Raw genomic sequence first — 57,671 nt, 5'->3', positions numbered from 1 at the left:
GATTATTCCCCTTTGATAAGGGGATTCTGGAGAAGATATTAAATGAAGCATATGAAGAAATAATTGCAATGAATATTGATAAAAGGACAAGTTCTTCATTATAAAGTCCTATGTATGTCACTAAACCACCCCTTATATTTCACCGCATTCATCATATAGGATTCCTTTTAGTTAGACAATTGGTGTTTTATTACCAAAAAACACACTAGAAATTCCCTGGCATATAAAGAATCAAAGCAAATAATATCTAAGTACTGATATAGTCTTTTCAGTAAAAACGGTTCGAATGATCAGGCTATTGCATCTTCGGAGAATGAATTGAATATAGAGGTCGTCTGTGAAGGACTGAAACAGCAAATCCCCCTGTAACTTTAGAGATAGGAGGATTTGCTGTTATATATTTAATAAGGAGAATTGTTTTTACTATATTGCCGTTTTGCAAATTCCTTTAGATCTCTAATCATTTCTTCTCTCTCAAGTTCATCCATTAAAAAATGAATGCCATAGAAGAAGCTATTGATTGCGTTTTTCTTCCACATGACTTTCCCTTTAATGCAGTGTTCTAATTGAGATAATTTGAATCTGACAGTAATCTTTACATCCTCTCGATTTGACATCAGGATATCAAACGGAATGTTTAATTTCATCCCATTTGGACTTAAATCAATCAGCTTTGCCTCCCCTTCTGACGTTCCAACCATTCCGTTCATTTCATCGATCGTAAAGAAAACAGGTAGTGGTGTGCCAAATGAAAAACGAAAGCCTTCATCTCTTTTGAATCTCATACATTTACCGCCCTTTATACTTTGTCATAGAACATCTATCATTTTACAAAAAAATGGGTAAATTGTGTTCTATTTCTTCATAAACTTTGATTCTGTTCCTTGAGTAATAAATGCCCGTACTTCCTTCGCAGTAAGACCCAGCTGTTTCGCCTGAAGAATAAGAGCAATCCATTCTTTGTCTAGCTCTTTATGCTGCACGTTCTTCATCGAATCCATCTAACTCTCAACCCCTATGATCGTTTTCCTAAGCTATTCTTGTTTATAATTCCATTCAAGAATATATCAACAATCTCTTCAGCAAGTCTATTCGGTTCCTTTAAACCGGGTAATAATTTAGTAACAGTCAAACGTTCAATGATTCCAACAAGACTTTCTGCAAAAATGCACATATCAATTTCCGGACTAAAGTAGCCATTTTGTACTTCTGATGTAAGATTTTCTTCAATCTGTATGGCAAGTTCCCTTTTCATCTCTTCGGCAATGTCAGATTCATAGAATCCGATTTTCGTTAAATCAGGATTTTCCTTGAAGAATGAAAAAATTCCTGCTAAACCGTATGCAATCCGTTCAGATAAAGAGGCTAATTCGATTCCAGGGTCCAGACGGCTTTTCCTTGTAAGGCTAAGCAAGTTCTCTCTAAACAATTCGACTAATTCTCGAAAAATCGCTTCTTTATTTTGAAAATATAAATAGAAGGTTGGCTGAGTCAAACCAGCTCTTTTTACAATAGAACTAATCATTGTATCATGGTAGCCATACTCTGCAAACTCATTTGCAGCGATACTTAGCAGAAGTGCTCTGCTCTGTTCTCCATTTGATCCCTTTTTTCTCCCTCTTTGACCCATTAATGACATCTCCATGCTGTAAATGTTTTATATTACTCATGAGTATTATTATCTTATGAAGCACTATGCTTAGTCAATATTATTTTGAATTTATGGTAAATTTAGTCATCCATATTTATATGCTTCCTGTTGAATCTTTTCTAACTTTGCAAAATTTATTGGAAACAAGATACAATACGATTGTGTATCTACAATATTTCAATAAAATGAGTATGGAGGTGAGCAAGTGGCACGTGAGCGGAAATTTTCAATGGATGAGTTATTTTCATCAGCAAAAGCGCTTCTTCTTAAACATGGCTATGAAGGATTTACCTTTAGTTTGCTGGCAGATCAATTAAATGTTTCTAGAGGGGCATTATATAAGTACTACGAAAATAAAGAAGAGTTAATTACTGACTATATGATTGCTGAATTGAACCAATTTTTAGCTGATTTACAAAAAATTGAGCACTGTCAAGGATTTGAAGCACAGTTTGATTTTCTTATGAACCTTATTTTTGACATGCCAGAGGTTCAGCAGCTGATAAAAATTGCAGTGCAAATTCCTGTAAATGTGAATAATAAGGTTAGAGAAAATAAAGAGCATTTAGATAAACTCCATTTGGATATGTATAAACACTTGCAGAGTTTTATTAAGCTAGGTAAAAAAGAGAAGAATTTAAAAGCACATATTGCTGATGGGTTAATTCTCGGTTTTATTTTTCAAACCATTGCCATTCCGAATCATTTCGGGATTCCACATGCTGAATGGGTTGCATCTATTAAAGAAATTATCAGTCACGGAATGTTCACAAATAATTAATTGACACTTGTGTCACTTTTAAAAGATAATGACAGTGACAATCGTGACTTTTTATTTTCACCAAAGTGACACAACTGTCACCTTTTTATATAGACATATGAAAGGAGTAAACATATGAAAGCAATTTTACAGTCCATTACTGACCGTGTCACAACGAAAAAAGGAATGTGGATCACTTTATCTATTTGGTTAGCAGCCACAATTTTGCTTGCCGTTTTCGCCCCAAGCGTAAAGGATTATGAAGTTTCAAGGGTTGCTTCCCTGCCAGAAGATGCTCAATCTGTTATTGCACAAACCAAGGTAGATGAGTACTTTAAAGACAATGATGGCACTCCAGCTATTCTTGTCTTTCAGTCTAATGAAGGAGAAGTGAAACTTCCAGAGCTGGCTGAGCTCTTAGATAAAATAGAGAGTGAACATATTGAAGGCGTCGAGCAAGTGATTCCTTTATCCGCTTTGCCTCCTCAGGCTGCAGCTGGATTTTTTTCAGAAGATAAGACAACGGCTCTTATTCCATTAACCTTTGACTCTTCCTTAGAGACAAAAGAACTAAAAGCTTCATTAGAACCTATTCAGGAGATTGTTAAGGAATCATCTAATTTAACGTTATATGTGACAGGACCAGCAGGAATTGCCACAGATTCGCTAGATTTATTTTCCAGAGCAGATGTTGTCCTGATCTTATCAACAGTAGGATTGATTCTCATCCTTCTAATTGTCATCTACCGTTCGCCATTGTTAGCGCTAATCCCGCTTCTTGCAGCTGTCTTTGTTTATGAGATTGTTATGCAGACACTTGGCTTAATGGGAAAAGCAGGATTAGATATTAGTAATCAAACGATATCCATTGCATCGATTCTTTTATTTGCTGCTGTCATTGATTATTCGCTATTTGTCTTTTCCCGTTATCGTGAAGAGCTAAAGGAGCATGATGATAAATTCAGTTCAATGAAAGCTGCGATGAGAGAAACGGGTATGCCTGTCTTCTTCTCTGGGGGAACTGTTTTAGCTGCCATGCTTGTATTATTCTTTGCAGGATTGGGAGATTATCGCAACTTTGCACCGACCTTTGCAACAACCATGGCGATTATCATGCTGGCGTCTATTACCCTTGTTCCAGCATTGTTTACCCTGTTCGGAAGAAAGTCCTTCTGGCCAAAAATTCCGCAAGTAGGGGATGCTAAAGTTAAAACGAATTCCATCTGGAGTAAAATCGGGCGTTTTGTCGTGAAAAAACCTGGATTATCCGTTGTAGTTATTGGAGCCTTTCTCCTTTTATCTGCAAGCAATATGTTTAACCTGAAATATGAATTCGATACAATGAAGTCATTCCCTGAGGATATGCAATCACGGATGGGGTATGAAATTTTAGAGGAAAAGTTTGAAAAGGGCGATTTAGCACCGACAACCGTATTATTCGAAGCAAAGGATGAAATAATCGCTGAGCAGCAAGAAGCATTAAAAGATGCACTTATGGATCAGCCGCTTGTCAGCAATGTTCGAATAAATGGGATAACTGGTGATAATAAGGCAATTAATTACAGCCTGACCTTTAAAGAAAGTCCATATTCAGTTGAAACAATCGATGCATTGGAAACAATTATTGCAGACGCAGATCAGATTGTTGCAGACAGCCATCTTAACGGAGAACTATATTTCTCAGGAGAAACAGCCACGAAAGTAGATGACCGGTCTGTTAATAATAAGGATGTCCTTCTGATCGTCCTGCTGGAAACCATTTTAATCTTTATCATGCTAATTGTCTTAACGAAATCAATTAAGATGCCGATTTACATGATGGGAACGATTCTTGTTTCCTTCCTTGCTGCCTTGGGCTTAGGCATGTTCTTAACGAATTTAATCTTTGATATCGACACCATCAGTAACCGAGTTCCGCTTTATGCTTTTGTTTTCTTAATAGCACTTGGAATTGACTATAATATTATTTTAATTTCAAGATTCCAAGAGGAACGAAGAAACCATTCTGTCAAAGAAGCTGTAGAAATTGCCGTTGCCAACACAGGCGGAGTGATTTCCTCAGCAGGAATTATCCTTGCTGCAACCTTCGCTGTTCTCATGACACAGCCTGTTCAATTGTTATTTGTCTTCGGCTTCATTGTTGCGGTGGGGATTCTGCTAGATACATTCTTAGTTAGAGGTGTTTTATTGCCTGGGTTAATTATTTTGTTTGAGAAGGATAAGGATAGCAAGAAAGAGACAGCGCATTAATTAAACTATGTTGAAACTGCATCCCAATCGTTAAATAAAACTAACAATTGGGGTGCAGCTTTTTTATTCGTCAAAAAAGTCTAGCTGATACACTCTCCCCTTATTCATCCCCGAATAAGGAATATTCATTGAATGCAGAATTCTAGTTGCAGTCGCTGCTGATTTAATTTCTAAAAAGTCTCTAAGCTGGCTATTCGTTATGTTCTTGCTAATCAAGAGTCTATAATCGTTTAATGCAGCTTTATGTGCATGACTGCATTTCTCCAGGCAGCCTAAACAAAACCATGTGCCATGCTGTCTTTCCATAGGGAGATGCAGACAATTTTTGCATAAGACTCCCTTTATTAGTTCATCCTTTCTTATATTGTATTTATCCATAATAGAGGTATCTAATTCTGTATGCTGTTTTTTTATGATGCGTATTGCCTTTTTCAATTCTTTTTCGGAAATACATGTATGAAGGGAATTTTCGAACTGAATGATTCTTGAGGGGAGAGCTTCGCGGTGCATAACTTTCTGGCTAAGCAGGCTGTTTTCGGGAGTTGTGCGAATTACTGTTTGCGGATGGCTAATCACAACGAAAGAGTGGATTGGCATTTCACTTAATCCATTTTTTCTGAGCCATTTTTTCAATTGTAGCTCATGGCGTTTTACTTGTAACAGGGGATCTGGAAAAGCTATTTCCTTTCCTTCTTTTATTCTAATTAATTGATTGAATAAAGGATCAAAATGGATCGTACCAGCTATATTTTTTACTTCTATGATTAAAAGATAGCTCTTAGTTACGATTAGTATATCGATTTGAAAGAAACGGGAGTCTTCCTTTAAACGCAGATCATGAAAAATAAAGTATTGTTTCGGGTCAAGAAATCCCAAATAAAAGTCGAGAGAGCTCTCACCTTTATAACCTGCCATTTTTTTATTAAGTTCCTCAGAAATTAAGGGGATTTTTGGATGATAAGGTGGAAGCCTGCGTATCAGTGCTTCAAGTTTTCGTATTGAAAGAGGAATTTTGCGGGGCTTGACGATCATTTTACCACTCCTATTGTAATTTCGAATAATAGATTCGCCATTCTAAGCAAAATTCCTTCTATCATTTTCCTGAAAAATAAAGATATCTGCGACATTTGAGTTTATATCTACGAAAAATTCATTTTATCTACGAAATCAGTAATGATATCTGCGAAATTTCAATTATATCGATTTTTCGACAAAATTGCACAAGAAAAACGTTCAGAAAGCTCCCTTTCTGAACGTTTCACACTGTTTTTACTAATAAATAAATGAAATATGGTGCACCTAAGATAGATACAACTAAGCCGACCGGCAATTCCATTGGTGCCATAACGACTCTCCCAAGCGTATCAGCTGTGAGCAGCAATAATGCACCAATTGCCGCAGTTAGCGGGATAATCTTTGTATGTCTTGCGCCAATAAGGCGCCTTGCAATATGCGGGGCAATTAAACCTAGGAAAGTAATACCTCCCCCGACTGATACACTGGCTCCTGCTAATGCAACAGCGACAAGAAGCAAGATCACTCTTTCCTTCTCAATCCGAACGCCAACCCCTATTGCCACAGGATCACCTAAGCGCAAGACATCTAAAAATCGAGCTTTATACAAAGCAAATGGAATAAGAATAAGCAGCCAAGGCAGTAGCGCCCATACATAGGTCCAATTCGTTCCCCAAATCGTCCCTGAAATCCATATGATCGCTTTCATAAAATCAATCGAATCCATTTTCATTTGGAAAATGATCAGACCTGCACCAAAGGCAGCATTGATTCCGATTCCAACTAATAGTAGGCGAACAGGCGTCACTGATCCATTTTTCCAAGAGAGCAAGTAAATCAATAACGCAGCAAGAAACGCCCCAGCCAAGGCTGTCAGCGGCATGATAAAGATTGAAAGCATCCCTGTAAAAAATGCGGTTCCTTGAAAGAAAAACATATACAATACAACTGCAAATCCTGCACCTGAATTGATGCCAAGAATGCCCGGATCTGCAAGCGGATTTTGTGAAACACCTTGGAGAATCGCGCCTGAGACAGCAATTCCCATCCCAACTAGAAGGGCCATAATAATTCTAGGGAGGCGGAAATCGAATATCGTCAGTTCATTATTCGGTGTCCCTTGACCAACGAGTGCAGCAAACACCTCATTCATGGGAATTTTAAGATACCCTGCATTTATACTAAGAAGAAAAACAATGACTATTAAAATGCTTGTTACAATCATAAGGATTTTAAATTTATGCTGATTTTTCGATAAATGCATTATAGACCTCTCCCTTCTTTACGGGCTAAGTAAAGGAAGAACGGCACACCGATTAATGCAGTTACCGCACCGACTGGTGTTTCAAAAGGAGCATTTACCATCCGTCCGACAATATCGGCAACAATTAACAAAATCCCCCCAAGAATAGCTGAGCAAGGGATAATCCATCGGTAATCCACCCCGACTATAAAACGGGTAATATGCGGGATAACAAGGCCAACAAATCCAATCATTCCTGCAATTGAAACAGCTGCCCCTGTTAGAAATAACACAACAATCGTTCCTAATAATTTTATGAGTCGTGTATTCTGTCCTAAACCTTTAGCAATCTCCTCACCTAAGCTTAAAATCGAGATCGAACGAGAGATGAGTAATGCTAGGATTAATCCGCCGGCCACAAAAGGAAGGACATACATTAATTGCTGCATTTGTACGCCTGATACACCACCTGCATACCAGTAACTAATATCCTTCGACACATTGAATTTAATACCAATAGCTGTTGATAGCGCACTAAGCAGAGAAGCGATGGCTGAACCGGCAAGAGCAAGCTTTACAGGAGTTACTCCCCCTTTAGATAAGGAAGAAATCCCAAACACCAAAGCAGCACCAAGACCTGCTCCAATAAATGAAAAGGAAATTAAGCCTGAATATGAAATCGCTGGCAGAAAAGCAAAGGCAATGGCAATCAGAAACGAGGATCCTGATGTAACACCCATGATTGAGGGGTCAGCAAGCGGATTTCTCGTCATTCCCTGCATAATCGCACCTGAAGCTGCCAGCGCTGCACCAACTATTACAGCTGCAATCGCACGTGGAAGCCGTAATTCACGAATGATGACATGTGAGGAATTTTCACTGTCAAAATGAAACAACGCGTTCCAAACCGATTGATAGCTAAGATCTGCTGCACCAAAATGAATGGATGCAATGACTGAAAATAACAGCAAAATAGAACCGCCCAATAGGATGAGCGATCCAAATAACCGGTTACTATGTATCCTATTTTCAACGAATTCAGTATGTTTTTTTTCTCTATGACTCATAATAAGTAAACTTCTTCCTTCAAATATTGTCCACATTTAATTCATATATATTATTGACAAGTTGATGGTTTTATATTTTAATTGAAAGCGATAATCGTTATCAATTAATAATTAACAATTGTATTTTAACATAATTTTAGGAGGATTCCAATGAGTAATATACTAACTAAAAAGAAATTCATTCAGTTAATGGGTGCTGGACTTGTTGCATTGTCACTTACAGCTTGCGGAAATGCTGACAAGAGCACGGATCAATCCTCTCAAGAAAAAACGGAGCAGCAAGATAAAAATAAAGAAGCTGCAGCTGAACGGACATTAACAGATGCGATGGGAAATGAAGTCGTTATTCCAGCTAATCCTGAACGTGTACTTGCATCGTATCTAGAAGATAATTTAGTCGCATTAGGCATCAAGCCTGTGGCACAATGGAGTGTAAATGATGGAGCAAGCATTCAGGGCTATTTACAAGGGGATTTAAAGGATATCCCAACGATTCCTCATGACCTTCCATTTGAAGCGGTTCAAGAGCTTTCACCAGATTTAATTATTATGGATTCTGCGAGTATGGTTGAAGGCGGAAAATACGAACAATATAGCAAAATTGCTCCTACATATGTAATCGGTACAGAGGTAAACAATGACTGGCGAGATGAGCTTCTGCGTGTAGGTGAAGTATTTGGCAAGGAAGATGAAGCCAAGAAGGTATTAGAAAATTACGAAACAAAGGCTGCGGAAGCAAAGAAAGAAATAGAAGATAAAGTTGGTAATCCTTCTGTTGCAGCTATTTGGCTCGTAGGCGGAAAATTCTTCGTCGTGAGTGAAAACTTATCAAGCGGTGCAGTTATGTATGAGGATTTAGGATTAAAGGTGCCAGAAGTGGTGAAAGAAATTTCAGCTAGCGGCGAAAGCAACTGGAATGCGATTTCTTTAGAAAAGTTAGTTGAACTTGATGCAGATCACCTATTCCTTATTAACAGTGATGCTGCGAGCGGTTCTGCTTCCTTAAGCGATGCATTATGGAAAAGTGTTCCTGCAGTGAAGGAAGGAAATGTATATGAATTTTCTCCTGATGAAAGCTGGCTGTACACTGGTGCTATTGCAAATGAACAAATGATCGATAACATTTTAAAAAGCATCGTAAAATAATCGATAAAAGGGCTATCACATTCATTGTGATAGCCCTTTATTTGTGTTTTTTCTAAAAAAAGCCAATGGTTTACATGTGAATGGGTTTTATTCGAACGAATAACGTAATGAACATGTATACCATTGGCGATTTCTTGCATGAATAATATTAGTTTAGTTTTCGGCGGATCTCTTTGTTTCGCTCCTTAAAAACAGTATTGTGAGTCGAGACCATTGCTGTTTTGCGTGCCTTTGGATCGATAAATTGTGTCAATTCATTTACTGTATTGGCTGCATCTTGAAAGGCACCGGTGATTAAATTTAGTTTTGCGTCATGCTTAATAATATCACCTATCGCAAATAACCCAGGCACAGAGGTTGTCCCGTTTGGCAGCCCATCAATATAGCTATTTTCTACTGTTTGTATCGGAAGCTGGCAGTTTCTAAGTAAGGTAAAATCCCTGTCATAGCCTAAATTAATCAGCACTTCATCCACTTGATGTGTTGTGCTTTTTTCCTTACTCTCGCATTGTAACGCTATTATACGACTGCTATCATTTATTTCAGCATGGGTAATCGCAGAGTAATCAAAAATGTCTACCGCTTTCTCCGTTAATTGTGTTAAAAGCTCTGAGGGAATTTTTTCCTTCCCTTCTGAAATAATAATCGTTACCTTTTGCGCAACATCCGCCAATGCATTTGCCCAATCAAATACCGAAATTCCTTTACCAGAAATGGCAATTCTTTTATCTTTATAAAAGCTTGGCGCCTTTAAAGTGTAATGCACATTTTCCAGATGATTTTCAAATATCGTCAGTCTTTGCGGGGAGAATATTCCACCGCCGATAGCCAGGATAATTGTTTTAGAATAATGTTCCCCTTTGTCAGATCGTGCAATAAATACATCTTCCTGCTTTTCAATACTTGTTATTTTTTCATTCAGGCAGAGAGTCGGATTAAAAGTTAAGCCTTGGCGAATAATTTGATCAACAAGCTTACAAGCTAAAGTAGGTGGCTGCCCCCCAACATCCCATACCACTTTATCTGGATATAATTGCATCTTCCCGCCAAAATAAGGCTGTGCCTCAATAATTTTTACTTTTAGTTCTCTTAATCCGCTATAAAAAGCTGCATACAATCCCGCTGGTCCCCCGCCAATTATCGTTACATCAAATATTTCCATGGTGCAGTCGCACTCCCTAAAGTCTATTTATGATTGATTCTCATTATCAACTAGTATAAGATGAATTTAGATACAACTCAATAATGAATGAAAAGAATTCATGAAGGAAGGCTTTGGCATGAATCGTCTATTAACAAAAGATTTATCTGTCGGCTATCAAGAAAACATAATTGTTAACGAAATGAATATACAGTTTATTAGCAATGAAATTACGACTATCATCGGTCCAAACGGCTGTGGAAAATCAACTTTGCTAAAGGCCATTACACGTATTATCCCCCATTCTAAAGGTAGTATCTTATTAGACGGGCAATCCATTGCAAAGGAAAACACGAAAAAACTGGCGCAAAAAATGGCTATACTCCCGCAAACCCAAGATAGTGCATCTGGTCTAACGGTAGGAGAGCTCGTTTCATATGGAAGATTTCCCTATCAAAAAGGGTTCGGAAAATTATCACCTGCCGATTATGAAGTCATTGATTGGGCTTTACAAGTAACAAATACATTTGATTACAAATTTCGGACGGTAGACTCCCTTTCAGGCGGTCAAAGACAGCGTGTATGGATTGCTATGGCACTCGCACAGGAAACCGAAATTATCTTCTTAGATGAGCCTACCACCTATCTTGACATGGCCCATCAATTAGAAGTACTCGAGCTCCTTAAAAACTTAAACGAAACACAAAATCGAACCATTATCATGGTTTTACATGACTTAAACCATGCCGCCCGTTTTTCCCATAACATGATTGCCTTAAAAGATGGCAATCTTATTAAAGCAGGAACAAGTGAAGAAGTTATGCAGAAGGATATATTGCAAAAAGTATTTCATATCGACGCAGAAATCAGCCGTGATCCGAGAACAGGAAAACCGATGTGTGTAACGTATGATTTGATTAAAAAGTAAAATAGGATTAAAAAACTGCAGAGAAATCTGCAGTTTTTTTTTGACTCTATACTATCCATTCCTCTCCACACAAAATTTCTCCATTATTTAATCAAGTGCATAACTTGGAAGAATTTATGGGATAACTAAAAAAGGCTGTCATTAAAAGGGATTTTTTGTAGGAGGAAATATGGTTGGTGCGTCGTGTGAAAAATTTACTTAGAAAAAGAAAAAATCAGTCACAAACAGAACCATTGGATATCCAAATTTCACTGTCAAATAAAATTGATGAAAATATCGAGTATTTTCGTTCGATTTATACTAATTGCTCGGATGTTGTGATTCGGCCATTTTTAATTGGAGGAATCATTCCAGCCTATATCATCTATATCGATGGAATGGCGAATGTCGAAGAAGCGGATGAACAAATTCTTCATCCATTGATGAATACTACTGTTGAAAATTCAACCGAAATAATGAATATGCTCGAAAATAAAATTCCTGTTACCAACATACAAAAACTTCCTACCCTCTCCAAATGCGTTGATTCTATTTCTACAGGAAATCCCTTGCTGCTATGTGATGGAATTAGTATTGGTTATTCCTTTTGTTTAGCTAAATGGGAAAAGCGAGGCATTGAAGAGCCTTCTGCTGAAGTAGGAATTAAAGGGCCAAGGGAAGGATTTACGGAAACAATTGGGGTAAGTACATCCCAATTACGGCGAATTATCAAAAGCCCTTCCCTCAAAATACAGGAATTAACGATTGGAGAGTTTACAAAAACAAAGGTGGTTATTACTTACATAGAAGGACTTGCAGATTCCAATCTTATTGAAGAGGTTCACAATCGTTTAGAACGGATAAAAATTGATGGCATTTTAGAAAGTGGATATATTGAAGAATTAATAGAGGACAATCCCTACTCCCCTTTTCCACAAATATTAAGTACAGAGCGTCCGGATGTTGTTTGTTCCAATTTGCTAGAAGGCAGGGCCGCTATCTTAGTGGATGGGACTCCATCTGTAATAGTTGTCCCTACGACATTCTTTTCGCTTTTGCAATCACATGAAGATTATTATCAGCGCTTTCTAGTTAGTACCGCCATTCGTTGGCTTCGTTATTTATTTCTATTGATCTCCCTATTACTGCCATCATTATATGTTGCTATTCTAACTTATCATCATGAAATGGTCCCTACAGCCCTCCTATTAAGTGTAGCTGCTTCAAGAGAAGCCGTTCCCTTTCCTGCCCTTGTAGAGGCTCTTATGATGGAGGTTACCTTTGAAGCCTTAAGAGAAGCAGGGATTCGATTGCCAAGGCAAGTAGGTGCTGCAGTCAGTATTGTTGGTGCATTAGTTATTGGACAGGCGGCCGTCCAAGCGGGGCTTGTATCCGCACCAATGGTTATTGTGGTAGCTATTACTGGCATCGCCTCATTCATGATTCCCCGATATGCGATGGGAATCGGATTCCGAATCCTGCGCTTTCCTATTATTTTTTTGGCAGGGGCGTTAGGTCTGCTTGGAGTTATGATGGGCATTATTGCAATCGTTGTTCATTTATCAACCATTCGCTCTTTCGGAGTACCCTATCTAAGTCCTTTAGCTCCATTGAAAAAAAACGAACTGCAAGATTCATTGATAAGGTCACCTTGGTGGAAATTAAATACACGTCCGCATCTTACAGGCAACTACAACAAGTATCGTCAATCTCCTGGTTTAAAACCTGATCCGAATAAAGGAGGGGAATAGCCTCATTCTTATTTGCAAAGGAGAAAATATCAAATGAAACGTTTTTTCCTCTATCTTTCTTTTTGTCTATGTATTCTTTTGTTAAGCGGTTGCTGGGATCGTGTCGAAGTAAATGATATAGCTATCATAACAGCAACTGCCATTGATCAAACGGAAGACAATTTGATCAAAGTTACCGCTCAAGTATTTATCCCCAGAGCTCTCAGTGGCGGCGGCGGGATGGGGTCAGGGGGCGGAGATTTGACATTGATCAGGACGGGGATTGGCACTAACATGGCGGATGCTGTTTCTAAACTCCAAATGGCTTTGCCTCGAACGATCTTTTGGGGACAATGTAAAGTCTTCATTTTTGGACAGGGATTATCTGAAAAAGGAATTCAGCAACAGCTTGATTACTTAGTGCGCCATCCTGAACCGCGCGGCAGAGCGTATATGTTCGTTAGTACAGCAGACACAGAAAAGGTTCTGCAGTTAATGCCTCCTTTGGAACGGTATTCAGGGGAGGTACTTAAAGAGCTATTGGATTTTAATATTGGACTTCAAGTAACAATGAAGGATTTAGATGTAATGCTGACAAATGCTGCCCAATCTGCTGTCCTTCCGCTTATAAAAATTTATCCGCCAAGCGAAGGAAAAATGGAAAATGAAACAATTCCTTATCTTTCAGGGTCTGCTATATTTTCTAAAGACAAGATGATTGGCACGATTGGGGAGTATGAAACACGTGGAATCATGTGGATAAAAAATATGTTGAAAGATAGCACGATTACCTTCAAACCTAAGAATGAAGAGGGAAAAATATCACTTAACCCTGTTCGATCAAATATTCATTTAGTACCCAAGATTACAAATGGACAATGGAAAATGACAGTCAAAGTTCGAGCAGAGGGTGATGTAGTCCAAAATGAAACCAATCTTAATATCATGGATCCAAAGATCATTAATAGATTAGAAAAGGACTTTGGAGAAAATATCAAACATCGGATTGAAGTAGCGTTAAAATCACTTCAAACAGAGCTGCATACGGATGTAGTTGATTTTGCTACAGAATTCCACAAGCATTATCCTAAAGAATGGAAAAAGGAGAAAAATCATTGGCATGAAAAATTCCCGCAAGTAGAAGTAAATATAGATGTTGCTGCCTATATTCGCAGACCAGGGTATACAAATGCACCTAGCGGAGTGCCTGAGGATGAGGTGAAAAAGAAGTGAAATGGGGAATATTCCTTTGCGTCCTGCTAATTATTGTTTTAATCGTCATTTTTGAATGGAAAAAAATTAAAAACTGCCCTAAAAAAGATAAAATCACTTTTTTCACGCTGCTAACTGTTGTTGGAGCACTTTCCCTTTTTGATCTTCCTAACCTGCCAGGACCAGTAACACTGCTTGAATACATATTTAAACCGTTTGGGGATTTCATGGAAAATCTTTAGTAATTACAACCAACTTTGAATCATTATTGAATGGAGGCATTGGAATGGAAAAGGGCAAGATTTCTTCTTTGCAAATGGGAATGATGATGTATCTGACAATTATGGCCTCAGCAGTTTTTACCGTTCCTGCCATCACTGCAAAGTATGCAAAGCAAGATTTATGGCTCTCTCCCATCTGGGCCTCGCTCATTGGGTTATTAACCATATTTATCGTAATGCGGTTGTATAAACATTACCCGCAGCAGTCTTTTTTTCGTGTATGTGAACATACAGCGGGACTTTACATTGGGAAACTTTTAGGTTTTGTTTATGTATGCTTTTTGGTTAATTTTACAGGGCAAATCATTCGGGGCTACGCAGATTTTATACTAGGTGTATATTTTCCTAAAACGCCAATAAGTGTCATTATTATTTCTATTACGATCCTTTCAGCTTTAACAGTGATTGGAGGATTAGAGGTAATTGGGCGAGTATCTCAAATCTTCTTTCCTGTTTTTATCTTTTCTATTTTTATTATTACTCTTTTATTGCTCCCTCAATTAAATCCAAGTCATTTACTTCCTATTATGGAGGATGGAATCTTTCCGTCTTTAAAAGGAGCGATCATCCCTCAAGTATGGTTTGGCGAATTTTTTATCATTATATTTATTCTCCCATTTTTATCCGATCAAAATAATGGGATGAAATGGGGGCTCCTAACTATCTTCATGGTGTTATTAACATTTATAACAGTAAATTTAATTGTTCTTTTCACCTTAGGACAAACCATATCTGGTACTCTTTATCCATTTTTAAATGCTACTCGTCTAATTAACCTAGGTGATTTTATTGAAAATTTGGAGCCAATTATCATTGCTATATGGATTTTAGGTTCGTTCGTAAAAATCACTGTCTTTTACTATGTGACTGCATTAGGAATAGAAGAATGGCTGAAATTGACTGACTATAAACCGATCGTTTGGCCGCTTGGCATTCTGCTTATTTAAACAAGCTTTTGGTCTTTGCCAAATATAATGGTATCCAGCCATCACGATAAAATCGCCACTCCGTTTATTGCCATTTTGATGCAGACTTTGATCCCATTACTGTTATTAGGCATTTCAAGCATCAAAAAGAAACTAAAACCTATAAATGTATAATTTTTCAATCTTAATATACAACTGAAAGAAGTGGAATGAATGGACAAAGGGAGAATTTCCTCCATGCAAATGGGAATGATGATGTATTTATCAATTATCGCAACAGCGATTCTAACAGTTCCTTCAATTACAGCTAAATATGCAAAGCAAGATTTATGGCTTTCTCCCATCTGGGCTTCAATTGTTGGTTTTCTTACGATTATTATTATCATTCATCTGTCTAAACGTTTCCCGCAGCAAACATTCTTTCAAATCTGCGAACAGACAATTGGTAAACTCACAACAAAGTTTCTCGGTCTTCTATACTTTATCTTCTTCCTTGTTGCAACCGGACAAATCACGAGAACATATGCAGAATTCATAAAGATATTCTTTGCAAAAACGCCTGTAAGTGTCATCATGATTACCATGCTTATTCTTTCAGCATTTACAGTCATTGCTGGAATTGAAGTGATTGGTAGAGTTGCTCAATTCTTTTTTCCTATCTTTGTCTTTTCAGTATTTATAATTATTTTCTTGTTAATTCCCCAGCTAGAACCTAATAATCTCTTGCCAGTATTGGAAAATGGACTCCTGCCATCATTAAAAGGAGCGATTGTTCCTCAAATATGGTTTGGCGAGTTTTTCATCATGATATTTCTTCTCCCCTCTTTGTCAGATTCAAGAAAAGGAATGAGGTGGGGAATCATAACGATCCTTATGGTATTAGTCACTTTTATCATAATAAACCTTACTGTTCTGTTCATATTGGATCAGAACACTGAGTTCTATGTTTATCCTTTTTTGTCAGCGACACAGCTAGTAAACCTTGGTGACTATATTGAAAATATCGATCCGATAATTATTGCGTTATGGATATTAGGGACTTTTATAAAAACAACTGTTTTCTACTATGTTACAATTTTAACAGCTGCACAATGGTTAAACTTATCAGATTATAAACCCCTTGTTTGGCCGCTTGGCATTTTAATAGTGGAAGTGAGCTTTTGGGCTGTGCCAAATTTAATGGTTAACAGTCATTTAGATATAGCTGTTTTCCCACTCCTATTTCCAATCATGCAGACAATTATTCCATTAATGTTATTACTGGTGGTTTTGATAAAAAGAAAATTAAAAAATTTAGAATCAATAAAATTACGGGGGTACGAATAAAGGCGCATTCCCTAAGGAATGCGCCAAGAGAATTTATATGATCGTTAGTGTCCCCCATATCCTCCGCCGTCTGAAGAAGTAATTTCCAGCATCTGACACCCGACAGCTGACCCCTATCTGTATACACTCCAAAATCTTTTAAACTTGATTCCACTTCCTTTGAAATAACTGTTTCCGAACCAAGTACTTACATATTCGCTTCATTTATATATATGCAGAAATTATGCACAAACCGCAAGTAAGCTTTTCCCTGCATAAATTCTTCACACATTTAGAGTAAAATAATAGTAATTGATTGAAATTAGGTGAGTAAATTGAAAAAGCTCTCTGTAAAGCTCGGGATATTGTTTTTCTTGATTATATTTGGCTTAATAACTTTCATGTTTTTCTTTTTGCATATGGGGATTGCTGATTCTAGAGTGGAAGAAGAGCTTAAAGCCTTGCAGGCAAGGGGAAATTCACATAGAGCCATCCTTGAAAAGCATTTCGATAAAGAAACCATTAATCACGTTGTTTTAATGGAATCTGAATCACTGACAGATGTAATTATCACTGATAAAAATGGGAAGGTGCTCGATTCTTCATCTGAAATTGCACCATTAAAAAAATACTTGAAGATACCAGATTCCCCAATCACATCTGAGGGGCAAATCGTTGAAGACAACTGGAAAGATGAACCTTATATTGCCACCATTAGTCCTGTAGAAATCAACGGACAGCTAAAAGGCTATGTCTTTATGTTTGAAAATACGGCATCTGTACATTCACTCATTCAAGGACTAAATGAGCACTTTCTTTTAGCTGGATGGATTTCCGTATGTCTGACCATTATTATTATCATCTTTCTTTCAAAAGGAATTACAAAGCCGCTTATAAAAATGAAAGAAGCCACGACACAAATGAGTAAAGGTCAGTTTTCAGTCTCCTTGCCTATTGCTTCTGATGATGAGCTAGGGGAATTAGCAAAATCCATTGAACTATTAGGTAGAGATTTGAACTATTTAAAACAAGAAAGAAATGAATTCTTGGCTAGTATTTCCCATGAACTAAGAACACCTTTAACATATATCAAGGGATATGCAGATATTGTTCATAAACGGAAACTCCCTGACGATGAAAGAGAAAAATATTTAAATATTATTGTGGAAGAGACCAATCGATTATCTGTATTAATCAAAGAACTATTTGATCTAGCAAAAATTGACCAAAATTCATTTGCCATCCAAAAGGATTGGATCGATTTAAAGCCGTTCTTTACAAAAATGGAACAGAAGCTATCCCTTGCTTTTCAAGAGAAAAGAATAAATTTTGAACTGCAATGCCCGCAAAATATATTTATTCAAGCAGATCCATTGCGACTTGAACAGATAATACTCAACTTGCTGGACAATTCCATTAAGTATTCTCCAGCAGGAGCAGACATAAAACTGAAAGCTTGGCAACATAAAAAATCGGTTCATATTTCCCTCCAAGATAACGGAAAAGGAATACCAGAGAAGGAGATTCCACTCATCTTTAATCGTTTTTACCGGGTCGAGAAATCAAGAACACGCTCTTTAGGGGGCACTGGACTGGGACTGGCGATTGTAAAAGAACTTGTTCACGCGCATGGAGCGGAAATACATGTGAAAAGCAAAGAACATGCAGGAACCAAGGTTGAATTAATCTTTAAAGGAGAAATGAAACGATGAAGACGCTTTTGCTCGTCGATGATGAATCAATGATGCTTGATTTATTATCTTTATACTTATCGCCTATTGGGTATCATTGTATTAAAAAACAATCTGCCCGTGAGGCAATTACCTATTTAGAAGCACATCCGGCTGATTTAATTCTTTTAGACATTATGATGCCTGACATGAATGGATTAGAAGCATGTAAGAAAATTAGACAAACGTGGGACACGCCTATTATTATGCTGACAGCTATGAGTGATAAATCGGATATAGTAAAAGGATTAAAATATGGGGCGGATGACTATATTTCTAAACCTTTTGACGAAGAAGAGCTGATCGCAAGGATTGAAGCCGTTTTAAGGAGACAAAAAAGTGAAACGGGAAGACTTTCATTTCGCGGCCTCTTTCTTGATCAAAACTCCTATGAACTCCTGTACAATGGGGTGGAGATATTATTAACACCTAAGGAATTTGGAATGATGGGCTTATTTCTAACAAACCAAAACAAGGTTTTTACGAGGGAGCATTTAATTACCTCTATTTGGGGATATGAAGTTTCAACAGAGGATCGTACAATAGATTCTCACGTCCGAAATTTACGAGAAAAACTTCGCAAAGCCGGATTTCCTGCTGATCATCATCTGCAAACCGTTTGGGGTGTCGGATATAAATGGGCGGGGAAAGTATAACACATGCCAAGTTGATAAAGTAACTCGACGAATGAAGTGCGCCGCTGCTAGTAGAGGCAGCGGCGCACTTCAACATAGTATGGTATTCTGACTTTTAGTTTACTGTTCTAGTTTATTCAAACAATAAATTCATTTGCTGGAACATCATTCGCTTCTTTTTTACTATAATATTTTCCTTTTGTAGCAACAGCTAATACAATAGTCAGCACAAATGCTAAGATTGCTGCGAAAAATGCAGCTACATTTTGTAAAAAAGCGCCTAAATAGCCAAATGCGGCAATTGAGCCCACAACGCTTGAAATAATTAAAGAAACGACACCAACAGGATTCCATGCATATAAATATTCTTGACGATGTTCAAAATAATTTGGGCCAATTTTCAAGAGCCTCTTAACGACAAGAGCATCACAAACTAAAATTGCACCCCACGAAAGCAGAAATACTCCCTGAAAGGTCAATAAACTACCTAAATGATCCATTACTCCACCAAGCATTAATACAATCGCAGCAATAGATGTAAACACTACCCAAAATGGTCTTCCAGGTTTAAACTTAAATATATTTTCAAAGAAATTAGCTAATGATAATGATCCACTATATAAATTAGTAATATTAATCCTTAGTTGGGTTAAAATCGTGAATAAAGCTCCTCCAACCCCTAAAATTTGTACAAAGAAAACTCCTGGATTCTCCTCTGCCATCCGAACACCAAACCAAATTCCGATAATCCCCATTATTAGGAAACATACGAGTTGAGGGATAAATCCAACTGCAAATACACCTATTTTAAATTCTTCCTTTTTTATAAATCTCGCATAGTCCGACACAAGCAGTGCCATGATGCCAACCAAACCATTCATGATTCCAATACATGCAAGGAGACCTGCTCCGCCAACTTGGGCACCTTCAGGTAAATACGTCCATACACTGCCAACAAATTTCGGTGTCATTTTTAGAGCTAAAATAAATGCAGCAGCTAACAGAACAATAAAAATTGGCATAGACCATTTTTGCAGTTTATCTAACTGCTTAATCCCAAACCAGTTTAAAGGAATGACGAGCAAACCAAATATAACCATAAGAAGCCAAATAGGGATAAATGGTAAATATTCATGTACAGCGAATGCCATAATTGCCCCTTCAATTGCACAGTACATAATAAAATTTAATGCGTAAATAAGGGACGTTATGGAGGCCCCTAAATAACCAAAACCTCCACCTCTTGCCAAGAGATTTACATTTAATCCGGATTTGGCTGAGAAGTAACAAATTCCTATCCCTAATGCACCTGCAACAATAGTTGCATAAATTTCTGCCAGCAAAGCATTGACCGCACCAAAGCTTACTGCCATCAAGCTGCCCATTTGAATAAATAGCATTGCGGTTGCAACACCCAAAGTAACATTAGTAATACTCTTCCAACCCATTGTTCTTCCTTCTAAAGGAACCTTTTCCAATGCAAAGTCATCTTTCTTTTTCTCTTTACTAATGCCGTCATCATCCATTGTGACAGTTGGTTTAGAAATCTCAGCCATAAATCCCACCCCTTATCTCATATATGTTTTTTTACAATAAGGGCGTGCTGCCCTTATTGTTTGAACTTACATCCAATAGGCTAGTGAACGCTTCTTCATTGATTCTCGAAATTGTTCAGTAGATTTTAATAATGCTTTATTCGTAGAATAGTCCATAATCACACCATATTGGCGAATAACATCTAATTTATCAATCACTTTATTTTGGAACATTTCTTGAACAATGAGAGGATCTGTATCTAACCACTGCTTCCTGTGTTTTCTTATTGAGTCTCTCTCTTTTTCCGTTGCTTCAAAATCCACTTCAAATAAATCTAGATCTCGGTCTATTTCTACAATCACAACACCATAGTCTTTCTTTGCTCTTTCGATGGAAATATATTCATCAATTACGTCTTCCAAAATGGCCTCTGGTTCCCTTTCTAATGGATCACCTAATCCCCCGCCACCTGCAGAAGGTCTTACGAAAGAATCACCGCTTTTTACTTTTACATTTGAAAAAATAGCCCCTAAATATTGTTCATCCTCTTTACCAGGGTTAAGCCATGCTCCGTGTGGATAAGATGGGAGTCCCCCAAAAATCCCCCATGTGACTGAACGGGAACGATCACAGCAATAAGACATAACAGAGTTACCTATACTGGATAAAACTCCGCCTTTTTCAACACCGCAACCCCCTCGGTATTTCCCTGGTCCTGCAGAGTCTGTAATAATCTGATGTTTAGTTGTAATGACAGGTGAAAGTCTTTCTTGTCCTTCACATGGCTGTACACTTAAACCGACACCAAATACCGGAGAGGTTGCGTTTGCGCCATCACGATCATTACGGCCGCCATGCCCTCCTGCCATCCAGTCATACCACATAAAATAACTATTTCGATTTGTTCTCTGATCATTGCCTCCGATTAAAAGGTATTCCAGGTTAAAGGAACAGGCAATCGCTCTTTCTGGCATAATATTTGACCATAGCTCGAAGCAAGCATTCATGATTTTTTCGTAAGCTCCTGAACAGAAACCAGTTACAGCTATTGGTGCAGGAGCATTCACAACGGAGTTCTCTGGAAGCTTCACTTTTACTACACGATAAAAACCTGAATTTAATGGGATTTCCGGAAAAAATGTTTTCGTACCTGCATAAGTCGCAGACAACGAACCACCGAAACCTGAGTTCAAAAAGCAGCTAATATATGGATGAGATCCTTCAAGATCATATAGTATTTCATCATCTGAAATTGTCATTTTAACATGGATAGGGATTAAACCATCGCCAATTTCAGGATCCATGTCAATATAATCAACGGTTTCCCAAGTACCTTTAGGTAAAGAAGATATTTTGGCTTTAGCCAGCCTTTCTACATAATTTTGAACCTCATCAAAGGCAGTGAGTGTTGTTTCGATCCCATATTTATTTACGATTTCTAGCAGCTGCGTTTGACCAACCTTCGCTGCCTCTACTTGTGCGCGTAAATCACCTATTCTCTCTTCTGAAACACGCATATTGGATGCTAGGACATTAACAACATCTTTTAAGAAAATCCCTTTGCTATAGATCCGTACAGGCGGAATCCTAACCCCTTCTCCATAATGTTCCCTTGCGGTAATATCAAAAGAGCCTGGAGTAGATCCGCCCATATCTGCCCAGTGACCATTTGTTTGCATCAGGGCAATTAATTTACCCTCATAAAATACGGGCAACACAACACGTGTATCATTAAAATGTGTCCCTCCCCGATATGGATCATTCACTAAGAAAATATCTCCAGGATGGATGTCCCCATGAAAATCCTCTAAAACTGCTTTTGCTGTTAAATGCAGCGTTCCTACATGGACAGAAATATCTTGTGTCCCTTGCATAACCGTATTTCCGTCAGCATCACAAAGTGCACAGCTAAAATCACGATTATAAATAACAAATGAATAACAAGTTCTTAAGATTTGCTCAGCCATTTGGTCAACAAGGTTGACGAAACCATTTTTCAATACTTCAAAAGTAACTGGATCCAATTGGTTTCCCTGTGCCTGTTCTGTAAAATGATTTAAACTCATAATCATTCACCTCTTTTATTATTTATTTAATGTGATAATTAAATTGCGGTACTCATCAACAAATGCCGTAAATTCTGGCGGTATCACAGTTGTTGAATCAAGCTGATCCACAATTGCTGGACCTTGGATCTCTGAGAATACTGGAATTCTCTCACGATCAAAAACTTTAGTAGCCATAAATTTATCATCAAAATATACTTCTCTAATTTCTTTTAAGGCATCTTCAAGACTTCCGGATGGTATATGCTTTGGAAACTCCGGCTTTGGTACGGTCCCGAGCGCCGTTAAACGCAAGCCATATATCTCCACCGATTGTTTACGGTCTGAAAAGGCAAATTCCCGTTCATGTTCCAGATGAAAGGCTTCTAGTGCATCTTCTAATGATTGCGCTTTCAAATTAATTGGAATGGCTAATGAACGCCACTGGCCGCTATATCTCATATCAATAAAGCTCATAAGTGTTGAATTTTCTTTCGCCACTCCCTCTTCCTCTAATAAATCCTTTGCCTCTCTTTCCATTTTTAACAACTCAAATTCCAACTCTTCAAGATTCACATCTTTAAAATCCTTAACATATGTTTTTGAAATGTCATGGCGTACATCAACAAGTAAGCATCCCATTGCTGCCGCCACTCCTGGGTGGGGAGGAACAATAACTGTTGGAATTCCCATGTCCTTTGCCAAATATGCCCCATGTAACGGACCTGCCCCTCCAAAAGCAACAAGTGCGAATTCTCTAGGGTCATAGCCTCGTCTCACAGAGATCAAGCGCAAGGCATCACACATGTTTGCATTGGCAACCTCGATAATTGCATTCGCCGCTTCAACTGTTGAATAATTAAACTCTTTCGCAATCTTTTCAACAGCCTCTACTGCTTTTCCCTTATCAAGCTGCATTTTTCCATCTAACAGATTTACTCCAAGACGGCCAAGAACTAAATTTGCATCTGAGTTCGTTGGGTCTTCTCCCCCGCCCTGATAACATGCCGGTCCAGGAGTTGCACCTGCACTTTGCGGACCATTCCGCAGTGAACCGCCATCATCCTTCCAAGCTAAACTTCCCCCACCAGCCCCGATGGTCAAGATTTCAATACTCGGAAACCCAATTGGGTATCCGTACTCGATATACCAATCTTTCGTAATTCTAATATCGCCATCATACATTAAGGAGATATCTGTACTCGTTCCCCCCATATCAAGACCAATTGCATGATTAAATCCACATAGTTTTGCAATATGTTTACTCGCTATTGCTCCTGCGGCAATTCCTGAGCTGGCAACCCTTGCTGCAAAACGAGGAACGGTGCTTGACGTCATTACCCCGCCCCCAGAGTGGAGAACAAGAATATCGTCCTTATAACCCTTTTTCTCCATTTCCCCTTCTAAGGTATAAATATATTTACTTATAATCGGACCTAAAACAGCATTAATGATGGTAGTGCTCATTCGTTCATGCTCAAAAATTTCCGGCAGCACTTCACTCGAAATACAGATGTACACGTCCGGGAGTTCATCCTGAAGAATCTCCTTTACCTTCAGCTCATTTTCCCCATTGACATAGGCATTGATAAAACATACAGCTATTGACTCTGTTCCCCGCCTTTTTAATTTCCTTGCAAGCTCACGGACCTCTTTCTCTTCAATGTCAATCATTACATTTCCGTTATAATCAATTCTTTCATTTACTTCAAAGCGATCACGCCGCTTGATATATGGTTTTGCCGTATCCTCATAAGCATCCCATAAATCAAGTTTTGTTCCGCGGCGGATTTCCGGTACATCGCGAAACCCTTTCGTGGTTACTAATGCTGTTTTAGGCAGTTTCCTTTCTATTAATGCATTCGTACCAACAGTAGTTCCATGTGAGAACATCTTTATGTTTTCCCCTTTTAATTGCGCCTTTTCAATCCCATCTAGTATGCCGCGTTCTGGGTTCGATGGGGTAGATGATGTTTTCATAACAGAAATTTGTCCCGTGTTTTCATCAAAAATAAATACATCCGTAAATGTTCCGCCTACATCAATTGCCAGTCTGATTTGTTTCACAACGAATTACCCCCTCAACAAGTAAAAAATAGTATTTGTTATTTCGTGAAATATAATGAATATTCAAAATATTTTATTGATAATATATTAACTAATGAAAAATTATTTAATCTCTATTAACATCTACTTCCGTTTATACTATTCTAAAAATACTAAATATTATTTAGGAGAGATGAGATGAATACAATCTTCATTGCTGGTCATGCTAAATTACCCGCAGGAATGGCAGCTAAAAATGTTTATGAAACCTTAACGATTACTGCAGAAATTGATAAGAATTATGGGGTTATAGTTGATGCTTCCTGCACTTTGGCCACTGAACATGGGAGAGACTATATTTCAAAGCTCTTAAAAGGTCATAGTTTAAGAGATGGGATTGATAGACCCCTTGATCAATTGAGAAAAGGCTACTTAGGAAAAGCAAATAATGCCTTAATCGCAGCATTAAAAGATCTTCATAAACAATATGAGGGATACTTTCAGTAAACATTTATAATTTCTGGGGATTCTCATGTTGAGGATCCCCGCTTTTTTATAAGAGTGATCAAATTCTATTAAATTTGAATGCCTACCAGGTTATGAAATTCCAATGGATACATACTTCATTTCAATGAATTCATTTATCCCTTCTTTCCCGCCTTCTTTCCCGAAGCCAGATTCCTTCATTCCACCGAATGGTGCTTCAGCGGTTCCAGGAAACACATCATTTATTCCGATAATTCCATATTCCATCGCTTCCATAATTTTAAAGGCACGATTGGTACTTTCAGTCATCACATAGGCTGCTAGACCATATTGTATATGGTTAGCTTTTTCAACTGCCTCCTCATCCTCCTCAAATATTTGGATAGGAAGGACTGGACCAAAGGTTTCCTCATTCATAACTTTCATTGAGTCTGTTACCTCTACTAGAACCGTTGGCTGATAGAAATAGCCTTCGGCCGGTCCATTCCATTGCTCACCGCCAATGGCAATTTTCGCTCCCTTTTTTCGAGCATCTTCAACATGATCCTTTACCTTTTCAAGTGCCGATTGATCTATTAGCGGGCCCATAGTTGTTTCCTTGTCTTTTCCATTTCCTAACTTCAATGTCTTTACTTTCGCAGTCAATTTATTTAAAAATTCATCTGCAATCCCTTTTTGGACAAATACTCTGTTTGCACATATGCATGTTTGCCCGCTATTTCGGAATTTGCTTGCCATTGTTAATTCAGCCGCTAAATCTAAATCAGCATCATCCATCACAATAACTGGAGCATGACCACCCAATTCTAATGACAGTTTTTTTATATGTTTGGCGCTTTTCTTCATTAATTCTCTTCCAACTTCGGTTGAGCCTGTAAATGTAATCAAGCGAACATTAGGATGATCTGTTAAGGTTTCAGCAATTTCTCTTGCATCCCCTGTTACGAGATTTAACACTCCTTCAGGCAGCCCAAGCTCATCAAAAATTTTCACAATGGCAATAGCCGTTAATGGCGTCTGGGATGCAGGCTTTAGGATAACCGTACATCCAGCGGCTAGTGCAGGGGCAAGCTTTCTAGTTACCATGGATGCAGGAAAATTCCACGGTGTGATTGCAGCGATAACTCCAATTGGCTGGGGGACTACGAGCAGCCGCTTATCTGCTTTTGACGAAGGAATGATTTCTCCATATACGCGGTTAGCTTCTTCCGCATACCATAATAAATAACTTGCAGCTGACTCAATTTCCGCCATCGCTTCAGACAATGGTTTCCCTTGCTCAGCTGTTAGAATAGCAGCTAGTTCCTCTTTCTTCTCTATCATTTTTTCGTATCCCTTATATAAAAAACGGGAGCGTTCTCTCGCCGTCTTTTTAGCCCACATTGGAAATGAAGCATGTGCGGCAGAAATCGCCTCCAGCGCTTCCTGTTTTCCTCCGTAGGATACCTCGTTTATCAGTTCTAAAGTAGCTGGATTTATAATTCCCTTAGTATTTCCATCTGCAGCATCAAGCCATTTTCCATTGATATAAATCCCTTTTTCCTTTCGCCCCGTTATCAGCACATTTCTCCCCCCGATAAACTGCTTTGTACGGATATAAGTGCATCCCGTAAGATAGATAGCAGTTCGTCAATTTCCTTTTGATTGATAATAAGTGGCGGCGAAAAGACGACTGTATCCATCCCTTCAAACACAACTGTTCTTATAATTAACCCCCTTTTTGCCGCTTCTGCACTTACTTTAGGTGCAATAGGGGTCGCAAATCTTTGATTTGTAATTGGATCCATGATTTCAATTGCTCCGATTAAGCCAAGTGCCCGAACATCCCCGACAATGTCAATTTCCTTTTGAATCTTTTTAAAGCCTTCTAGCAATTTCTGCCCCATAAGGCGAGAATTCTCAACCAATTTTTCTGTTTCGATTATCTCGATATTTTTTAAAGCAACCGCACATGCTGTCGCATGACCGCTGTATGTGTACCCATGCAGAAGGGTTCCATCTGAATGATTAATAAGTCCTTGATGGATCGCTTCCGTTACTACTACCGCTCCAAGCGGAATGTATCCGCTTGTAATCCCTTTCGCAAGCAGCATAATATCTGGTACAATGCCGTAATGTTCACATGCAAACATTTCTCCCGTCCGACCAAATCCTGTAATAACCTCATCTGCAATGAACAAAATATTATATTCGTCACATATTTTTCTAACTTCCTGGAAATATCCTTCTGGAGCGATGTTAACTCCACCTGCACCTTGAACAGGCTCAGAAATAAAAGCGGCAACTTTATCTGCACCTTCTCTTTCAATACATTGGCGGAGCATCTCTGTTGAACATTCATCTACATGGAGAAAATCTGGCGCCAAAGAATTAGTCATCTCTTGGAAAGGCATAATTCCAGTTGCGCTTGTTGCCCCTATATTGACACCATGGTAACCTTTCTTTCTAGAAATAATTTTCGTTTTTTCGGGGAAGCCTTTAATCTTCCAATAATATCTTGCTAGTTTGTAAGCGGTATCATTTGACTCGGACCCGCCAGATGTAAAGAAAACAGCGTTTAAATCCCCCGGCGTCAGCTCCGCAAGCTTTGCTGCAAGACGTATGGCTGGCTCATTGCTCATGGAAGAAAACGAGTTTGTAAAAGCCAGCTTCTCCATTTGCTCACGTGCGGCCTCTGCTAATTCTTTTCGCCCGTAACCTACATTTACATTCCATAATGATGCCATTCCCTCTATTACCTTTCTACCGCTTATATCAGTTAAATAGACACCTTTCCCTTCTGTAAAAATAAATGGTGCACCTGTTTCCTGCTGCTGTTTCAATGATGAAGTAGGATGAATAAAATGCTTTTTATCCAAATCAATTAATTCTATTTTTAAATCTGCTTTGATCATAACTATTCACTCCTTAAAGGTTTGTTCTGTCATGCGATTTGTGCTTACCCCTTTTGTATTTGAAATTCTGACAAAGAAGAATAAACCAAAAATCCACCATACGCCAAAGATCATCCATTCATATGGCCAAACGAGAGATGCAGGCATTCCCGGCATATACAAAATGATAAAACCAATGCTCAAGATTGTGGCTAATATCCCAACGATATTACTCTTGCCAGCGCGAAAAGGTCTTTCTAAATCCGGCTGATTTTTGCGGAGGACAAGGAAGGATACTGAAACAATAAAGTAAGCGATTACAATTGAAAGCCCACCTGCATCGGTAAACCAAACAAGGGCTGGGCGGCCAAGAAGAGGACTTAGAGTTGCTAATAATCCAATGATTAAGATTGCATTTCCCGGTGTTTTATATTTAGGGTGCAGCTTCCCAAACCATTTTGGCAGCATGCCATCCTGAGCCATTGCGTACATGACACGGCTAGCCCCAATAATAAATGCATTCCAGCTTGTTAAAATCCCTGCAATTCCTCCAAGTATCAGAATTTTTGAGAATACTGCGGAGCCAAATATAGCTCCCATTGCATCTGCTGTTGGGAGACTTGCCGATTGAAGCTGACTTCCATTTAACGAGAGGGACACACCTAAAATGATAAATATATACCATGCAACTGCCAATCCGACTGATAATAACAGAACTTTTCCTACCGTCCTTTTAGGAATATTCATTTCTTCTGCCATTTGCGGAATAACATCAAACCCAACAAACATAAATGGTGTCATAATCATGACAGCCATAATGCCTGCTATTCCCCCTTCAAAAAGCGGAGATAAGTTGCTCGCTTCTCCCCCAAATGCGGAGCCGAAAATTAAACTCAAACCGACCAAAGCTAAGAGAATTGTCAATACTAACTGAAGAAAGGCTGCTTGTTTCACCCCAATCCAGTTAATCCAAGTAACAATAATGGATCCAGCCATTCCAACTGCGACCCACGATAAATATACATCCCAGCCTGCAATCGTCCACATATACCCAATTTGATAATTTGGAAATATATATTCAATAACAGTTGGAAGAGCTACAGCTTCAAATGCAACGACTGAAATGTATCCTAGTAAAATAGACCATGACACAACAAACGCTGCCTTAGGTCCTAGAGCTGCTTGGGCAAAATGATGGGCACCGCCAGTTTTTGGCAAGGCAGTTGTTAGTTCAGAGTAGACCAGACCCACAAATATAACCATGATTCCACCAATAAGAAATGCAATCATCGCACCAATGGATCCTGCTTTCATGATCCAATCGCCAGATAACACAACCCACCCCCAGCCAATCATGGCACCGAAGGCTAACACAATCACATCGGCTCGGGACAAAACCTTCGAAAACTCATTATTTTGGGACATCCCATTCCTCCTCCAATAAGTCGATTTTTACTGCCATATGAAAGACTTATTCCCTCCCTCTAAGAAATCATTTTTATCCAATGCCTTGAGAATAGAGGAAGGGAATTTGACGCAGGATCTTTAGATGGATTGTTGTTAATGTCTAGATTAACTGTTTACCATATCTTTATTTTGCTCAAACGGCCATGCGGGCAGCGGATTATTTAACGGTTTATCTTCCCGGTAGCCTAACACATATTCTCCTTGCATGATGGTGTGGATTTCACGTGTTCCTTCATAAATGACTGGTGCCTTAGAATTTCTTAAGAAACGTTCAACAGGGTATTCGCTCGAATAACCATAAGCTCCATGTATCTGTACCGCATCATCCGCGGCTTTATTAGCAAAATCACAGGCCTGCCATTTTGCCAATGATGTTTCTCTTGTATTGCGTTTGCCTTGGTTCTTCAGTTCGCCAGCCCGGTAAACAAGCAATCGGCTCATTTGCAGACCAGCCTCCATATTCGCAAGCATTTGCTGGACAAGCTGGTGTTTTCCAATCTCCTTCCCAAATGTTTTCCGCTCATGACAGTAATTTACACTCTCCTCTAGACTGGCCATAATCAAGCCAACCGCCCCAGCAGCAACTGTAAAACGTCCATTATCTAGTGCAGACATGGCAATTTTAAACCCTTCTCCTTCTTTACCAAGCAAATTTTCTTTCGGAATTCTCACTTGATCAAAAAATATTTCACCGGTATTGCCTGAGCGAATTCCTAGTTTTCCTTTAATTGCACGTGAAGAAAAGCCTGGCATCTCGCGTTCAACGATAAAAGCCGAAATCCCATGATGTTTCTTTGTTTTATCGGTATACGCAAATACAATAAAATGATCAGCAAGATCACATAAAGAAATCCATGTCTTAGAACCATTTAAGATGTAATCGTCCCCATCCTTTACAGCTGTAGAAGAAATGGCGGCAACATCCGATCCCGCTCCAGGCTCTGTCAAACCAAATGCTCCAATTTTTTCACCTTTCGCTTGCGGGACAAGGTATTTCAATTTTTGCTCTTCAGTCCCCCACTGTAATATCGTTAAACTATTCAATCCTGTATGAACGGAAACTGCTGTACGAAAGGCTGTATCCCCTCTCTCCAGCTCCTCGCATACAATGGCCAGCGAATTATAATCCATCCCGCTTCCACCGTATTGCTCTGGAATACAAACTCCCATTAAATTTAATTCTCCTAAACGTTGTAAAATGCTCGGATCAAATTGACCCCTTTCATCCCATTGCTGAATAAAAGGGATAATCTCTTTATCTGTAAAACTTCTAACCATCTTTCTTAGCATTTCTTGTTCTTCTGTAAATTCAAAGTTCATTATTTATCCTCCTCTAATTAATCGAATAGTCTTAGGTAATAAGTTCCCTTACACAATCCTCTCCTGTTTCATTTTTCCAATTTCCTCTGCTGAAAATCCCGCTTCCTTAAGGATTTCATCCGTATGCTCCCCTGCCATTGGCGGATGGCGTTCCATTTTCACTTTCGTTCTTGAAAGTTTTATCGGAGATCCAACAAGCTTTACCTTGCCTGCCTCTGGATGATTAAAATTGACAACCATATCACGGGCAAGAATTTGAGGATGATTAAAGACTTGATCCATTGTTTGAATTGGCCCACAAGGAATTTGATGCTGTGAAAGGACTTGCAGCCAATGCCCAACAGGATTTAATATCAATCTGCTTTCAATCAGTCTCGTAAGATCTATGCTATTTTTAACCCTGGCATCATTTGTCTTATATTTCTCGTCATCCGCCACTTCAGAAATTCCTATTATTTTGCACAAGGAGGCAAACTGGCGGTCATTCCCTACTGCGATAATTATTTCCCCATCCTTCGCCTTAAAAGTTGAATAAGGAACAATATTAGGATGATCATTCCCGAGCCTTTTTGGTATATTACCGGATATTAGATAATTACTGGCAACATTGGCTAGCGAACTAACAGCAGTATCTAAGAGGGACATATCTATCTTTTGCCCTTGTCCGGATTTCTCTCTCTCATACAATGCAGCCTCAATGGAAATAGCAGAATATAATCCTGTAAGAATATCAACCATTGCTACCCCAATCTTGATTGGGCCGCTTTCCTCGTAACCGGTAATACTCATAAGACCGCTCAAGCCTTGAATGATATAATCGTATCCAGGTAAGTGACGGTCTGGTCCTGTTTCACCAAAACCTGTTATTGAGCAATAAACTAATCTTGGATTGCTGGAGTTTAATGTGTCATAGTCGAGCATCCACTTTTCCATTGATCCTGTTTTGAAGTTATGGATGAGCACATCGGCCTCTTTAGCTAGTTTTCGAATGATCCCCCTTCCTTCTTCAGTTTTCAGATTGACAGTCATGCTGCGTTTATTACGGTTTGCGCATAAATAATAGGCACTGACTCCATTTTGAAATGGCGGTCCCCAGCTCCTTGTTTCATCACTGCCCCCTGGAGCCTCTACCTTAACCACATCTGCTCCAAGATCTGCCAGAATCATCGTACAGTAAGGACCAGCAAGCACTCGTGTTAAATCCAAAATTTTTATCCCGTCTAATGCAGCCTTCATGGTAAACACCACCTCCCAAAAGGTTCCTGAAAACTACAAAAGCCAGCCCTATCACACAAAAATGTGGTAAGGACTGGCTACATGATCCATAAGAACCATCCGGCATGGATGGACGTGGAAACTTATCAGTCAAATATCAAATTCAATTCATAATACTTCTCTGCCTTCTGCCGGAAAAACAGATAGGGGAAGAATTATTTTTAGTTTATCTTAATTTTCTGAATCTTACAAGTATTATTTTGAACCTATTTTTAAATCTTTATTTCCTCTTCCTTATAATTTTCTATATCGATTAGCCTTAATTTATTTTACCTCTTGCTTATTCCATCTTAATACATAATTCTTTACCGGATTAAGCACAAAATGATCAAGGATAAGTATGATTAAAATACAAATAATCGTCCAAGCAAATACTTTTGCTGTGTTTATATTTACTCTTGCCAATGCCAAGGAATAGCCTATCCCTGAATTAGCACCTAATAATTCTGCCATTATCGTAATTCGTACTGCCGAACCAGCCGCTAACGAAAGCGCTGAGATAATGGGGACTGCTAATCCAGGCAGAATAATGTGCTTTAAATTTTGAAATGGCGAAGTTTTGTAAATGGCCCCCATCTCAAGTAATTGCTTATCAATATTTCGCCAGCCATCTGCCGTATTTAAATAAATGACAGGAAAGACTAAGACACTTACAACAAAAATTGGGACAGCTGTGCTTGTTCCAAACCAAACCATAGCTAATACAACGACAATGATCGGAGGCAAGCCCATAATCATAGAATAAATGGGACGAAATATTTCATAGACAACTTCAAACTTTCCTGCTATTAAACCGCTAGAAATGGCAATTATGATGCCAATCGCAAGCCCAATCAGCATGCGGAAGCCAGACTGAGCTAGCTGGCTGATTAATTCACCATTTATGATTAATTTTACAAGTTCATCATACGTTTCGATAGGTGAAGGCAATAATATACTAGGCAAAAAATAGGAGCAGATTTGCCAGATACAAAGTATAAGGAAGATGACAAATGTTCTAATGAATCTTTTTTTATTTTTCGTAATAGAAGCCTGCATCCGGCAGTTTCCCCCCAATAATTTCAGGAGAAAGTGTTGAAAGCTCGTTAAAGAAAAACTCTAAATCGTCTTTTGCATCTTTTGCTGAAACAAATTGTAAATTTAGCGAAGGAATGACCTGTTCAATTATCGGCTTTGGTACATCCTCATTCATTTTGCCAATAGTTGCTGCGGCTTCTGACGGATTTTCATTTGTAAATTGAACACTTTGTGCAAATTGATTTTGTATTTCCTCTACCAATTCAGGATGGTCCTTTACTAATGAATTTGAAACGAGGATACCTGCTTGTGGAATAAAGGAATCCCTTCCTGTTGCTTTCTTCCATTCTTCCTGCAAGTTCATAATCTTAGCAAAGTTCTTTCCTTCCTGTTTCCCCTTTACAACCGATAGTGTTGCTACATGTTCAGGTACAACGGCATATTTTGCCTTCCCTGCAATCATAAGCTGAACAATTTCTTGCGGAGAAGAAACATACTCTATCTTAATGTCCTTTGCTGGATCCATGCCGTTTTTATTTAATAAATATTGAAAAACTAGATCAGGCATATCGCCTTTGAAAGGAACATGAATGGTTTGTCCCTTTAATTGATCCCAGCTCACTTGTTCACCATTTGGACCTACAACATACAAAATACCCCAAATTAACACATTCATCAGCTTTACATCCATCCCGCGATTATATAAATTGGCACCAACATATGTTGGGACAGCTGATATATCTGCTTGATTGGCACTGATACGCGCGCGAAGCTCATCCGGATTCTTCCATGGCATATAAATTAGTTTATTCGTATATTCCTGCAATTTATTGTCGGCAACTACTTTATAAATAGGTGCAGCAATTGAGATTCCCAATGGTGCTTGTATGGTTAGTTCACTTAACTTCTCTTCTGTTTCTTCTTGCTTACCTGGCTCCTCATTTCCTTTAGCAGCTGACTCCTGTTTAGCTGATTGTGAACATCCTGATAATACTACTGTGATTAATAAGAAGAATACGAGTAGATAATGAATTTTGTTCTTATATTGTTTTTTCACGTTAAATCCCCCCAACCCATTGCTTGAGCTCTAGTTCAGCTTGTATTAGAAATTCGTAGTCTCTTTCTTTTCTTTTTTTCACAATTTCCATTTCATGTATGATTGAGCAGCCTTGACCTGATAGCACTAATATTCTATCCGCAAGTCTCAGCGCCTCCAATGGATCATGTGTGACATAAATAATTCCGATATGATTTTCATCAATTAATTGAATGACATCTTGCTGAAGTTCATTTTTTAATTTAGGATCAAGTGCGGAGAATGGTTCATCCATTAATATAAGTTCAGGATTGGTTGCCAGTGCACGAGCAATCGAGACCCGCTGTTTCATCCCACCTGATAATTTAGAAGGATAATAGTCTGCAGCATGGTCTAATCTAACCATCCTTAATATTTCAAATGCCTTCAGCTTTTTGTCCATTTTATTTTTTTCCTTCATAACAAATAAAACATTATCGATAACTGTTCTCCATGGAAGTAATCTTGGCTCTTGAAATACATAACCAAACTTTTTTGTATGAACGCTAACCTTCCCTTCCATTTCATTTATCAATCCTGAAGTCATATTTAATATGGTTGTTTTCCCACAGCCAGAAGGACCTAATAACGCTATCACTTCCCCTTGATTCAAAGTAAAAGTTAGACTTTTAATGACCTCCTCCTCGTTAAACCTAACTGATACAGAATCAAACTCTACCAAAACATTCATAACCAATCCCCTAAATGATAATAATTTTCATTCGCATCTAGGATTATAATTGATAATATTTCTCAATACTTATGATAGCAATCACACCTTGCATATAAAACTATGGCGAAAATGTGACAAAAAATAGTAATTTTCCTTGTAGGGTTTCACCTATTTCCATTCGTCTATTAAGTGGAAGACTAAAGATTCTAGAGGGAGATTAACTATGAAAAAAGGAATATATCCATTTTTATTTTGGACAATGCTCATTTTTTATCTATTTTTATTAATAGATTTGCTATTTTTATCGAGGGGCAGCTATAGAAGCATTAATCTTACCCCATTTGAAACCATCCGCAGTTATATACATGTTGATGATGGCATCGGCACCAAATTAGTAGATGTGAATGTGTGGGGAAATATTCTTATGTTTGTTCCTGCAGGAATCTATCTGATGATTTTTAAAGGGAGAGCGATTAACACATTTTTCGTCATTTGTGGTTTGTCCTTAGGGGCTGAAATCATTCAATATCTATTCGCTATTGGTGCAAGTGATATTGATGACCTCATATTAAATTCTCTAGGGGGATTAATTGGGATCGTGATTTACTTAGTATTGGAGAAAGTTTTGAAAAATGGGCATCGAGTAAAAAAGCTAATAACCGTTGCTTCCGCTTTAGTAGGGGTACCGGTTCTATGTATTTCTATCCTGGTAACAATCGCTAATTGATGTTTGTTTTTCAATTAGCGATTGTATTATAGAGCACAAAGCTTCCCTATTTCGATTCCTCACAACAAATTGCTTTCTTATTATAGTTTACACTGCACACACCCGTTTCCGGCAAATCAAGTTCTACTTTTTGTGCAGACTCCAGATCTCCGCAAAGATAGGCTACAACTGATCTAACCTGTTCATATCCTGTCGCCATTAGGAATGTTGGCGCACGTCCATAGCTTTTCGCACCAACGATATAGAAATCTTTATCAGGCTGGCGGAGCTCTTTTTCTCCATGCGGGCGAACCGTACCACAGCTATGAATATTCGGATCAATAAGCGGTGCTAAAGCTTCCCCACTTTCCGTAGCTGGGTCTATTGAAACTCTCACTTCACTTAAAATTGATAAATCTGGTCTGCTGCCTGCATTTACAATGATTTCTTCAATGCCCTTCAAAATGCTTTCCTTGCCATTCTTAATACCTGTAATCTCTATTCCTTCTTGGGATTTTCTAACCTCCTGAATTCGGAAAGGAGTAATTACTTTAACCTTCTGCCTATCAACTAAATGATGGATACGACTTCCTAATTCACCGCGAGCAGCCAGTGCATCCTTTTCTTCCCCGCCATAGGCATCTTCAACCTGTTGTTTTCTCATGATCCAATAAATTTCAGTCTCAGGGTACCTCTTTGCAAGCTCTGCTAAATCCAGTATTGTATTAATCGCCGAATGTCCACCGCCTACAACTGCTACACGTTTATTTCCATACCGCTTCTCTTCATTTCCTAATACATCTGGGATTCCATAAAAGATTTGTTCACGGAGTGATTTCTCCTCCTTTAGCCATACACCGCTTGAGTTTGCAGGGTTCGGATTCCCCCATGTTCCCGTTGCATCAATGACAGCTCTAGCTTCAAATGTTTTATATATTCCATTTGAATCAGTATGAATGATAAAAGGGACATTTTCACGATTCAGCGTTTTCATTTTGTCTGTATCTTTTTTTCCAATCGATACTACCTTTGTTTGCAGCTGAATATAAGGCTGGATTTCAGCAAGATTGGCAAATGGCTTTAAGTATTGTTCGACAAGCTCTTTCCCTGTTGGCAATTTTTCTGATTCAGGATGTGTCCAATTATTCTGTTCCAACAAATTCTTTGCAGCTTTATCAACGTTATAGCGCCATGGAGAAAATAATCGAATATGTCCCCAAGTTAAAATATTGGCTCCCACTTGACTCCCCGCTTCTAACAAAATAAAAGGCACTCCGCGGCTGGCCAAATGAGCTGCAGCAGCTAACCCCACAGGACCTGCACCTATGATGGCAACTGGTAATTTATCATTTTTTTCGGTTTTCATGCTAAGGGGTGATGTTTGTGTGGAACAGCATCCTTGTGTATGAATAACATTTGACATCGTATTTCTCCTCATTTCATTTGATTTATTTTTTTACTATTAACGTTATTTGCAAAATGCAAGTATTAGATCATGAGGAATTCCCTCATTGGGGCGTACAGCAATTACTTGTTTTCGCCATCGCCTCATTTAATAGTTTAATGGAACGAATGACAGTTTCTTTTTCAAATTCATTCATATGTGAGAATACATCATTCAAATATGTTTTCATCTGCTGATCAATTGTAGCTGCAACATATTTTCCTTCAACAGTTAAGGAAAGATTATAAACTCTTTTATCATCTGGCTGCGGCGTCTTTTTTACTAAATTCATTTTAACTAAAGCTTGGATTTGCCGGCTAAACGTCGTAATATCTGTCCCTAATGTTTCTGCCACTCGCTGCATGGACGGATGGTGCTGTTTATCGATCTCGTATAAAATATGGCTATGAATAATTGAAACATCTACTCCGCCAACACTGCAGCAGTTTTTATCTAAAAATCCAAAACGTCTCGTCATAATCTGAAATAATTCACGAAGATTTTCCACTTTTTATCACCTCTAAAACCTTATTTGTAAAGCCAATTTTCAAAGCTGCTACTCCAATAAATACCAGCATTCTAATAATTATAAATATACATAAATAATTTGCATTTTGCAAGTAATTTTCAAGAAAAGAAATTTTTCCTACACGCAACTTACTTGCCTCTCACTTACTTATGTTAAACAGTACAAAAAGGTTGCTCTAGACCCACCCGTATTTTAAGTTGTATCATGGTCAAGGGTTAATGGGGGGCAAAGAAAATGGAAGAGCAAAAATATAAAGATCTAAAATTAGGAGAACGCGGGGCAATTATTAGTATTCTCGCTTATATTTGTCTATCTATCATAAAATTAGTTATTGCCTATATGAGTGACTCTGCAGCATTAAAAGCAGATGGGCTTAACAATACAACCGATATCGCTGCATCGATTGCTGTCCTCATCGGACTGAAGTTATCACAAAGACCGCCTGATAAAGATCATCGATATGGTCATTGGAAAAGTGAAACGATTGCCTCAATGGTCGCCTCTTTTATTATGGGTGCAGTTGGTCTGGAAGTGTTGATTGATGCGATCACTTCCATTTTTCAAGGAGAAAAAGAAACACCAGATATGATGGCGGCTTATGCAGGTATTTTTTCTGCACTAGCAATGTATATTGTATACCTTTACAACAAAAGGCTAGCCAATCAAATTAATAGCAAAGCCGTAATGGCAGCCGCAAAAGATAATCTTTCAGATGCGTGGGTAAGTATTGGGACAGCCGCAGGCATACTCGGTTCTCAATTAAGAATGCCCTGGCTGGATACGGTAACTGCTATTATTGTAGGACTTTTAATTTGCAAAACAGCCTTGGACATTTTTAAGCAAGCTTCTCATGAACTTTCAGATGGATTTGATGAAAAGAAAATTCAGCTTTATCAGGAAGTAATCATAAAGGTAGATGGTGTGAAAGGAATAAAAGAAATTAAAGGAAGGTACTACGGGAATAATGAGGTTATAGATGTTGTCATTCTTGTAAATTCCACATTGGATATTAAAGAAGCACATGATATCGCTACCCATGTTGAAAAGGTCATGATGCGGGATTACGGGGTTTATGATGTACACGTTCATGTGGAGCCGAATTAAACGAATAATTAAAACCTTTATCCTAACACATCTAAACAAAAAGCTATGTGAATATCATTTTCACATAGCTTTATTAAAATCGTAGTGAGATTTAAATTGCTCATCCGGTGTAGGAGTTGATTCTACAATCCCATCATATTTCTTCCTGTTTAATATGAATAATTAACTTTTCAAGCCACTCTATCGTATGCTCTGTTCTAGTTGAAAAATAGCCACTCAAAAATTCTCTAATTTTCTCCGAATCATCGCCAGTCTTTACATGCTCAAAATGATTGAGTTTCTCCGAGACAGTCTTGATATTTTTTAATTTTCTTTCAAGTATTTCTGCTACTTGATCACGATTCACATACTTCATGTTTGCTAAGCCAACGACCATATCCTTCATGTCTTCTGCCTGTTCAAACAGTTTGTAGATTAATGTCGGCAGTGCTTCACGACCTTTTTCCGTAATAGCAAATACTTGCTTATCTGGACGGTGCTCTTCCTTTATAATTTTGACTGGCTCAATTAAACCTTTCTTGGCTAATGAATCGAAATGGTAGTACAACTTGCTTTCTGTCAGCCCGCCTAGTTCATCCAATGGAATAGGCTCTGAAAGCTGTTTCTTTAATTTATAGGGATAATTATTATCCACCATTAGTTTGCTCAATATAAAAATTTGAATGGACATACTCGATGCTCCTTCAAGAAGAGTTTCCTCTTATTTTAGCAAAACTAAGCTGTAACTTCAGCTGCATTCTTTACATCTTCTGTTTCGGTCTTTGCTTCTAGTTCCTCAACTGGCATTGGTTTATGCAAGAATGTGACGATAGCGATATTAATTAACATCGCAGCTGCACCAACTGCGACCATAGACCAAATATAGGGACTTGGACTAATGCTGCCGTATAAGTTTGCGAAATACGCTTGTACAGAGTAATACATTGGTGAGATGTAGCTCATCCATTCATATGGAAGGTACATCATTTCACGTGTAATGGTTGCGCCATTTGCAATTGTTTGTATCAATAAAATTGGCAAGTTTAAGATCATCCCGCCCTCACCAACTAAGAAAATTAAAATCGCAGTGAAGTTAAAGGCAACCATATAGTTTAAAACTTGTTGTCCTAACAGGCTAAAGAACAGTTCTCCACTTGGTTCATTCACTAAGTAGGCTATGCCTGCAGCAGCTAATGATGATACTGCCGCAATCAATAATGCAACTAATTGTACATAAATGAATAAACGAGTTTTACTTGCTTTTCCGCGGCTAGCTTTAAAAGCACTTACTAATTGCATCGCTCCGATCATCGCACCAACATAGCCTGCCATTGTTAAGAACATTGGAAGCATATTATGATGCATTCCATTTGGAATATCATTAATAGTAACAATTTTTCCCACATAAGCTGTTTCAATCTTTTCTGCCAATTCAGCAGCTTGCTTTTCTGGTACATGTAAATTCATTAACACACTTTGAGCTGTTTGCTGCGTGAATTGTGCGCTAATCTGATTGTTAATTTGTGTGACGATGGAATTCATACTAGAAGAAACAACCGTTGCTCCTGCCTCATTCATTGTAAAGTCGATACTTGATGACGTTTTGCCCTCTTGCATATCCGCAGAAAATGTTTCAGGGATGTGCACGACTAATGCTAAATCATTTTTCTCTAAATCTTTTAAAGCTTGTTTATTTGATAAATCTGTATTGATTTCTTTAAACGGTAAATTTTCCTGTAACTGATCGGCAATCTTTGCCCCGTATTCCCCAGCATCATCATTGACAATGGCAATCGGCAGCTTATCAATATTTCCAGGAATTGCTGTATAACCTGGCAAAAAGATGCCTAGCATGGCAAGAGAATAGAAAATCCCCATGATAATAGCAGCAATCGCACCTTTTGTTTTTATGAATTGAGTAAATTTCATGATGTATCCTTCCTTAAACTGAATAGTTTTCTATTTCAATCAAAGTACTTTAATTAGAGTACTTAAATTAAATTACTTTCCTATTTTATTCTATGTTCAAATATAAAGTCAATCAATAAATCTTATTAATAACATTTTTATAGGTAAAACTAGTTTTTAATTTTAATAGCAATCAATTCCTTCAAAACTTTATTTATGATCTAATTTCCCACTTGAACCTACAGCTACGTTAGGTTTTATAATAAACCTATACTTTCATAGGGGAGGAATTTTTGATGAAAGGAAATGCTACGTTTTCTATTGGAGAATTCTCGGAAAAAACAGGAATATCCATTCGTACTTTGCACTACTATGACGAAATCGGTCTTTTACAGCCAGAAAAGAACCCAACGTCAGGACATCGAATTTACTGTCACCAAGATATCCTCACTTTGCAGAAAATTGTAAGTCTAAAGTTTCTTGGGTATAGCCTGGATAAAATCCTTCACTTATTACATGAATCAAGCTTTACTGATGATTTAAATGAAACGTTATCTCTCCACTTACAAGCATTAGAAAAGGAAAAAGAAAGAATCGGACAATCAATAGCGGCAATTAAGAGAGTTACTAAGTTACTAAGGGAAGAAGAGGAAGTAGAAAGTGCCATCTTATTCAGCCTCATCCATAGCATGCAAACGGAACATATACAAAAGGAATGGATGGAGCGGCACATGCAAGCAGATATAGTAGAAGAATTGTCAAAAAAAACGGAAGATGAGAAAAGCACCTTAGATCAAACATTTATTCAACTGGCTAAGGAAGTAAAACAGCTTTACGGCAAACCTGTAGAGGACCCTAAAGTACAAGAAATGATTAAAACATATATTGAAGCATCTTTTGCATTTCTTGGTGAGGATTTAATACAAAAACTAGCTGATGCTGACGTTGAAGAATTCGATATTCAAGAACTTGAAAACATGACCCCTTCCCCATTTACAGAAGATGAGCAGCTATGGCTTAACCAAGCAATGGAATACTGTATGAAACAAACAGAATCGAACTAGAAATATAGAGTACCTTTGGTGTTGTCACAATTTGCAAATCAGTTTTGCGGCAATAAAGATAATACTTTACAACAAAAAAAGAGAATCATGAGCGCAGCCATGACTCTCTTTTTTATATGGAAGCGTTTAGTGCACCTGCAAAGCGCTTGATTCCTTCTTCGATAGCCTTCTCATTTTCTCTAGCAAAAGTAAATCGCACACACCCTTTTTTGGATCCCATTGTAGTCCCAGGCACGTAAATGACTCCACGCTTAATCGCATTTTCCAATAACTTTATTTCATCTGCGTCTCTTCTTAATTTACACCAAATATGGATTCCACCTTGAGGAATCGTATATACCACTTGATCTTTTAAATAGTAATTAAGGCTTGAGACAATTTGATCCCGCCGCTTCTCTAATTCCTTCACTAATTTCTGAATATGTGAATGGAAATGTGCTGATTCTAAAAAATCGTTAGCGATCCATTGAGTAAAGCTTGCATGTCCAAAATCAATTTGCTGTTTGGCATCAGATAATCTTTCTATTACCGATCTCGGACCAATAATCCAGCCAATTCTAAGACCCGAAGCAACAACCTTTGATAAAGAACTAATGTATAGGACATTCCCATGGGTATCCATCGACTTTAATGTTGAAACTCTGTCGCCGTTAAAAGACATTAAACTATATGGATCATCTTCCACTACAGGTATGCCATGTTCAGAGGATATTTCCAAAATAGCTTTCCGCTGACCCTCTTTTAGCAAAGTGCCTGTTGGATTTTGAAAAGCTGGATTTAAAAATATCATTCGAATGCGATGTTTTTTATGTAATGCTATTAACTCGTCAGTGTCTATTCTCTGATCATTGACTGGTAAATAGTACGTTTTTATACCTGCTGTTTGAAATATTGGAAGATTGTAATGATAGGACGGGTCTTCTATTAACACTGCATCCCCAGGCTTTAACAAACATTGAACGACTAAATGCAAAGCTTGCTGTGCGCCAGAAGTAATTAGAATAGAAGAGGGATTTGTTTCAATATCGCGAAACTCCTTTACATGCTTTGCAATGGTCGTCCTTAATCCTGCATTCCCTTGGGGATGATCATAACCTAACCGACCAATAAAAGAGCGAGTGGACGTAATTTCCCTTAATGTACTTGTTGGAAAGAGATCCTCTGATAATTCACCGCTGGCTAAATTGATTAGTTCTTGCTCTTCCATCTCTTTGCGTATTCTTTGGGTGAGCGGCAGATTTGGCAAAAATGAACCAGCTTCAATATATCTGTTCCAGCTAGGGATACGTTTTTTTGTTATCCCCCAAATATCCTTGCTTATCATCGTGCCGCTTCCGCGAACTCTTTGAACTAAACCATTTGATTCAAGCTCATCATATGCAGCTACAACTGTACTCCTATTGATATTTAGTTCTTTCGCTAAGTATCTTTCCGATGGAAGTGGTTTATCTGGCGGAAACGTTCCATCAGCAATTCCATTTTCAATATAAACAGCAATTTGTTTATATATTGGCTTTTTAGCTTTTCTATCAATATTCCAGTCCATTTCATTACATCTCTTTTCATTCAAAATTATAACCTTATTTTCATTATTTCCATCTATTATAACGATAATTAGATCACAAATTGAACGATCCTGCCCATACTTGATTAAGTAAAAAAGCTAATGTACACTCCGAGTGCGGTAACAGATATGAGAATAACCGCAACATATATTAACGTTAAGTTGGCCGTATTTTTTTTTGCCGTTTCGCTATATTTTTCATCCGTCTTTCTCGTTACCATTAACGTCCCAACCAAGGCGATTAACAAAATAATAAAGACAAAAGCTATTAGAATTTTCATCGTCCACCTCTATACAATTATCAACTATATTAAGTAATCAGTATAAAATAGATCAATTGGAATTTACCGATCCACTTTAGAATAATTTTCACCATCCACTATATAAATTTAAGTTCTAAGAGGAGTTGACACCCATACTTTCCTTGCATAAAAATCCTCCAAAGTTTGTGCTAAAATAAATGCAGTGACTATTTCTACAATAATGAGGGATTTCATGTATAGGATAATGATTATTGAGGACGATGAAAAAATTAGAAGGATTGTCGCTGATACGCTAAAAAAGTGGCAGTATGATGTGGTGGAAGTAACCCAATTTGACCAGGTGCTTACAGCATTTGAACACAATAATCCGCACCTCGTTCTTATAGATATTAATCTTCCGGTTTTTGATGGGTACTACTGGTGTCAGCAAATACGTTCGATTTCCAAGGTTCCGATCATATTCCTTTCATCCAGAAATCAAAATATGGATATCATTATGGCGATTAATATGGGTGGGGATGACTTTATCCAGAAGCCTTTTGATTTAGATATCCTAATTGCAAAGATCAGCGCGCTCATCCGCCGCAAATATACCTATGAGGGCGATAAGAATATCAGCTTCCAGCATCGAGGCTTGAAGTTACATGTAACGAATTCGACCATTGAATATAATGGACAAACGATTGAATTAAGCAGAAATGAATTTATCCTTTTACAATTAATGATGCGGAATCTCGGGAAGATTGTTTCGCGTGAAGACTTAATGCAGTCTTTATGGAATGAAGAACAATTCGTCGATGATAACACACTGACCGTAAACGTGAACCGGATGCGAAAAAAAATTGCTGCGCTGGGACTAGAGGGCTACATTGTCACCCGAAAAGGAATGGGGTATTTAATCGAATGACCTTTCTGCGCTATTTAACCTATGAAAAGCCTTATATTTATTTGTATCTAGCTAGTTTCTTGATCTCGGCTGCAGTATTCTTCACTGATGCCGACGGAAGCTGGACATGGGAGACATTCATCTATGCCTTCACCCTATCCTCGATTGTGTTACTCGGTTTTCTATTATTTCGCTACCAGCAGCATGTACGTGTAATCCGGCAGATGAATAGTGAGGATTATGAAAGTTTGTCTCTGGAAGGAGAGTTTGCAAAAGCTCACATTGAAGAGCTAAAAAAAGAGCATATCCGTGAGATGAATCAGATTCAGGAAAGAAAAAATGAACATTATGATTTTATCGTCTCCTGGTTTCATGAAATAAAAACACCGATTGCTGTTCTTCGCCTACTTCAGCAAACCGATATGAACGCAGATAGTTTAAGGGAAGAAATCACGAAGATTGAAAATTACGTCGATCAAGCTCTCTATTACGCCAAGCTCGACAGCTTTAACCAGGATTACGATATACAAAAATGTGATATGATCAAAATTTCAAAGGAGATGGTAAAGTCTCATTCGAAAACCTTTTTTTCAAAAAAAATCCGCATTCACTTCCTTGCAGACCAGCTGGAGGTTCAAAGTGATCCAAAATGGCTTCAGTTCATCATCAATCAGCTGTTGACGAATAGTTTAAAATATACCCAGCCTGGTGGGGAAATCACTATATCTATATCCGAATCTCCTAAAGAAAAACAGTTCCTGATTCGGGACAATGGGATTGGCATCAGCCAGAAAGATCTTCCGCGAATTTTTAATCGCGGCTTTACCGGAGAAACGGGACGTACACATGCAAAGTCGACAGGAATGGGTTTATATTTAGCGCAGCAGTTAAGCAACAAATTAGGACATTATATTAGCTGTACGTCGAAAGTGAAGGAGTTCTCCGAATTTATCATTCACTTCCCGCTTGATATCGATCCATATGTACTGCTGAAAAAAACACACGGTGAGTAAAATCTCACCGTGTGTTTTTTTCACTGATAATTTTATAGTAAATGGATGCAGATGATACGTAAAAAATGAGATACGTCAACACATACAATCCCATAACAGAAAAAATAATTGTTGTTAAGGATGGTAAATCTTTTATCGCCAGGATAGCTGAGTAATATAGGAGAAACCAGCTATGCACTAGCCCAAGTATAAGTGGCGGTAAAAATACAAACAGCAATTGTTTCCGAATAATCTTTTTTATTTCTTTATCATCAACACCCATTTTTCGTAAAATAGCATAATGTTCCCGCTCTTCCGTAGCTTCACGCAGCTGTTTAAAATAAATGACACTTCCTAAAGCAAACAAGGCAATGACCGCAAAAAACGCAACAGAGAACAATACTAGAGAGGACGACTCTGTATCCGTAGAATGCATATCGATATAGGCTGAATAATAAGTTCCTTCTGCTTGCATCACGATATCATATATTTTTCGTGATAGGTCATTCGATGTTTTCGGATCTTCAATTTGATAAATTTCATAGGAAGAGAGCGTATACTTTTCTTTTAAGTTCTCGAAAGCTTCGTCTGAGATAATGAGTACAGAAGGCTGAAGATCGGTATCTCCACCAGGCTTTGTTGGGATACTTAACAATGGGTATCTTATTTTCTCCGCTATATGAAAGGTATAGCCGTCTAAAACGGTCATTGTTGGCTCAGGACTTTTATATTTGACCGGGTCATCGATTCCTCTCGTTAATACAATGGCTTCTTCCCCTTTTAAATCTACTTTTTCACCCACTTCACGCAATTCAACAATTGCATTTAATTGTGACTCAGGGAAAAGGTAAAACTCCTCTGTGTAATATTCAGGATGGCTTAAAAACGTTTTTCTATTTTGGATTTTTTCTGTTTGAATTCCTGTAATGGTTTCATGACCGATAATTGGGTGTGAGTCATCCATCAGTTTCTCAATATACTTTTGTGTTTCAGCATCCTGCGTCGAAAATGCAAAATGGTTAGGAAATTCTTTTTTTACAACCTCCCCTTTTACGGCGTAATCGACAGCAATAAAGCCAACTGTAAAAATGACAATCGCACTAATTAGCGAATTAAAAGTAAAGTTTACAGTATTTCCGCGAATGGAAAAACGAAGGGAGGAAATCCATAACATTTTATTGCCATGAAAGTAATTTTTGCTTTGGCTCATTTTTTGCAAAAGCCAGCCGGAAAACTGACGAAAAAATAAGTACGTTCCCACAATCAATGCCACTGTTGTAGCAATTAATGCTTGATTGAAATAATCTTTCCATATGTCTGTGCTATCTGCTATGGTAATCATGTAATAGGAAGCTGTAATCAATAGGATGGATACTATCGCCAAGACACGAGAAAAAGTTAGCGGTTTGTCCATTTTATCTTTTGCATGAAACAATTCAACTAATTGGACACGACGCACATTAAAATAACTTTGGATCGTAATAATGACGATTAATAAAGCAAATAAAGCAATAGTTAAGCCGATTGCTTCAAGCGGAAAAGCAAAAGAAATATCGTCATTGTAATGCATTAAGTTCATTAATACCGCACCGAAAAATTTAGATAGTAAGCCTCCGATTAAGATGCCGCTAGAAACAGAAATGGCGCTTAGGAATAACGTTTCAAAAAAGACCATTGCCGCAACTTGCCGTTCCTTCATCCCATAAAGTAAATACATCCCAAATTCCTTTTTCCTCTGCTTCATGAAGAAAGAGTTAGCATACAAAATAAAGAACACAATAAACAAAAAAACGATAATAGAGGCAATGAAAATGACCATTTTGTAGTTTTCTTTATTTTGAATCGCTTCTACAACATCTTCGTTAAACATTAAGCCTGAAAAGGTAAAGTAAATGACAACCCCGACAAGCATGGAAATAAAATATATGGTATATAAACGGAAGTTCCGCTTCATATTCCTCCATGATAAATCAACTATGTTCATCGCCGGTCACTTCCTATAGCACTTTGAATCGTTAGGATTTTATCAAAAAATTCTTTTTCCGATTGTTCCCCTTTAAACATTTCATTTACGATTTTTCCATCACGAAGAAAAATAACACGCTGGCAGTAGCTCGCTGCATACGGATCGTGTGTAATCATCAAAACGGTTGTCTTAAACGTTTTATTGAGTAATTGAATTTGTTCTAACAGCTGGGTGGCAGACCTTGAATCAAGTGCACCTGTTGGCTCATCGGCAAACACAATCGCCGGATTGGTTATGATTGCCCTTGCAGCAGCTGTACGCTGCTTTTGACCGCCGGAAATTTCAGATGGATATTGATGTAAAATCGATTCAATATTTAACGCTTCAATCAAATTCGCTAGTCGCTCCTCCATTACACGGGCAGGTGTTTTTTGCAGCGAGAGGGGCAGCAGGATATTCTCCTTCACCGTTAAGGTATCCAGCAAATTGTAATCTTGAAAAATAAATCCCATTCGCCTTTGGCGGAATTCTCGTAATGCTTTCTTTTTTAAATCTAACAGCGATTGCCCCTCGATCCAAACATCTCCTCCATTAAAGGAATCAATCGTTGAAAGAGTATTCATTAATGTCGTTTTCCCTGAACCGGAAGGTCCCATAATCGCAGTGAATTCCCCTTGCTCAATTTTTAAATCAATATTCTTTAAGACATGCGTCTTTCCATAAGATTTCGATAAGTTTTTTGTTTGTATAATTGCAGTCATTTGATCCATCCTCCTTCTCCACTTTAATATACCGGCTAATTTTCCTGCCAACCATCGATTTACCAATGTCTAAAGTGACATTTTTGTCATGTTGAGAAATAGATTTTCTTGAATTAGGCTTGCACTAAGCATTAATTATAAAACTGGTACCTACAAGGTTTGTTATGATATCCAATACAAAAGATAATACGTATAAATAATTTTCATAAAAAAACTTGACTCTAACCTTAGGTAATACCTCATAGTTGATGTCGAAAGGAGGAAATAATGAAATTAACAGTGAAAGATTTATCACGTATAGCTGGTGTTTCCATCAAGACCCTTCATCACTATCATAAGATTGGCTTATTAATTCCTAACGAAATTAGTGAAACAGGCTATCGGTATTATGGGTTAAAAGAAATAAATAGGCTACAAGAAATTCTTTTTTATAAAGAGTTAGATATTCCTTTGTTGGATATAAAAAATTTACTGGGAGAAAACTCAAATAGAGTCATTACTTTAGAAAAACAGATGATTCTTTTTGAAAAGAAAATTTGGAGATACCAACAATTAATCAAAACAATTACACGTTCAATAGAATATACAAAGAAGGGTGAAAAAATGGACAATACATTAATGTTTAAAGGCTTTGAAACGGAGGAAGAATGGAAAAATGCTCTTGAACAGCAAAATAATTATTTAAAGGAAAACTATAATACAGAAATTAATACCACCTCTATTAACATTAGCGAAATGAATATAATGGCAATTGAAGCAAAAAACTTCACAGATAGAATGGCGGAATTTTTAAGAAATGGAGTAAAGTATAACGATTCAAGTGTACAACATGCCGTTAACCAGCACCTCAAGTTTTTAAACAAAAACGGCCATCCTATCAGCAAAGAAGATTACGTTAATCAAACTAAGTTTTTCCTCCAAGATGATTTTCATAGAGACATGTTAGAACAACAGCAAATCGGACTAACATACTATTTAGTAGCAGTTGCAGAAAATTTATTAATAAATTAAGACAGCAGGAAAATTTCCCTGCTGTCTTTTTTGATGAGTTCTGAGGAACTATTCTATTCTGTAGCTTTGATGTGCTGCCCCTATATCTTGCTCATTTATCTTCTTTCTTTGACAAGCCTATCTGCATCTATAAAAGGCAGCAGTGGCTGTATTTCAGAAAATCCCTGTTTTTCAAGCGCATCCTTAGCCAGTTCTTGCAAGAATTCATTATCAAGGAATGGTGCGGCGCTGCAGATTGAAGAGAGGCCATTACGTTCACAGCTTTGCTTACTAATCTCCTCCATGCATTTCTTGTTTAAAAAGGGAAATAGACCATTCAATTCACGAAGACCATTTTTCGAGAATTCCTTCTTTGCGATATCTCCAATGCTTTCTTCAGAAAGAAAAGGAACAAGATACTTCAGTGCCTTTATTCCGTTCGACGCATACTCTCTTTCTGCTAGGTTTGACAAGTACTCCTCACTTAGAAATGGAAACAGCTTCACTAAATCATACAGCCCATTCTCTTGGTAAAATTCCTCAACTAATTCTTCCAAATACGCTTCGCTCAAATGGGGTGCAAGCACGTTCAAATCAGAGGTTCGGAGACTTTTCTCATTCGGCTTTACCGAGAGATCAACTTGATTAACTGTTAAAATGGGAGCCAGTGTCTTAATTTCTTCAAGGGGAATATCGGCTGGCTCCCCCTCCTTTTTCTCAATTAACTGTTTAACCGCAGCTGTCTCTTTTTGATTTAATAGCAGTTCATCAATGCTAACGCCTAATACTTCAGCTAATTCAGGCAGCTTTGTGATATCCGGCATAGTTTCCCCACGCTCCCAATTGCTGATAGCCTGGTATGTAACGCCTAACTTATCTGCCACCCCCATTTGCGTAAACTGATTTTCTTTCCTCAATTTTGCAATTTGCTTGCCAATCTTCTTCATATCCATCGCTTCTATCACTCCCTTTGTTTGAATAATTTAAGTCTAGACAATCAAACGAAGAAAGTATATCAAGTTCTCATTGAGTTGTTTGTTTCCCTTCCAGAAACCCCTTTGCATCAGATTATTTTGACTAATTAGCTAGGCAAAATACGCCAATTAGCCCAACTAAAGGAACGCTTGAGTTAGGCATCAATTTCCACAATTTCTTCTTCCTCTGTCCTCCCATTAGCAAAAATCCTTACTCCAAAAAATAGCCTGAAACGAAAATAAGCGCTGATCCTTATTACTGGATAGCGCCAGATTGCAGAAGAAATATTCATAATTACTTCCAATATTTTTTAAACTATATACAAGTTCAGAAAATTTCTTTCCTTCAATTTCAACACTTCAACAGTATCTATTTTTCTGCCTCCAAGTGATTCATAAAACTGACGAGAAATATTATCTTCAAAAACAACTTATAATTTTCCTTGTACCTATCACTTTTATTCAAACTTCCGTTTTCACAGATAAATCAACACTAGCCTCTGAAGAGCTTAGATTACAGCTTTAAATACCACTCCTGAGCCTTTTCTACTTCATTCATGGTCAATTGATGACCTCTATTCTCCCAATGAAGTTCTACATCCGCATTTGCTTTTACTAGTAAATTTTGCAATTCCACTGACTCCTCCGGTGAGCAAATCGGATCGTTTGTTCCTGCCGCAATAAAGACGGACTTCCCAGATAGGTCTGGAAGCTCGATTCCTCTTCTTGGTACCATAGGATGGTGAAGAATCGCACCTTTTAATGCATTTTGGAAATGAAATAGCAGGCTGGCTGCTATATTTGCTCCATTTGAATAACCGATAGCGATGATGTTATTACGATCAAATTCATACTTTTCTGCAGCCTCCGTAAGGAAATCATTTAATTCCCTCGTTCGAAAAATTAAATCCTCTTCATCAAATACACCTTCTGCTAATCTGCGAAAGAATCTAGGCATTCCATTTTCTAATACATTTCCGCGGACAGCTAACACATTTGCTTCATCATCTATTCTTCCTGCTAGCGGCAATAAGTCCAGTTCGTTCCCACCGGTTCCATGCAGCATTAATAACGTTGGTTTTGCTGGATTTTGCCCCTTATTAAATATGTGTTTCATTATTTATCCCCCTCTAGTACACGTACCTTCACATCAGGTAACATTTCCTCTAATTCTTCTCTTTTCGGTTCCAACCAGGATGGCAGCATCAGTTTCCCTCCAAGCTGGTCAGCTGGTTCATCTACCGTAAATCCAGGAGGGTCTGTTGCGATTTCAAAGAGAATGCCGCCGCCTTCATGAAAATACAGTGCTTTGAAGTAGTTCCGATCAAGGATCTCTGTTGGATAATATCCTTTTTCAAGGAGCAGCGTTCTCCATCTTTGATGCTCTTCTTCATCTTTTGCTCTCCATGCGATATGGTGAACCGTCCCAGCTCCCATTAACCCTCGAACAGCTGGTTTTAAATGGATGTCAATGATATTTCCAATATGTGCATGAGACTTGAATCTAAGAAATTCCTGTTCTTGTCCGATACATTCCACTCCGAGAATATTTTCTAAAACATCCGCTGTCTTATGTGGCTGTGCAGAATACAATACTGCTCCATCAAACCCTTTTATGGCATTCTCCTTGTGAACGTCTCCAAAGCTCCAAGTATTTATCGGTCCTTCCTCGCGCTCAACTAATTCAAGATGGAGCCCGTCTGGGTCATTAAATTTTATATAGGTTTCACCAAAACGATTCATGGTGGTGTATTCCACATCAAATTTTTTCAATCGGTGTTCCCAAAATGATGCAGATCCCTTAGGTATGGAATAGCTAGTAACACCTACCTGGCCTGTTCCAATTCTTCCTTTTAGCTGTTTCGCCCATGGAAAGAAAGTAATAATTGTACCTGGTTCTCCCGTTCCATTTCCAAAGTATAGATGATATACTTCTGGGCGGTCAAAATTAATTGTTTTTTTGACAAGCCGTAACCCTAGTACCCCTGCATAAAAATCAATATTCCGCTGTGCATCGTTTACCATCGCTGATATATGATGAATACCTGCTGTATTAAGCATATTTTTTCGCTCCACATCCAAATTTTGAAATCATCCTATTTCGGTCTTTCTATTTCGAAAATCTCTCCAATTTTTGCGTAAGATTGTCCTGCCAATCTGCTTATGGCTGCTAGTCCCTTAGGATCAATTCTTCCTTTATCATAAATCCCATCTTCTATATGAAATTGTACGACTCTTCCAATTACCAGATCACAGCCAGGAGTATCTGTGCCCCCTAATTCTAAAGATTGCTCTACTATACATTCCATTCGAATTTTCGATTCTTTCACACCCGGCACGGATATCCGCATACTTTGGACAGGTGTTAGATCCACTGCCTCTACTTCACTTTGTTCAGATGAGAGGCTGGCCGCTGTTTGATTGATTTTTTCTACATTTTGTTCATCAACTATGTGGATAACAAATTCTTTTGATTCCAAGATATTTCGGGCGGTATCCTTCATTTTTCCGTTTGAGCGTTGAATGGATAACGATATCATTGGAGGATTTGATGAAACAATAGTAAAGTAGCTAAATGGTGCACCGTTCAAAACTCCATCCTTCGACATTGTTGTAACAAATGCAATCGGTCTAGGAATTATACTTCCTATCAATAATTTATAGTTTTCCCTTTCAGACATGGATTCTGGGTCAATCGATAGCAAAGTGATCATTCCTTTCCATCAATTAATCTAACTCTCTCACTTCAATCGGAATCAATGTTCGTTCAAGCTGTTCTCTATATTGCTCATACTGCTCAGGCAACATTAATTTATCACCCATCGTTTCATGGGATTCATCGTGTGAAAACCCTGGCGGATCCGTCGCAATTTCGAACAGAATTTCTCCATGCTCTCTAAAGTAAATCGCATTAAAATAATTTCTATCCCTTACAGGAGTAACACCATACCCATTAGCCGCTACATACTTCTGCCAATCTAATTGATCCTCATCATCTTTTGCCCGCCATGCAATGTGATGAACTGTTCCAACGCCCATTTGCCCACGGCCAGTCGTTGTCAATTTTAGGTCAATGATATTTCCTATTTCAGCCGTTGAACGAAAACGAATAAAGTCTCCCTCTTGACCCACTTCTTCTAGTCCCATTACTTTTTTTAATAATTCTGCTGTTTTGTCCGGTTGAGCAGATAATAGGGTAGCTCCACCAAAACCTTTGATCGCGACATCAGGTGTTATCTCTCCAAAAGTCCAAGGGTTATTTTCCCCTGCTTCTCTTTCAACCATTTCCAAGTGCAGACCATGAGGATCATCAAAGGCCAAATACTCTTCTCCAAAACGTTCCATGATCGTATAATGAACATTAAATTTATCCAATCTCTTTTTCCAAAATTCCAATGAGCCCTCTGGAATAACATAAGAAGTAACCCCTACTTGTCCATCCCCAATCACCCCTTGGCGAGCTCCTGCCCATGGGAAAAATGTAATAATCGTACCAGGCTTTCCTCCTTCATTTCCAAAATAAAGATGGTAGGTTCCTGGATCATCGAAATTGACTGTTTGTTTCACTAAACGCAAACCTAATACTCCAGCGTAAAAATCAATATTTTCTTGCGGGTGTCCGACAATTGCTGTAATATGGTGTATCCCCATTGTTTTTTTGCTCATTTTTTTCACTCCATCTGCACTTATTTATCTTTAGCATAATTACTGAGCACATCCATCAAGATTGTTTGATAATGATCTGCTCAACCTTCATACTTCTTTTCATGATTGTTACTATATACATGTGCATAGATTATACACATGTATATAGTATATTTTTAGTTAGATTTACTAAAGTTTATCGGATTGTGAATAATGCTTTTGACCAAGGAAGTAATTGATCTAACATTTGGTTAACTGAATCCTCTTGGACTGCCTTTGGTTTAAAGTCAGTACCGTTTTCAAAATCAGTAAATAATGACAGTGCTGGATGCACACGAACGTCAGCAACTAGCAATTCTCCTAAAATGCCACGTAAATGTTCTGCTGCACGAGCACCGCCTACTGAACCGTAAGATACGATTCCAGCTGCTTTGTTATTCCACTCGTCACGAAGATAGTCTAATGCATTTTTAAGTGCACCAGTAATGGAATGGTTGTATTCTTGAACGATAAATACGAATCCATCTTGAGCTGCAATGATTTCTGACCATGCTGCTGCACCTGAAGCGTCTGCACCTGCTTCACCAAGTAATGGCAGTTTGTAATCTGCAATATCAATAACTGTATAGTTAGCGTCACCGCGTTTGTCTGCGATTTCTTTTACCCATGCACCTACTTGTGGACTCACTCTTCCTTCACGTGTAGACCCTAAAATAATACCAATGTTTAATTTTGTCATCGTTTCTTCCTCCTCTTGTTTTGCTCCAAATAATTTAGTTAAAAATCCCATTTTATTTGTTCACCTCCTTACAAGTATTCCTTGTTCATTTTCAATTTATAAATTGCATGAATTTGGCTTACTAATGTTCAATTTATTTACTGCTTATAATTGCAGAACCGTGATGTAGACCTTTTTAAGTTTATGCGCCCATGAATAATCTCTCTATTTAAGTTATCTCGGATTTGAGATTTTACTATAAAAAAATTAATTGTTTATTGCTTTACAACCTACTCGCTTTAATAATTCAATTGTTTGATTAACCTCATCCGCATTTAAATCATTAAAAACTTCTTCAATTTTGATTGCATGCTGTGGGATGATTTCATCCATTAATGCTTTGCCTTCACCAGTTAAAACTGCATATATAACTCGTCGATCTTCTGGACATCCTTGGCGTCTTACATACTTTTTTTGCTCAAGTTTGTCTACAACATAGGTGATGCTGCTGCTGGAAATAAGAACCTTCTTTCCAATCATTTGAATGGGTTGGTCCCCCATATGATACAACAGTTCTAAGACCGAATATTCCGTAGGATTTAACCCATAATTTGCTACATCTTTTCGAATGACTTCTTGAATAGCTTGGGAGGCACGAAGTATGACAGTTTCGGCTTTCAATTCATCACTAGCTCTACCCATTCATATCACTCCTTAAAACAAGTAAATGATTCTGAACTTATCATGTAAATTTCAGCTTCATCCCTCAAGCTTTAAAAATACTAATTATGCTGCTGGATTTACTTCTAATTCAACTTTAATTTTGATATCTTTTCCCACTAAGACGCCACCTGTTTCAAGTGCTGCGTTCCATGTAAGACCAAATTCCTCGCGGTTGATTTTTGTTTCTGCTTCGAAACCATACACTTCAACACCCCATGGATTTGTTCCTTTGCCACCGTATTCAACATCGAATGTTACTTGTTTAGTTACACCCTTGATTGTTAAGTCACCAGTTACTTTGTAGTCATCTCCATCTTTTGTAATGCTTGTAGAAGTAAAGTCAATGGATGGATTACTCTCTACATCAAAGAAATCAGCTGATTTCAAGTGATTATCTCGATCTTCATTTTTTGTGTTAATACTAGCAACATCAAACTTGAATGAGATTGAAGCAGTTGTTAAATCGGATAAATCAGCTGCTTCTACATTTGCTGTATAAGAATCAAACTGACCTTTTACTTTTGATACCATCATGTGTTTTACTTCAAATCCTACTGATGAATGTGATTGATCTACTGTCCATTTTGCCATTTTAACTTCCTCCAATTTGTTTAGGATAATTTTTATCTTGAATTCGAGATATGTGTTCAAAAAAATAAGTGCTTCATTTTTATTCGAATTAAAGTATCTTTAACTCGAGATAAATTTATCACATGTACTTATTCATTGTCAACATTTTTAGGTAATATATTATTTCAGTTTTTTTTCCTATTTCCAAATTCATTTATACTCAACCAAAATTAAGGAGGTTCCTTACAAAGAAACACCCCTTTAAAGAAAAAATCCAAAAGGGGTGAGACTGTAACTTTATTTTATGTTTGAAGCATATTATTCGCTTATCCAATCCAATTATTGTAAAAATATATGAGTGATTTTAAACTCACAAAATAAAAAACCACCAAATATGTATTTGGTGGAGACGGAGGGAGTCGAACCCTCGTCCAGAAACATCGGCACTTAAGCTTCTACGAGTGTAGTCGACATATTCGCATTTCGCCGATCCTTCTGCCTATCGACAGGCGTCCGGTCAGCTAGTCTGGTTGTTCTCTTCCTTTTTCCTCAGACGGTGGAATCCGGCGTAGCCCACTTAGAGTGAGTCCGCTACCCTACCACATGGGCAATGGAGGGGCGAACCGCTAAGCGCTATTAAGCAGCTAAAGCGAAGTTGTTTTGTTGTTTGCCAGTTATAGGCTTTGACGTTTTAACGAGGCCGATCCCCTCGACTCGCAACCTAAGCTCGAACTATCCCTGTCGAATCCGTAGCGTCCCCATTATAGAAATGCGCTAAGCGCGCCTAGTTATCGGCTTATGACCTCGAGCCGATGATGCCTAGAGCTGGACAGCTAAGAAATATCAGCGGTGAATCTCTTCGTCAACGAAGGTCGTCAGCATCCTCTCGTACAAATACGTACGCTCCGGGACTTCCTCAATCGTTTCCTCGATCTAATTGCCGCTTTTTTTCAATGATGTGCAGCGAATTTTTTACGCTGACGACATCCGGAATGCTCAAAGAGCTGAGCTAAAGATTGTTAATGTCACTCGCTGTGACATTTATTATTATAGCATATATAACTGCAAATTCAATTGTAAGTTTTTGTAATTACATTTTCTGTCTTTCTCTAAAAGCACGCTCCACTTCGCGTTTTGCTTCTTTCTTCTTTAAATCCTCACGCTTATCATACTTCTTTTTCCCTTTAGCAAGACCTATTAAAACTTTTGCGTATCCATTTTTCAAGTAAAGCTTTAATGGGACAAGTGCGTAGCCAATTTCTTTCGTTTCTCCAATGAGTTTGCTGATTTCTTTATTATGCAGAAGCAGCTTTCTTTCTCGGAGCGGATCATGGTTGTAGCGGTTGCCCTGTTCATATGGACTGACGTGCATCCCGATTAAGAACACTTCTCCTTTATCAATTCTTGCATAGGAGTCTTTCAAATTCACTTTTCCCTGTCTAATCGATTTAATTTCCGTACCTTGCAGGACTATCCCAGCTTCATACGTCTCTTCTATTGAATAGTCATGATAAGCCTTTTTATTTTGCGCGATCATTTTCCCTGCGCCTTTTGGCATTGCCATTCCCCCTTGCTTCTTCTAATCTGTCAGTTCATTTTGGGGGCTGTCAGATAGAATAAAGTTTTTTATATTGTACCAAAAAAATAGAGTCCTCTCAACGAAGAGCCCTTCCAATCTAGGGGAAAGCCTTACTTATGCAAGGTCTTTTTAGTTAACAGTTTCCCTTCTAGTGACCATATTTTCGCTTTTTTATTCTTTTCGGGCACAATCCAGACTCTTTCGTGACCGCGGCCTCGCTTTTTTACTCTTTTCGGGCACAATTCTGCCTCTTTCGTAACCGTGGTCTCGCTTTTTTACTCTTCTCGGGCACAATTCAGACTCTTTCGTGACCGGGGTCTCGCTTTTTTACTCTTCTCGGGCACAATTCAGACTCTTTCGTGACCGGAGTCTCGCTTTTTTATTCTTCTCGGGCACAATTCTGCCTCTTTCGTGACCGCGGTCTCGCTTTTTTACTCTTCTCGGGCACAATTCAGACTCTTTCGTGACCGCGGTCTCGCTTTTTTACTCTTCTCG

General features: G+C 38.1%; 55 protein-coding genes and 1 other RNA gene (1 of these 56 cut by a window edge). 18 read left to right on the top strand and 38 right to left on the bottom strand.

Annotation, left to right across the window (positions count from 1 at the left end; all coding sequences use genetic code 11):
• The 4 genes from C1726_RS15095 to C1726_RS15080 form a co-directional block, all read right to left on the bottom strand.
• Positions 1–121 carry the 5' portion of an MHYT domain-containing protein gene (locus C1726_RS15095; RefSeq protein ID WP_102273921.1) on the bottom strand. 3,287 nt of this gene lie to the left of the window's left edge, so 121 of the gene's 3,408 nt are visible here — the first part of the coding sequence; its start codon is at positions 119–121; its stop codon lies beyond the left edge, outside the window.
• 280 nt (positions 122–401) lie between these two features.
• Positions 402–785, bottom strand: coding sequence for a PilZ domain-containing protein (locus tag C1726_RS15090; protein ID WP_102273920.1), 384 nt, complete (start codon positions 783–785; stop codon positions 402–404).
• A 69-nt stretch (positions 786–854) separates the two neighbouring features.
• On the bottom strand, positions 855–1,001 hold the full coding sequence (locus C1726_RS15085; protein ID WP_102273919.1) for an anti-repressor SinI family protein: 147 nt from the start codon (positions 999–1,001) through the stop codon (positions 855–857).
• Positions 1,002–1,015: 14 nt separating this feature from the next.
• Positions 1,016–1,630: a TetR/AcrR family transcriptional regulator gene (locus C1726_RS15080; protein ID WP_102273918.1), complete on the bottom strand. Its 615-nt coding sequence runs from the start codon at positions 1,628–1,630 to the stop codon at positions 1,016–1,018.
• 226 nt (positions 1,631–1,856) lie between these two features.
• Between C1726_RS15080 and C1726_RS15075 the strand changes: the two genes are divergently transcribed.
• Together C1726_RS15075 and C1726_RS15070 are read left to right on the top strand one after the other, a co-directional pair.
• The gene (locus C1726_RS15075; protein ID WP_102273917.1) at positions 1,857–2,432 is read left to right on the top strand and encodes a TetR/AcrR family transcriptional regulator; all 576 of its coding nucleotides are present in this window, start codon (positions 1,857–1,859) and stop codon (positions 2,430–2,432) included.
• Positions 2,433–2,546: 114 nt separating this feature from the next.
• On the top strand, positions 2,547–4,661 hold the full coding sequence (locus C1726_RS15070) for an MMPL family transporter (protein ID WP_102273916.1): 2,115 nt from the start codon (positions 2,547–2,549) through the stop codon (positions 4,659–4,661).
• A 63-nt stretch (positions 4,662–4,724) separates the two neighbouring features.
• Here the strand turns inward: C1726_RS15070 and C1726_RS15065 are convergent, their stop codons facing one another.
• The 3 genes from C1726_RS15065 to C1726_RS15055 all read right to left on the bottom strand — a co-directional run bounded on the left by C1726_RS15065 (position 4,725) and on the right by C1726_RS15055 (position 7,985).
• A complete protein-coding gene (locus C1726_RS15065; RefSeq protein ID WP_102273915.1) occupies positions 4,725–5,693 on the bottom strand; it encodes a nuclease-related domain-containing protein in 969 nt (322 codons plus the stop codon).
• A gap of 226 nt (positions 5,694–5,919) precedes the next feature.
• Positions 5,920–6,939, bottom strand: a complete 1,020-nt coding sequence (locus tag C1726_RS15060) for a FecCD family ABC transporter permease (RefSeq protein WP_102273914.1) — start codon at positions 6,937–6,939, stop codon at positions 5,920–5,922.
• The gene (locus tag C1726_RS15055) at positions 6,939–7,985 is read right to left on the bottom strand and encodes a FecCD family ABC transporter permease (protein WP_102273913.1); all 1,047 of its coding nucleotides are present in this window, start codon (positions 7,983–7,985) and stop codon (positions 6,939–6,941) included. Before C1726_RS15055 ends, C1726_RS15060 begins: the two co-directional genes overlap by 1 nt.
• 150 nt (positions 7,986–8,135) lie before the next feature.
• Between C1726_RS15055 and C1726_RS15050 the strand changes: the two genes are divergently transcribed.
• Positions 8,136–9,131, top strand: coding sequence for an iron-hydroxamate ABC transporter substrate-binding protein (locus C1726_RS15050; RefSeq protein WP_102273912.1), 996 nt, complete (start codon positions 8,136–8,138; stop codon positions 9,129–9,131).
• A 148-nt stretch (positions 9,132–9,279) separates the two neighbouring features.
• On the opposite strand, the gene C1726_RS15045 is transcribed toward C1726_RS15050, so the two are convergent.
• On the bottom strand, positions 9,280–10,293 hold the full coding sequence (locus C1726_RS15045; protein ID WP_102273911.1) for an NAD(P)/FAD-dependent oxidoreductase: 1,014 nt from the start codon (positions 10,291–10,293) through the stop codon (positions 9,280–9,282).
• A gap of 118 nt (positions 10,294–10,411) precedes the next feature.
• Here C1726_RS15045 and C1726_RS15040 point away from each other — a divergent pair, with 118 nt between their 5' ends.
• The 8 genes from C1726_RS15040 to C1726_RS15005 all read left to right on the top strand — a co-directional run bounded on the left by C1726_RS15040 (position 10,412) and on the right by C1726_RS15005 (position 19,019).
• Positions 10,412–11,200 (top strand): ABC transporter ATP-binding protein, encoded by a 789-nt coding sequence (locus tag C1726_RS15040; protein WP_102273910.1) that lies wholly within the window; start codon positions 10,412–10,414, stop codon positions 11,198–11,200.
• Between the two features lie 185 nt (positions 11,201–11,385).
• Positions 11,386–12,930, top strand: a complete 1,545-nt coding sequence (locus C1726_RS15035) for a spore germination protein (RefSeq protein ID WP_235822863.1) — start codon at positions 11,386–11,388, stop codon at positions 12,928–12,930.
• 33 nt (positions 12,931–12,963) lie between these two features.
• Positions 12,964–14,142, top strand: coding sequence for a Ger(x)C family spore germination protein (locus C1726_RS15030; RefSeq protein WP_102273908.1), 1,179 nt, complete (start codon positions 12,964–12,966; stop codon positions 14,140–14,142).
• A complete protein-coding gene (locus C1726_RS15025; RefSeq protein WP_102273907.1) occupies positions 14,139–14,363 on the top strand; it encodes a hypothetical protein in 225 nt (74 codons plus the stop codon). The genes C1726_RS15030 and C1726_RS15025 overlap by 4 nt, the downstream gene beginning before the upstream one ends.
• 44 nt (positions 14,364–14,407) lie before the next feature.
• Positions 14,408–15,349, top strand: a complete 942-nt coding sequence (locus C1726_RS15020) for a GerAB/ArcD/ProY family transporter (protein ID WP_102273906.1) — start codon at positions 14,408–14,410, stop codon at positions 15,347–15,349.
• A gap of 192 nt (positions 15,350–15,541) precedes the next feature.
• On the top strand, positions 15,542–16,654 hold the full coding sequence (locus C1726_RS15015; RefSeq protein ID WP_102273905.1) for a GerAB/ArcD/ProY family transporter: 1,113 nt from the start codon (positions 15,542–15,544) through the stop codon (positions 16,652–16,654).
• 314 nt (positions 16,655–16,968) lie between these two features.
• On the top strand, positions 16,969–18,345 hold the full coding sequence (locus C1726_RS15010) for a sensor histidine kinase (RefSeq protein WP_102273904.1): 1,377 nt from the start codon (positions 16,969–16,971) through the stop codon (positions 18,343–18,345).
• On the top strand, positions 18,342–19,019 hold the full coding sequence (locus C1726_RS15005; protein WP_102273903.1) for a response regulator transcription factor: 678 nt from the start codon (positions 18,342–18,344) through the stop codon (positions 19,017–19,019). Before C1726_RS15010 ends, C1726_RS15005 begins: the two co-directional genes overlap by 4 nt.
• 116 nt (positions 19,020–19,135) lie before the next feature.
• Here the strand turns inward: C1726_RS15005 and C1726_RS15000 are convergent, their stop codons facing one another.
• From C1726_RS15000 to C1726_RS14990, 3 genes are all read right to left on the bottom strand, one after another.
• Complete coding sequence (locus C1726_RS15000) at positions 19,136–20,554, bottom strand: purine-cytosine permease family protein (RefSeq protein ID WP_102273902.1); 1,419 nt, start codon at positions 20,552–20,554, stop codon at positions 19,136–19,138.
• A gap of 66 nt (positions 20,555–20,620) precedes the next feature.
• On the bottom strand, positions 20,621–22,600 hold the full coding sequence (locus C1726_RS14995) for a hydantoinase B/oxoprolinase family protein (protein WP_102273901.1): 1,980 nt from the start codon (positions 22,598–22,600) through the stop codon (positions 20,621–20,623).
• A gap of 18 nt (positions 22,601–22,618) precedes the next feature.
• Positions 22,619–24,646, bottom strand: a complete 2,028-nt coding sequence (locus C1726_RS14990; protein ID WP_102273900.1) for a hydantoinase/oxoprolinase family protein — start codon at positions 24,644–24,646, stop codon at positions 22,619–22,621.
• Positions 24,647–24,823: 177 nt separating this feature from the next.
• Between C1726_RS14990 and C1726_RS14985 the strand changes: the two genes are divergently transcribed.
• On the top strand, positions 24,824–25,132 hold the full coding sequence (locus C1726_RS14985) for a DUF3870 domain-containing protein (protein WP_102273899.1): 309 nt from the start codon (positions 24,824–24,826) through the stop codon (positions 25,130–25,132).
• A 90-nt stretch (positions 25,133–25,222) separates the two neighbouring features.
• On the opposite strand, the gene C1726_RS14980 is transcribed toward C1726_RS14985, so the two are convergent.
• From C1726_RS14980 to C1726_RS14945, 8 genes are all read right to left on the bottom strand, one after another.
• Positions 25,223–26,674: an NAD-dependent succinate-semialdehyde dehydrogenase gene (locus tag C1726_RS14980; protein ID WP_102273898.1), complete on the bottom strand. Its 1,452-nt coding sequence runs from the start codon at positions 26,672–26,674 to the stop codon at positions 25,223–25,225.
• The gene (locus C1726_RS14975) at positions 26,668–28,005 is read right to left on the bottom strand and encodes an aminotransferase family protein (protein ID WP_102273897.1); all 1,338 of its coding nucleotides are present in this window, start codon (positions 28,003–28,005) and stop codon (positions 26,668–26,670) included. The genes C1726_RS14980 and C1726_RS14975 overlap by 7 nt, the downstream gene beginning before the upstream one ends.
• Before the next feature lie 6 nt (positions 28,006–28,011).
• Complete coding sequence (locus tag C1726_RS14970; protein ID WP_102273896.1) at positions 28,012–29,409, bottom strand: APC family permease; 1,398 nt, start codon at positions 29,407–29,409, stop codon at positions 28,012–28,014.
• A 147-nt stretch (positions 29,410–29,556) separates the two neighbouring features.
• Entirely contained in the window at positions 29,557–30,771 is a 1,215-nt protein-coding gene (locus C1726_RS14965; RefSeq protein WP_102273895.1) for an acyl-CoA dehydrogenase family protein, read from the bottom strand.
• 48 nt (positions 30,772–30,819) lie between these two features.
• Positions 30,820–32,007, bottom strand: a complete 1,188-nt coding sequence (locus C1726_RS14960; protein WP_102273894.1) for a CaiB/BaiF CoA transferase family protein — start codon at positions 32,005–32,007, stop codon at positions 30,820–30,822.
• A gap of 303 nt (positions 32,008–32,310) precedes the next feature.
• The gene (locus C1726_RS14955; protein WP_102273893.1) at positions 32,311–33,084 is read right to left on the bottom strand and encodes an ABC transporter permease; all 774 of its coding nucleotides are present in this window, start codon (positions 33,082–33,084) and stop codon (positions 32,311–32,313) included.
• The gene (locus C1726_RS14950) at positions 33,059–34,120 is read right to left on the bottom strand and encodes an ABC transporter substrate-binding protein (RefSeq protein WP_102273892.1); all 1,062 of its coding nucleotides are present in this window, start codon (positions 34,118–34,120) and stop codon (positions 33,059–33,061) included. Before C1726_RS14950 ends, C1726_RS14955 begins: the two co-directional genes overlap by 26 nt.
• A gap of 1 nt (position 34,121) precedes the next feature.
• Entirely contained in the window at positions 34,122–34,829 is a 708-nt protein-coding gene (locus C1726_RS14945) for an ABC transporter ATP-binding protein (protein WP_102273891.1), read from the bottom strand.
• A 205-nt stretch (positions 34,830–35,034) separates the two neighbouring features.
• On the opposite strand from C1726_RS14945, the gene C1726_RS14940 reads away from it, so the two are divergent.
• Positions 35,035–35,538 (top strand): VanZ family protein, encoded by a 504-nt coding sequence (locus C1726_RS14940; protein WP_102273890.1) that lies wholly within the window; start codon positions 35,035–35,037, stop codon positions 35,536–35,538.
• Positions 35,539–35,584: 46 nt separating this feature from the next.
• Here the strand turns inward: C1726_RS14940 and C1726_RS14935 are convergent, their stop codons facing one another.
• From C1726_RS14935 to C1726_RS26205, 3 genes are all read right to left on the bottom strand, one after another.
• The gene (locus tag C1726_RS14935; RefSeq protein WP_102273889.1) at positions 35,585–36,940 is read right to left on the bottom strand and encodes an NAD(P)-binding domain-containing protein; all 1,356 of its coding nucleotides are present in this window, start codon (positions 36,938–36,940) and stop codon (positions 35,585–35,587) included.
• 85 nt (positions 36,941–37,025) lie between these two features.
• Complete coding sequence (locus C1726_RS14930) at positions 37,026–37,469, bottom strand: MarR family winged helix-turn-helix transcriptional regulator (RefSeq protein ID WP_102273888.1); 444 nt, start codon at positions 37,467–37,469, stop codon at positions 37,026–37,028.
• Positions 37,453–37,617, bottom strand: a complete 165-nt coding sequence (locus C1726_RS26205) for a hypothetical protein (protein WP_180968209.1) — start codon at positions 37,615–37,617, stop codon at positions 37,453–37,455. Before C1726_RS26205 ends, C1726_RS14930 begins: the two co-directional genes overlap by 17 nt.
• Positions 37,618–37,724: 107 nt before the next feature.
• Here C1726_RS26205 and C1726_RS14925 point away from each other — a divergent pair, with 107 nt between their 5' ends.
• Positions 37,725–38,594 carry a cation diffusion facilitator family transporter gene (locus C1726_RS14925; RefSeq protein WP_102273887.1) on the top strand — a complete coding sequence of 290 codons (870 nt, stop codon included), beginning with the start codon at positions 37,725–37,727 and terminating at the stop codon, positions 38,592–38,594.
• A 133-nt stretch (positions 38,595–38,727) separates the two neighbouring features.
• Here the strand turns inward: C1726_RS14925 and C1726_RS14920 are convergent, their stop codons facing one another.
• A complete protein-coding gene (locus C1726_RS14920) occupies positions 38,728–39,264 on the bottom strand; it encodes a PadR family transcriptional regulator (RefSeq protein WP_102273886.1) in 537 nt (178 codons plus the stop codon).
• Positions 39,265–39,308: 44 nt separating this feature from the next.
• Positions 39,309–40,502, bottom strand: a complete 1,194-nt coding sequence (locus C1726_RS14915; RefSeq protein ID WP_102273885.1) for a YhgE/Pip domain-containing protein — start codon at positions 40,500–40,502, stop codon at positions 39,309–39,311.
• A 275-nt stretch (positions 40,503–40,777) separates the two neighbouring features.
• Between C1726_RS14915 and C1726_RS14910 the strand changes: the two genes are divergently transcribed.
• The gene (locus C1726_RS14910) at positions 40,778–41,545 is read left to right on the top strand and encodes a MerR family transcriptional regulator (RefSeq protein WP_102273884.1); all 768 of its coding nucleotides are present in this window, start codon (positions 40,778–40,780) and stop codon (positions 41,543–41,545) included.
• A gap of 112 nt (positions 41,546–41,657) precedes the next feature.
• On the opposite strand, the gene pdxR is transcribed toward C1726_RS14910, so the two are convergent.
• Entirely contained in the window at positions 41,658–43,091 is a 1,434-nt protein-coding gene (gene pdxR / locus C1726_RS14905; RefSeq protein WP_102273883.1) for a MocR-like pyridoxine biosynthesis transcription factor PdxR, read from the bottom strand.
• 104 nt (positions 43,092–43,195) lie between these two features.
• Positions 43,196–43,390 carry a hypothetical protein gene (locus C1726_RS14900; RefSeq protein ID WP_102273882.1) on the bottom strand — a complete coding sequence of 65 codons (195 nt, stop codon included), beginning with the start codon at positions 43,388–43,390 and terminating at the stop codon, positions 43,196–43,198.
• 214 nt (positions 43,391–43,604) lie between these two features.
• On the opposite strand from C1726_RS14900, the gene C1726_RS14895 reads away from it, so the two are divergent.
• Together C1726_RS14895 and C1726_RS14890 are read left to right on the top strand one after the other, a co-directional pair.
• Positions 43,605–44,279 carry a response regulator transcription factor gene (locus C1726_RS14895; protein ID WP_102273881.1) on the top strand — a complete coding sequence of 225 codons (675 nt, stop codon included), beginning with the start codon at positions 43,605–43,607 and terminating at the stop codon, positions 44,277–44,279.
• On the top strand, positions 44,276–45,271 hold the full coding sequence (locus C1726_RS14890) for a sensor histidine kinase (RefSeq protein ID WP_102273880.1): 996 nt from the start codon (positions 44,276–44,278) through the stop codon (positions 45,269–45,271). The genes C1726_RS14895 and C1726_RS14890 overlap by 4 nt, the downstream gene beginning before the upstream one ends.
• A gap of 4 nt (positions 45,272–45,275) precedes the next feature.
• Here the strand turns inward: C1726_RS14890 and C1726_RS14885 are convergent, their stop codons facing one another.
• Both C1726_RS14885 and C1726_RS14880 read right to left on the bottom strand, forming a co-directional pair.
• Positions 45,276–47,234 carry an ABC transporter permease gene (locus C1726_RS14885; RefSeq protein ID WP_102273879.1) on the bottom strand — a complete coding sequence of 653 codons (1,959 nt, stop codon included), beginning with the start codon at positions 47,232–47,234 and terminating at the stop codon, positions 45,276–45,278.
• Positions 47,231–47,977: an ABC transporter ATP-binding protein gene (locus C1726_RS14880; protein ID WP_102273878.1), complete on the bottom strand. Its 747-nt coding sequence runs from the start codon at positions 47,975–47,977 to the stop codon at positions 47,231–47,233. The genes C1726_RS14885 and C1726_RS14880 overlap by 4 nt, the downstream gene beginning before the upstream one ends.
• A gap of 267 nt (positions 47,978–48,244) precedes the next feature.
• On the opposite strand from C1726_RS14880, the gene C1726_RS14875 reads away from it, so the two are divergent.
• Complete coding sequence (locus tag C1726_RS14875) at positions 48,245–48,988, top strand: MerR family transcriptional regulator (protein WP_102273877.1); 744 nt, start codon at positions 48,245–48,247, stop codon at positions 48,986–48,988.
• A gap of 95 nt (positions 48,989–49,083) precedes the next feature.
• On the opposite strand, the gene C1726_RS14870 is transcribed toward C1726_RS14875, so the two are convergent.
• From C1726_RS14870 to smpB, 10 genes are all read right to left on the bottom strand, one after another.
• Positions 49,084–49,920, bottom strand: a complete 837-nt coding sequence (locus C1726_RS14870) for a helix-turn-helix domain-containing protein (RefSeq protein ID WP_102273876.1) — start codon at positions 49,918–49,920, stop codon at positions 49,084–49,086.
• Positions 49,921–50,455: 535 nt separating this feature from the next.
• Positions 50,456–51,058, bottom strand: coding sequence for an alpha/beta hydrolase (locus C1726_RS14865; RefSeq protein ID WP_102273875.1), 603 nt, complete (start codon positions 51,056–51,058; stop codon positions 50,456–50,458).
• Positions 51,058–52,002, bottom strand: a complete 945-nt coding sequence (locus C1726_RS14860; RefSeq protein WP_102275820.1) for a ring-cleaving dioxygenase — start codon at positions 52,000–52,002, stop codon at positions 51,058–51,060. The genes C1726_RS14865 and C1726_RS14860 overlap by 1 nt, the downstream gene beginning before the upstream one ends.
• Before the next feature lie 35 nt (positions 52,003–52,037).
• Positions 52,038–52,646 (bottom strand): flavin reductase family protein, encoded by a 609-nt coding sequence (locus C1726_RS14855; protein WP_102273874.1) that lies wholly within the window; start codon positions 52,644–52,646, stop codon positions 52,038–52,040.
• Between the two features lie 22 nt (positions 52,647–52,668).
• Positions 52,669–53,607, bottom strand: coding sequence for a ring-cleaving dioxygenase (locus tag C1726_RS14850; protein ID WP_102273873.1), 939 nt, complete (start codon positions 53,605–53,607; stop codon positions 52,669–52,671).
• A 175-nt stretch (positions 53,608–53,782) separates the two neighbouring features.
• Positions 53,783–54,376 (bottom strand): NADPH-dependent FMN reductase, encoded by a 594-nt coding sequence (locus C1726_RS14845; RefSeq protein WP_102273872.1) that lies wholly within the window; start codon positions 54,374–54,376, stop codon positions 53,783–53,785.
• 195 nt (positions 54,377–54,571) lie between these two features.
• Positions 54,572–55,006, bottom strand: coding sequence for a MarR family winged helix-turn-helix transcriptional regulator (locus C1726_RS14840; RefSeq protein ID WP_102273871.1), 435 nt, complete (start codon positions 55,004–55,006; stop codon positions 54,572–54,574).
• Positions 55,007–55,090: 84 nt separating this feature from the next.
• Positions 55,091–55,618, bottom strand: coding sequence for a YceI family protein (locus C1726_RS14835; protein ID WP_102273870.1), 528 nt, complete (start codon positions 55,616–55,618; stop codon positions 55,091–55,093).
• Between the two features lie 380 nt (positions 55,619–55,998).
• Positions 55,999–56,357: a transfer-messenger RNA gene (gene ssrA / locus C1726_RS14830) on the bottom strand.
• A 330-nt stretch (positions 56,358–56,687) separates the two neighbouring features.
• Positions 56,688–57,155 (bottom strand): SsrA-binding protein SmpB, encoded by a 468-nt coding sequence (gene smpB / locus C1726_RS14825; protein ID WP_102273869.1) that lies wholly within the window; start codon positions 57,153–57,155, stop codon positions 56,688–56,690.
• Positions 57,156–57,671: the final 516 nt, after the last annotated feature.

The sequence above is a fragment of the Cytobacillus massiliigabonensis genome, from assembly GCF_900199725.1.
Taxonomy (GTDB): Bacteria; Bacillota; Bacilli; order Bacillales; family Cytobacillaceae; genus Cytobacillus; species Cytobacillus massiliigabonensis.
Note: the sequence above shows the minus strand (reverse complement) of the source record. Positions and strands in the feature narration are given on the sequence as shown.

Coding starts and splice junctions, on each gene's coding strand:
- C1726_RS15090 (WP_102273920.1), bottom strand. CDS start 785: ATGAGATTCAAAAGAGATGAAGGCTTTCGTTTTTCATTTGGCACACCA.
- C1726_RS15085 (WP_102273919.1), bottom strand. CDS start 1,001: ATGGATTCGATGAAGAACGTGCAGCATAAAGAGCTAGACAAAGAATGG.
- C1726_RS14880 (WP_102273878.1), bottom strand. CDS start 47,977: ATGACTGCAATTATACAAACAAAAAACTTATCGAAATCTTATGGAAAG.
- C1726_RS14900 (WP_102273882.1), bottom strand. CDS start 43,390: ATGAAAATTCTAATAGCTTTTGTCTTTATTATTTTGTTAATCGCCTTG.
- C1726_RS14975 (WP_102273897.1), bottom strand. CDS start 28,005: ATGATCAAAGCAGATTTAAAAATAGAATTAATTGATTTGGATAAAAAG.
- C1726_RS14870 (WP_102273876.1), bottom strand. CDS start 49,920: ATGGATATGAAGAAGATTGGCAAGCAAATTGCAAAATTGAGGAAAGAA.
- pdxR (WP_102273883.1), bottom strand. CDS start 43,091: ATGGACTGGAATATTGATAGAAAAGCTAAAAAGCCAATATATAAACAA.
- C1726_RS14935 (WP_102273889.1), bottom strand. CDS start 36,940: ATGTCAAATGTTATTCATACACAAGGATGCTGTTCCACACAAACATCA.
- C1726_RS15070 (WP_102273916.1), top strand. CDS start 2,547: ATGAAAGCAATTTTACAGTCCATTACTGACCGTGTCACAACGAAAAAA.
- C1726_RS14840 (WP_102273871.1), bottom strand. CDS start 55,006: ATGGGTAGAGCTAGTGATGAATTGAAAGCCGAAACTGTCATACTTCGT.
- C1726_RS14865 (WP_102273875.1), bottom strand. CDS start 51,058: ATGAAACACATATTTAATAAGGGGCAAAATCCAGCAAAACCAACGTTA.
- C1726_RS15065 (WP_102273915.1), bottom strand. CDS start 5,693: ATGATCGTCAAGCCCCGCAAAATTCCTCTTTCAATACGAAAACTTGAA.
- C1726_RS14910 (WP_102273884.1), top strand. CDS start 40,778: ATGAAAGGAAATGCTACGTTTTCTATTGGAGAATTCTCGGAAAAAACA.
- C1726_RS14920 (WP_102273886.1), bottom strand. CDS start 39,264: ATGTCCATTCAAATTTTTATATTGAGCAAACTAATGGTGGATAATAAT.
- C1726_RS14940 (WP_102273890.1), top strand. CDS start 35,035: ATGAAAAAAGGAATATATCCATTTTTATTTTGGACAATGCTCATTTTT.
- C1726_RS14895 (WP_102273881.1), top strand. CDS start 43,605: ATGTATAGGATAATGATTATTGAGGACGATGAAAAAATTAGAAGGATT.
- C1726_RS15020 (WP_102273906.1), top strand. CDS start 14,408: ATGGAAAAGGGCAAGATTTCTTCTTTGCAAATGGGAATGATGATGTAT.
- C1726_RS14845 (WP_102273872.1), bottom strand. CDS start 54,376: ATGGGATTTTTAACTAAATTATTTGGAGCAAAACAAGAGGAGGAAGAA.
- C1726_RS14985 (WP_102273899.1), top strand. CDS start 24,824: ATGAATACAATCTTCATTGCTGGTCATGCTAAATTACCCGCAGGAATG.
- C1726_RS15005 (WP_102273903.1), top strand. CDS start 18,342: ATGAAGACGCTTTTGCTCGTCGATGATGAATCAATGATGCTTGATTTA.
- C1726_RS14960 (WP_102273894.1), bottom strand. CDS start 32,007: ATGAAGGCTGCATTAGACGGGATAAAAATTTTGGATTTAACACGAGTG.
- C1726_RS14970 (WP_102273896.1), bottom strand. CDS start 29,409: ATGTCCCAAAATAATGAGTTTTCGAAGGTTTTGTCCCGAGCCGATGTG.
- C1726_RS14945 (WP_102273891.1), bottom strand. CDS start 34,829: ATGAATGTTTTGGTAGAGTTTGATTCTGTATCAGTTAGGTTTAACGAG.
- smpB (WP_102273869.1), bottom strand. CDS start 57,155: ATGCCAAAAGGCGCAGGGAAAATGATCGCGCAAAATAAAAAGGCTTAT.
- C1726_RS15030 (WP_102273908.1), top strand. CDS start 12,964: ATGAAACGTTTTTTCCTCTATCTTTCTTTTTGTCTATGTATTCTTTTG.
- C1726_RS14850 (WP_102273873.1), bottom strand. CDS start 53,607: ATGAGCAAAAAAACAATGGGGATACACCATATTACAGCAATTGTCGGA.
- C1726_RS15080 (WP_102273918.1), bottom strand. CDS start 1,630: ATGGGTCAAAGAGGGAGAAAAAAGGGATCAAATGGAGAACAGAGCAGA.
- C1726_RS14925 (WP_102273887.1), top strand. CDS start 37,725: ATGGAAGAGCAAAAATATAAAGATCTAAAATTAGGAGAACGCGGGGCA.
- C1726_RS15000 (WP_102273902.1), bottom strand. CDS start 20,554: ATGGCTGAGATTTCTAAACCAACTGTCACAATGGATGATGACGGCATT.
- C1726_RS15050 (WP_102273912.1), top strand. CDS start 8,136: ATGAGTAATATACTAACTAAAAAGAAATTCATTCAGTTAATGGGTGCT.
- C1726_RS15045 (WP_102273911.1), bottom strand. CDS start 10,293: ATGGAAATATTTGATGTAACGATAATTGGCGGGGGACCAGCGGGATTG.
- C1726_RS14915 (WP_102273885.1), bottom strand. CDS start 40,502: ATGAAATTTACTCAATTCATAAAAACAAAAGGTGCGATTGCTGCTATT.
- C1726_RS15015 (WP_102273905.1), top strand. CDS start 15,542: ATGGACAAAGGGAGAATTTCCTCCATGCAAATGGGAATGATGATGTAT.
- C1726_RS15060 (WP_102273914.1), bottom strand. CDS start 6,939: ATGCATTTATCGAAAAATCAGCATAAATTTAAAATCCTTATGATTGTA.
- C1726_RS15055 (WP_102273913.1), bottom strand. CDS start 7,985: ATGAGTCATAGAGAAAAAAAACATACTGAATTCGTTGAAAATAGGATA.
- C1726_RS14835 (WP_102273870.1), bottom strand. CDS start 55,618: ATGGCAAAATGGACAGTAGATCAATCACATTCATCAGTAGGATTTGAA.
- C1726_RS14890 (WP_102273880.1), top strand. CDS start 44,276: ATGACCTTTCTGCGCTATTTAACCTATGAAAAGCCTTATATTTATTTG.
- C1726_RS14860 (WP_102275820.1), bottom strand. CDS start 52,002: ATGCTTAATACAGCAGGTATTCATCATATATCAGCGATGGTAAACGAT.
- C1726_RS14955 (WP_102273893.1), bottom strand. CDS start 33,084: ATGCAGGCTTCTATTACGAAAAATAAAAAAAGATTCATTAGAACATTT.
- C1726_RS14875 (WP_102273877.1), top strand. CDS start 48,245: ATGAAATTAACAGTGAAAGATTTATCACGTATAGCTGGTGTTTCCATC.
- C1726_RS14965 (WP_102273895.1), bottom strand. CDS start 30,771: ATGAACTTTGAATTTACAGAAGAACAAGAAATGCTAAGAAAGATGGTT.
- C1726_RS15040 (WP_102273910.1), top strand. CDS start 10,412: ATGAATCGTCTATTAACAAAAGATTTATCTGTCGGCTATCAAGAAAAC.
- C1726_RS14995 (WP_102273901.1), bottom strand. CDS start 22,600: ATGAGTTTAAATCATTTTACAGAACAGGCACAGGGAAACCAATTGGAT.
- C1726_RS14885 (WP_102273879.1), bottom strand. CDS start 47,234: ATGAACATAGTTGATTTATCATGGAGGAATATGAAGCGGAACTTCCGT.